This is a genomic window from Thermomonas sp. (assembly GCF_046293095.1).
Classification (GTDB): Bacteria; Pseudomonadota; Gammaproteobacteria; order Xanthomonadales; family Xanthomonadaceae; genus Thermomonas.
In genome coordinates this window covers 1-57093 of sequence record NZ_JBKBPN010000004.1, presented here as the reverse complement: position 1 = coordinate 57093, position 57093 = coordinate 1, and the positions used below count along the sequence as shown (strand labels likewise).

At 69.5% G+C, this 57093-nt stretch carries 44 protein-coding genes and 4 pseudogenes (1 of these 48 only partly in view); 29 read left to right on the top strand and 19 right to left on the bottom strand.

All coding sequences use genetic code 11. The features are described 5' to 3' along the window. From oleC to ACK4SG_RS08930, 13 genes and pseudogenes are all read left to right on the top strand, one after another. A protein-coding gene (oleC, locus tag ACK4SG_RS08990) for an olefin beta-lactone synthetase (protein ID WP_409601402.1) crosses the window boundary here: on the top strand, positions 1-1367 show its 3' portion. Its footprint begins 286 nt before the window's first position; only the last 1367 of its 1653 coding nucleotides appear in the window; its start codon lies beyond the left edge, outside the window; its stop codon occupies positions 1365-1367. After that, a complete protein-coding gene (gene oleD, locus ACK4SG_RS08985) occupies positions 1364-2359 on the top strand; it encodes a 2-alkyl-3-oxoalkanoate reductase (protein WP_409601401.1) in 996 nt (331 codons plus the stop codon). Before oleC ends, oleD begins: the two co-directional genes overlap by 4 nt. An 84-nt stretch (positions 2360-2443) precedes the next feature. Continuing rightward, a pseudogene (locus ACK4SG_RS08980) lies at positions 2444-2590 on the top strand (DUF1328 domain-containing protein); the annotation flags it as partial. 65 nt (positions 2591-2655) lie between these two features. Next, a complete protein-coding gene (locus ACK4SG_RS08975) occupies positions 2656-3294 on the top strand; it encodes an SCP2 domain-containing protein (protein ID WP_409601400.1) in 639 nt (212 codons plus the stop codon). Then, positions 3291-4943, top strand: coding sequence for a ubiquinone biosynthesis regulatory protein kinase UbiB (ubiB, locus tag ACK4SG_RS08970; RefSeq protein WP_409601399.1), 1653 nt, complete (start codon positions 3291-3293; stop codon positions 4941-4943). The genes ACK4SG_RS08975 and ubiB overlap by 4 nt, the downstream gene beginning before the upstream one ends. A gap of 13 nt (positions 4944-4956) precedes the next feature. Then, on the top strand, positions 4957-5679 hold the full coding sequence (locus tag ACK4SG_RS08965) for a pseudouridine synthase (protein WP_409601398.1): 723 nt from the start codon (positions 4957-4959) through the stop codon (positions 5677-5679). Positions 5680-5724: 45 nt separating this feature from the next. After that, a complete protein-coding gene (gene arfB, locus ACK4SG_RS08960; RefSeq protein ID WP_409601397.1) occupies positions 5725-6138 on the top strand; it encodes an alternative ribosome rescue aminoacyl-tRNA hydrolase ArfB in 414 nt (137 codons plus the stop codon). Next, complete coding sequence (locus ACK4SG_RS08955) at positions 6135-6776, top strand: lysophospholipid acyltransferase family protein (protein WP_409601396.1); 642 nt, start codon at positions 6135-6137, stop codon at positions 6774-6776. Before arfB ends, ACK4SG_RS08955 begins: the two co-directional genes overlap by 4 nt. Before the next feature lie 342 nt (positions 6777-7118). Next, complete coding sequence (locus tag ACK4SG_RS08950; protein ID WP_409601395.1) at positions 7119-8183, top strand: HEAT repeat domain-containing protein; 1065 nt, start codon at positions 7119-7121, stop codon at positions 8181-8183. Between the two features lie 2 nt (positions 8184-8185). Next, positions 8186-9649: a glycosyltransferase family 2 protein gene (locus ACK4SG_RS08945; RefSeq protein WP_409601394.1), complete on the top strand. Its 1464-nt coding sequence runs from the start codon at positions 8186-8188 to the stop codon at positions 9647-9649. Positions 9650-9677: 28 nt separating this feature from the next. Then, positions 9678-10964 carry a YaiO family outer membrane beta-barrel protein gene (locus ACK4SG_RS08940; RefSeq protein ID WP_409601393.1) on the top strand — a complete coding sequence of 429 codons (1287 nt, stop codon included), beginning with the start codon at positions 9678-9680 and terminating at the stop codon, positions 10962-10964. Continuing rightward, positions 10961-13354 (top strand): LTA synthase family protein, encoded by a 2394-nt coding sequence (locus ACK4SG_RS08935; RefSeq protein ID WP_409601392.1) that lies wholly within the window; start codon positions 10961-10963, stop codon positions 13352-13354. Before ACK4SG_RS08940 ends, ACK4SG_RS08935 begins: the two co-directional genes overlap by 4 nt. Then, on the top strand, positions 13351-14325 hold the full coding sequence (locus ACK4SG_RS08930; protein WP_409601391.1) for a hypothetical protein: 975 nt from the start codon (positions 13351-13353) through the stop codon (positions 14323-14325). Before ACK4SG_RS08935 ends, ACK4SG_RS08930 begins: the two co-directional genes overlap by 4 nt. Positions 14326-14403: 78 nt before the next feature. Here the strand turns inward: ACK4SG_RS08930 and ACK4SG_RS08925 are convergent, their stop codons facing one another. The 3 genes from ACK4SG_RS08925 to ACK4SG_RS08915 all read right to left on the bottom strand — a co-directional run bounded on the left by ACK4SG_RS08925 (position 14404) and on the right by ACK4SG_RS08915 (position 19214). Next, on the bottom strand, positions 14404-17490 hold the full coding sequence (locus ACK4SG_RS08925) for a TonB-dependent receptor domain-containing protein (RefSeq protein WP_409601390.1): 3087 nt from the start codon (positions 17488-17490) through the stop codon (positions 14404-14406). Positions 17491-17593: 103 nt separating this feature from the next. Further along, entirely contained in the window at positions 17594-18643 is a 1050-nt protein-coding gene (locus ACK4SG_RS08920; RefSeq protein ID WP_409601389.1) for a FecR family protein, read from the bottom strand. 1 nt (position 18644) lies between these two features. Further along, entirely contained in the window at positions 18645-19214 is a 570-nt protein-coding gene (locus tag ACK4SG_RS08915) for an RNA polymerase sigma factor (RefSeq protein ID WP_409601388.1), read from the bottom strand. 95 nt (positions 19215-19309) lie between these two features. Between ACK4SG_RS08915 and ACK4SG_RS08910 the strand changes: the two are divergent. Then, positions 19310-20062, top strand: a pseudogene (locus ACK4SG_RS08910) (cyanophycinase); the annotation flags it as partial. Positions 20063-20245: 183 nt separating this feature from the next. Then, positions 20246-21253 carry an isoaspartyl peptidase/L-asparaginase family protein gene (locus tag ACK4SG_RS08905; RefSeq protein WP_409601583.1) on the top strand — a complete coding sequence of 336 codons (1008 nt, stop codon included), beginning with the start codon at positions 20246-20248 and terminating at the stop codon, positions 21251-21253. 69 nt (positions 21254-21322) lie between these two features. Here the strand turns inward: ACK4SG_RS08905 and ACK4SG_RS08900 are convergent, their stop codons facing one another. Continuing rightward, complete coding sequence (locus tag ACK4SG_RS08900; RefSeq protein WP_409601387.1) at positions 21323-22291, bottom strand: LysR family transcriptional regulator; 969 nt, start codon at positions 22289-22291, stop codon at positions 21323-21325. Positions 22292-22402: 111 nt separating this feature from the next. Here ACK4SG_RS08900 and aceB point away from each other — a divergent pair, with 111 nt between their 5' ends. The 4 genes from aceB (at position 22403) to ACK4SG_RS08880 (ending at position 29011) form a co-directional block, all read left to right on the top strand. Next, positions 22403-24019, top strand: coding sequence for a malate synthase A (gene aceB / locus ACK4SG_RS08895; protein ID WP_409601386.1), 1617 nt, complete (start codon positions 22403-22405; stop codon positions 24017-24019). Between the two features lie 46 nt (positions 24020-24065). Beyond that, complete coding sequence (aceA, locus tag ACK4SG_RS08890) at positions 24066-25367, top strand: isocitrate lyase (RefSeq protein WP_409601582.1); 1302 nt, start codon at positions 24066-24068, stop codon at positions 25365-25367. 145 nt (positions 25368-25512) lie between these two features. Then, positions 25513-26502: a diguanylate cyclase domain-containing protein gene (locus ACK4SG_RS08885; RefSeq protein ID WP_409601385.1), complete on the top strand. Its 990-nt coding sequence runs from the start codon at positions 25513-25515 to the stop codon at positions 26500-26502. A 7-nt stretch (positions 26503-26509) separates the two neighbouring features. Next, a complete protein-coding gene (locus tag ACK4SG_RS08880; RefSeq protein ID WP_409601384.1) occupies positions 26510-29011 on the top strand; it encodes a putative peptide modification system cyclase in 2502 nt (833 codons plus the stop codon). Between the two features lie 222 nt (positions 29012-29233). Here the strand turns inward: ACK4SG_RS08880 and ACK4SG_RS08875 are convergent, their stop codons facing one another. After that, positions 29234-29605: an NHLP-related RiPP peptide gene (locus ACK4SG_RS08875; protein ID WP_409601383.1), complete on the bottom strand. Its 372-nt coding sequence runs from the start codon at positions 29603-29605 to the stop codon at positions 29234-29236. Positions 29606-29640: 35 nt separating this feature from the next. Here ACK4SG_RS08875 and ACK4SG_RS08870 point away from each other — a divergent pair, with 35 nt between their 5' ends. Next, positions 29641-30858 (top strand): putative peptide maturation dehydrogenase, encoded by a 1218-nt coding sequence (locus ACK4SG_RS08870; RefSeq protein WP_409601382.1) that lies wholly within the window; start codon positions 29641-29643, stop codon positions 30856-30858. 9 nt (positions 30859-30867) lie between these two features. On the opposite strand, the gene ACK4SG_RS08865 is transcribed toward ACK4SG_RS08870, so the two are convergent. After that, positions 30868-32382 carry a YifB family Mg chelatase-like AAA ATPase gene (locus ACK4SG_RS08865; RefSeq protein ID WP_409601381.1) on the bottom strand — a complete coding sequence of 505 codons (1515 nt, stop codon included), beginning with the start codon at positions 32380-32382 and terminating at the stop codon, positions 30868-30870. Positions 32383-32393: 11 nt separating this feature from the next. Continuing rightward, positions 32394-32660, bottom strand: a complete 267-nt coding sequence (ubiK, locus tag ACK4SG_RS08860; RefSeq protein WP_409601581.1) for a ubiquinone biosynthesis accessory factor UbiK — start codon at positions 32658-32660, stop codon at positions 32394-32396. Between the two features lie 171 nt (positions 32661-32831). On the opposite strand from ubiK, the gene ACK4SG_RS08855 reads away from it, so the two are divergent. Then, positions 32832-33170 carry a P-II family nitrogen regulator gene (locus ACK4SG_RS08855; protein ID WP_409601380.1) on the top strand — a complete coding sequence of 113 codons (339 nt, stop codon included), beginning with the start codon at positions 32832-32834 and terminating at the stop codon, positions 33168-33170. A 245-nt stretch (positions 33171-33415) separates the two neighbouring features. On the opposite strand, the gene ACK4SG_RS08850 is transcribed toward ACK4SG_RS08855, so the two are convergent. Next, complete coding sequence (locus ACK4SG_RS08850; RefSeq protein ID WP_409601379.1) at positions 33416-35335, bottom strand: diguanylate cyclase; 1920 nt, start codon at positions 35333-35335, stop codon at positions 33416-33418. 237 nt (positions 35336-35572) lie between these two features. Then, entirely contained in the window at positions 35573-36427 is an 855-nt protein-coding gene (speE, locus tag ACK4SG_RS08845) for a polyamine aminopropyltransferase (protein ID WP_409601378.1), read from the bottom strand. A 164-nt stretch (positions 36428-36591) separates the two neighbouring features. On the opposite strand from speE, the gene speA reads away from it, so the two are divergent. Both speA and ACK4SG_RS08835 read left to right on the top strand, forming a co-directional pair. Further along, a complete protein-coding gene (speA, locus tag ACK4SG_RS08840; RefSeq protein WP_409601377.1) occupies positions 36592-38478 on the top strand; it encodes an arginine decarboxylase in 1887 nt (628 codons plus the stop codon). Between the two features lie 11 nt (positions 38479-38489). Then, positions 38490-39599: pseudogene (locus tag ACK4SG_RS08835) on the top strand (acyltransferase family protein); the annotation flags it as partial. Here ACK4SG_RS08835 and ACK4SG_RS08830 read toward each other — a convergent pair. The 6 genes from ACK4SG_RS08830 to radC all read right to left on the bottom strand — a co-directional run bounded on the left by ACK4SG_RS08830 (position 39521) and on the right by radC (position 44940). Then, complete coding sequence (locus ACK4SG_RS08830; RefSeq protein ID WP_409601376.1) at positions 39521-40096, bottom strand: DMT family transporter; 576 nt, start codon at positions 40094-40096, stop codon at positions 39521-39523. The pseudogene ACK4SG_RS08835 and the gene ACK4SG_RS08830 sit on opposite strands and share 79 nt — an antisense overlap. Continuing rightward, a complete protein-coding gene (locus ACK4SG_RS08825; protein ID WP_409601375.1) occupies positions 40093-40860 on the bottom strand; it encodes an SDR family NAD(P)-dependent oxidoreductase in 768 nt (255 codons plus the stop codon). The genes ACK4SG_RS08830 and ACK4SG_RS08825 overlap by 4 nt, the downstream gene beginning before the upstream one ends. Positions 40861-40893: 33 nt before the next feature. After that, a complete protein-coding gene (locus ACK4SG_RS08820; RefSeq protein ID WP_409601374.1) occupies positions 40894-41265 on the bottom strand; it encodes a hypothetical protein in 372 nt (123 codons plus the stop codon). A gap of 135 nt (positions 41266-41400) precedes the next feature. Then, on the bottom strand, positions 41401-42150 hold the full coding sequence (locus tag ACK4SG_RS08815) for an SPOR domain-containing protein (RefSeq protein ID WP_409601373.1): 750 nt from the start codon (positions 42148-42150) through the stop codon (positions 41401-41403). Continuing rightward, positions 42150-43838 (bottom strand): arginine--tRNA ligase, encoded by a 1689-nt coding sequence (gene argS / locus ACK4SG_RS08810; protein ID WP_409601372.1) that lies wholly within the window; start codon positions 43836-43838, stop codon positions 42150-42152. The genes ACK4SG_RS08815 and argS overlap by 1 nt, the downstream gene beginning before the upstream one ends. Positions 43839-44265: 427 nt before the next feature. Continuing rightward, positions 44266-44940, bottom strand: coding sequence for a RadC family protein (gene radC / locus ACK4SG_RS08805; protein WP_409601371.1), 675 nt, complete (start codon positions 44938-44940; stop codon positions 44266-44268). A 96-nt stretch (positions 44941-45036) separates the two neighbouring features. On the opposite strand from radC, the pseudogene coaBC reads away from it, so the two are divergent. The 3 genes and pseudogenes from coaBC to ACK4SG_RS08790 all read left to right on the top strand — a co-directional run bounded on the left by coaBC (position 45037) and on the right by ACK4SG_RS08790 (position 49089). Next, positions 45037-46262: pseudogene (gene coaBC / locus ACK4SG_RS08800) on the top strand (bifunctional phosphopantothenoylcysteine decarboxylase/phosphopantothenate--cysteine ligase CoaBC). After that, a complete protein-coding gene (gene dut, locus ACK4SG_RS08795; RefSeq protein WP_409601580.1) occupies positions 46262-46720 on the top strand; it encodes a dUTP diphosphatase in 459 nt (152 codons plus the stop codon). Before coaBC ends, dut begins: the two are co-directional and overlap by 1 nt. Before the next feature lie 14 nt (positions 46721-46734). Beyond that, positions 46735-49089, top strand: a complete 2355-nt coding sequence (locus ACK4SG_RS08790; protein ID WP_409601370.1) for a phosphomannomutase/phosphoglucomutase — start codon at positions 46735-46737, stop codon at positions 49087-49089. A gap of 57 nt (positions 49090-49146) precedes the next feature. On the opposite strand, the gene ACK4SG_RS08785 is transcribed toward ACK4SG_RS08790, so the two are convergent. After that, entirely contained in the window at positions 49147-49845 is a 699-nt protein-coding gene (locus ACK4SG_RS08785) for a hypothetical protein (RefSeq protein ID WP_409601369.1), read from the bottom strand. 31 nt (positions 49846-49876) lie between these two features. Then, the gene (gene pyrE / locus ACK4SG_RS08780) at positions 49877-50527 is read right to left on the bottom strand and encodes an orotate phosphoribosyltransferase (protein ID WP_409601368.1); all 651 of its coding nucleotides are present in this window, start codon (positions 50525-50527) and stop codon (positions 49877-49879) included. A gap of 64 nt (positions 50528-50591) precedes the next feature. Between pyrE and ACK4SG_RS08775 the strand changes: the two genes are divergently transcribed. Together ACK4SG_RS08775 and ACK4SG_RS08770 are read left to right on the top strand one after the other, a co-directional pair. Next, positions 50592-51395 (top strand): exodeoxyribonuclease III, encoded by an 804-nt coding sequence (locus tag ACK4SG_RS08775; protein WP_409601367.1) that lies wholly within the window; start codon positions 50592-50594, stop codon positions 51393-51395. A gap of 65 nt (positions 51396-51460) precedes the next feature. Next, positions 51461-52807 carry an AmpG family muropeptide MFS transporter gene (locus ACK4SG_RS08770; protein WP_409601366.1) on the top strand — a complete coding sequence of 449 codons (1347 nt, stop codon included), beginning with the start codon at positions 51461-51463 and terminating at the stop codon, positions 52805-52807. On the opposite strand, the gene ACK4SG_RS08765 is transcribed toward ACK4SG_RS08770, so the two are convergent. Beyond that, on the bottom strand, positions 52795-53922 hold the full coding sequence (locus ACK4SG_RS08765; RefSeq protein ID WP_409601365.1) for an anhydro-N-acetylmuramic acid kinase: 1128 nt from the start codon (positions 53920-53922) through the stop codon (positions 52795-52797). The genes ACK4SG_RS08770 and ACK4SG_RS08765 overlap by 13 nt on opposite strands. A 31-nt stretch (positions 53923-53953) precedes the next feature. Next, positions 53954-55396, bottom strand: coding sequence for a peptidoglycan DD-metalloendopeptidase family protein (locus ACK4SG_RS08760; RefSeq protein ID WP_409601364.1), 1443 nt, complete (start codon positions 55394-55396; stop codon positions 53954-53956). 175 nt (positions 55397-55571) lie between these two features. Between ACK4SG_RS08760 and tyrS the strand changes: the two genes are divergently transcribed. Beyond that, a complete protein-coding gene (gene tyrS / locus ACK4SG_RS08755) occupies positions 55572-56783 on the top strand; it encodes a tyrosine--tRNA ligase (RefSeq protein WP_409601363.1) in 1212 nt (403 codons plus the stop codon). Positions 56784-57093: the final 310 nt, after the last annotated feature.

Genomic DNA, 57093 nt, shown 5'->3' with positions numbered 1-57093 from the left:
ACCGGCGCGCGCTGAAGCAGTGTCTGGACGAGGCGCAGCCGCGGGCGTTCATTGGCATTCCGCTGGCGCTGCTGGCCAAGACGCTGCTGGGCTGGGCGCGCTCGGCGTCGGTGCGTATCACCACCGGGCGCTGGCCGCTGCTGGCCGATGCCACGCTGGCGCGTATCGAGGCCGACGGCGCCGGTGCCGGGCCGCAGCTGGCCGCCACCGATGGCGAGGACGTGGCCGCGATTTTGTTCACCAGCGGCAGTACCGGCGTGCCCAAGGGCGTGGTGTACCGGCACCGCCATTTCGTGGCGCAGATCGACATGCTGCGGCAGGCATTCGGGATCACGCCGGGTGGCGTGGATTTCCCCACCTTCCCGCCGTTTGCGCTGTTCGACCCGGCGCTGGGCCTGACCAGCATCATCCCCGACATGGACCCCACGCGGCCGGCGCAGGCCGATCCGCGCAAGCTGCATGCGGCCATCGCGCGCTTTGGTGCCACCCAGTTATTCGGTTCGCCCGCGCTGATGCGGGTACTGGCCGAGCATGGCGAGGCGCTGCCCACGGTGCGACGCGTGACCAGCGCCGGTGCGCCGGTGCCGGTCGCGGTGGTGCGGCGCATGCTGGAACTGCTGCCGCGGGAGGCCCAGTTCTGGACACCGTACGGCGCCACCGAATGCCTGCCGGTGGCGGTGATCGAAGGCCGCGAGCTGCTCACGCTGGGCACGCGCACCGAGACCGGCGCGGGCACCTGCGTGGGGCGGCCGGTGGCCGGCAATACCGTGCGCATCATCGCCATCAGCGACGGCCCGATCGCGGACTGGTCGCAGGTGCAGGAAGTACCGCCGGGTGTGGTGGGCGAAATCACCGTCGCAGGCCCCAGCGCCACCGACAGTTATTTCAACCGCGACGCCCAGACCGCCCTGGCCAAGATTCACGAGACGCTGCCCGACGGCAGCCATCGCATCGTCCACCGCATGGGTGATCTGGGCTGGTTCGACGGCGAGGGCCGGCTGTGGTTCTGCGGCCGCAAGTCGCAACGCGTGGTCGTCGATGCGCAGACCACGCTGTGCACCGAACAGGTGGAGCCGATCTTCAACACCCATCCGCAGGTGTTGCGCACCGCATTGGTCGGCGTTGGCCCGGCAGGTGCGCAGCAGCCGGTGCTGGTGTTCGAACTCCGGCCTGGGGTCAAGGCCAACCCGGTCGAGGTGGCCGACGCACTGCGCCACATCGCACAGGGCTTCGTTCACACCGCCCGGATCGAACGCTTCCTGCATTACCCCAAGCCGTTCCCGGTGGATATCCGCCACAACGCCAAGATCGGCCGCGAGGCGCTGGCGGTATGGGCGGCCGCACACGTTGCCAAGGAGCGCGCATGAAGCTGCTGGTGACCGGAGGCGGTGGTTTCCTGGGCCAGGCGCTGTGCCGGGCGCTGCTGGCCCGTGGCCACGACGTCACCAGCGTCAGTCGCAGCCGCCATGCGGCGCTGGATGCGCTGGGCGTTCCGCAGCGGCAGGCCGACCTGGCCGACTGGGACGCGGTGCTGGCCGCATTCGCCGGCGGCTTCGACGCCGTGCTGCACAACGCCGCCATGGCCGGGACCTGGGGCAGCTACCAGCGCTATTTCGACGCCAATGTCACCGGCACCCGCAACGTGATCGCCGCATGTCGCGCGCACGGCATCGGCCGCCTGGTCCACACGTCCACGCCCAGCGTGGCCCATCGCGCCACCCATCCGGTGGAGGGCGCCTCGGCCGATGAAGTGCCGTATGGCGAGGGCGTCAAGGCGCATTACGCCGCGACCAAGATCATCGCCGAGCGCGAAGTGCTGGCCGCCAACGGCCCGGCGCTGGCGACGGTGGCACTGCGGCCGCGGCTGATCTGGGGGCCGGGCGATACCCAGATCCTGCCGCGGCTGGTCGAGCGTGCGCGCGCCGGCCGCCTGCGGCTGGTCGGTGGTGGCGGCAACCTGGTCGACACCACCTACATCGACAACGCGGCGCAGGCGCACGTCGATGCGCTGGACCACCTGCGCCCCGGCGCGGCTTGCGCCGGCCGCGCCTACTTCATCAGCAACGGCGAGCCGTGGCCGCTGCGCGACGTCCTCAACGGCCTGCTGCGCGCCGCCGGTGCGCCGGAGGTGCACGCCTCCATCCCGTTCCGCGCGGCCTACGTCCTGGGCGCGGTCTGCGAGGGGCTGTGGACAGCGCTGCCGCTGCGCGGGGACCCGCCGATGACGCGCTTCCTGGCCGAGCAGCTGGCCACGCCGCACTGGTATTCGATGGCGCCGGCCGCGCGCGATTTCGGGTACGTCCCGCGCGTGTCGATGGCGGACGGGCTGGCGCGCCTGCAGGCGTCGCTGCGGGGCTGAGCCGCCCTGCCTTCACCCGGACGTGATCCGCCCCGGGGCAAGGTGGCCCTGCGCCAATCCGGCGCGACGCAACGGAGTGGCCCCATGCTGCACTACGCGCTGGTTTTCCTCGTCATCGCCCTGATCGCAGCGTTCCTGGGCTTCAGCGGCTTGGCAGGTCTGGCCGCCACTATTGCCAAGGTCTTATTCATCGTCTTCCTGATCCTGGCTGTGGTGGCTTCCTGCGAAAGAAAGCCTGACCGGCGGGCGCGCCGACCAGGCCGCTGCCGGCGCGCCGGGCGCCCTACAATGCGCGCATGACCGAGCCCGCTTTCAACTGGAAACACCCTGCCGGCCGTGCGCTGGAGCTGGCGCTGAACCGGGCGCTGGCGCTGGATCCGGACACCCGCGCCGGGCTGCGCGCGCTGGATGGCCAGCGCATCGCGCTGATCTTGGCCTCGCCGCCGCTGGCGCTGCAGGTGCGGGTGGTGGGCGAGGTGCTGCGGGTGGGGCCGGTGGAGGTGGAGGCGGCGCCGGATCTGGGCGTGCGCGCCACGCTGGCCGGGCTGCTGCGCCAGCTGCCGGTGTTCCGCGACAGCGCGGCGCCGCCGGTCGGCAAGCTGCGCATCGAGGGGGATGCCGAGCTGGCGCGTCGCCTGCAGAAACTCGCGCAGGGCTTCGACCCCGACTGGCAGCAGCCCTTCGTGGCGGTGTTCGGCGAGGTGCTGGGCGTGCAGGTGGCCAAGGCCGCGGCCGCCGCCCTGCGGCAGGCGAAGACCGCCGGCCGCAACCTCGCCGAAACGGCTGCCGAATTCGTCACCGAGGAAAGTCGCGACGTGGTGCCGCGCGCCGAGCTCGACGCGTTCCATGACGACGTCGATGCGCTGCGCGACGATGTCGAGCGCATCGCCGCCAAGGTCGCGCGCCTGCGCCGCGAGCGGGGGCTGGCCGCATGAAGTCCGCCCTGCGCGCCTGGCGGATCGGCCGGGTGCTGTTGCGCTACCGGCTTGACGCCTTGCTGGACGGCACGCCCGCGGAGCGCTGGCTGCGGCTGATGCGGCCGTTCGTGCCGCGTGCATCGCGCGATGTCGCCACCCTGTCGCGCGGTGCGCGCCTGCGCCTGGCACTGCAGGAACTGGGGCCGATCTTCGTGAAGTTCGGGCAGATCCTGTCCACCCGTCGCGACCTGCTGCCGCCCGACATCGCCGAGGAACTGACCCAGCTGCAGGACCGCGTCGCGCCGTTCGATGGCGAGCGCGCCCGCACGATGGTGGAACAGGCGCTGGGCCGCCCGGTGGCCGAGGCCTACGCCCATTTCGATACCGTGCCGCTGGCCTCGGCGTCGATCGCGCAGGTGCACGCGGCGACGCTGCACGATGGCCGCGAGGTGGTGGTGAAAGTGCTGCGGCCGGATATCGATCGCCAGATCGCCGCCGACATCGCGCTGCTCAACGGCATCGCCGGTATCGTCGAGCGCACCCATCCCAAGGCCGAGAAAATCCGTCCGCGCGACATCGTGGCCGAGATCGAGAACACGCTGGCGGCGGAACTGGACCTGCAGCGCGAGGCCGGCAACGCCAGCCTGCTGCGGCGCAACTGGCTGGGCTCGCCGGATCTGTACGTGCCCGAGGTGATCTGGAGCCACACCGCTGACGGTGCGATGACCATGGAGCGGGTGCGCGGCATCCCGTCCGACGACATCGCCGCGCTGGATGCGGCCGGCATCGACCGCAAGGCGCTGGCGGCCAAGGGCGTGCGCGTGTTCTACCAGCAGGTGTTCCGCGACAACTTCTTCCACGCCGATGCGCACGCCGGCAACATCTGGGTGGATCCGGCGCGGAAAGACGATCCGCGCTTCATCGCGCTGGACTTCGGCATCATGGGCCAGCTCTCCAGCGAGGATCAGTACTACCTCGCCGAGAATTTCATGGCGATCTTCAACCGTGATTACCGCCGCATCGCCGAATTGCACGTGCAGGCCGGCTGGATGCCGGCGTACATCCGCATCGACGAGCTGGAAGCGGCAGCGCGCGCGGTCTGCGAGCCGTACTTCACCCGCCCGCTGAGCGAGATCTCGCTGGCCGAGGTGCTGGTCAAGCTGTTCCGCACCGCGCAACGCTACGAACTCACCCTGCAACCGCAGCTGATCCTGCTGCAAAAGACCCTGCTCAACATCGAGGGCGTGGGCCGCCAGCTGGATCCCAGGATCGACATCTGGGCGGTGGCCAAGCCGGTGCTGGAAGACATCCTGGCCGAGCGCTACAGCCCGCGCCGGCTGCTGGACGAGCTGCGCAAGCAGATCCCGGAGCTGGTGACGCGCGCACCGGAGATGCCGCGCCTGTTGCATGCCTGGCTGCAGCAGCAGGTGCAGGGCGGGCACGAGCTGAGTATGCGTTCCGCCGACGTGCGCGAGATCAGCCAGACGCTGGCGGCGATGCAGTGCCGCATCGTGGCGTCCATCCTCGGCGTTGGCCTGCTGATCGTGGCGGCGGTCCTCTACGCGCTCGACGCGGGTGGGCCGAAGGTGCTGGCGCTGCCGGTGTCCGCCTGGGTTGCGGGCCTGGGCGGCCTGTGGGCGCTGCTGGCGGCCTGGCCGCGGCGCTGAGGCGGCGCGGGTGATGACGGAGGCGCCGCACGACGCGTCGGCTGGCTTGCCGGTCCTGCATGCGGACGACGCCTTGGCGGTGGTCTGCAAGCCGGCCGGCCTGATGGTCCACGACAGCGCACTGGCGCGGGGCGAAACCGATTTCGCGGCCGACCGCCTGCGCGAGCAGTTCGGCCGTTCGATCTTCCTGGTGCACCGCCTGGACCGCGCCACCAGCGGCTGCCTGCTGCTGGCGTTCGACCGCGACACGGCCTCGGCGCTGGGCAAGACGCTGATGGCGCACGACGTGGAGAAGGACTACTGGGCGGTGTGCCGCGGCTGGCCCGCGCAGCGCGACTTCGTGGTCGACCATCCGCTGGATGGCGGGCCCGGCAAGCCGCAGAAAAAAGACGCGGTCACCGACTTCGAGGTCCTGGCCACCTGCGAACTGGCGGTGCCATCGGCGGGGTTCGACACCTCGCGCTACGCGCTGCTGCGGGCCTCGCCGCGCACCGGGCGCTTTCGCCAGATCCGCCGGCACCTCAAGCACATCTCCCATCACCTGATCGGCGACACCAGCCACGGCGATGGCCGGCACAACCGGAACTTCCGCATGCTCGGCATCCACCGCATGCTGCTGCATGCGCGCCGGCTGGCCTTCCCCCATCCGCACTCGGGCGAGTGCGTCGAGGTGCTGGCGCCGCCGGATGCCGAGTTCGGGAAGGCGCTGGCGCTGTTCGGGCCGGACCTGGCCTGAGGCGGCGATCTGCCGGGGACGGACGGCTCGCTTTATGATCGCGGCATGCGGGTTGGCCATCTTTCCATCGACGACGACGAGCTCATCGAGCGCTTCGTGCGCGCGTCCGGGCCGGGCGGGCAGAACGTCAACAAGGTCGCCACGGCGGTGGAGCTGCGTTTCGACGTGGCCCGATCGCCGTCGCTGACCGAGGCGGTGCGTGCGCGCCTGCTGGCCAAGCGCGACCGGCGGATGACCGCCGAGGGCGTGCTGGTGCTGTCGGCGCAGCGCTTCCGCACCCAGGAGCGCAACCGCGAGGATGCGCGGGAACGGCTGGCCGCCTTCATCGACAGCGGGTTGAGCGCACCGACGCCACGCATCGCCACCCGCCCCACCCGCGCCTCGAAGGAGCGGCGCTTGCGCGAGAAGCGCGGGCGCGCCAGCGTCAAGCAGGGCCGCAGCGGCCAGGGGTGGGAATGAGCGATGCCGCAGCCAGGGACGTGGTCCTGGCCCTGCCGCCGCAGGCGCCGCGGATGCCGCGCAACCGGGCCATGGAATGGCTGGGGCGGACCGCGCTGCGGTTGGGCGATTGGCACATGGAGGGCGCGTTCCCGGACATCCCGCGGGCGGTGCTGGTGGCCGCCCCGCACTCGTCCAACTGGGACGGGGTGTGGGGGATCGCCGCCAAGCTGGCCATGGGCGTGCGCCTGTCCATCCTCGGCAAGCACAGCCTGTTCCGCATTCCGCTGCTGGGGCCGCTGCTGCGCTGGCAGGGCGTGATCCCGGTGGACCGCGCCGCGCCGCACGGCGTGGTGGGGCAGGCCATCGCCGCCCTGCGGGCGTCGCCGTGCATGTGGTATGCGATGGCCCCCGAAGGCACCCGCCGCCAGGTGGAGCGCTGGAAGCCCGGCTTCTGGCATATCGCCCGCGGCGCCGGCGTGCCGGTGATCGTGGCGGCGTTCGATTACCCCAGCCGCACCATCACCCTCGGCCCGGTGTTTGCCACCACGGCCGACATAACCGCCGACATCGCCCGCATCCAGCGCTGGTATGCCCCCTTCCGGGGACGCAACCATGACGTAGTACAGCCGGTCGAGGATGCTGCGCCGCGTCAATAACTGACGCACCGCGTCGGTCGCCTTCCTGCTTTCGCGCGGATGACACGCCGATGACAGGCCGCAGCCTGTTTGGCATGGGATTTGCGTCACAGTTCATCGCTGCCCGCTGCCCGCTGCCCCGCGCTGCCATCCCGGGCGCATCGGGGTGACGCGTGCCCAGCCGGGCGCGTGGACGCGTGTGCCTGAGATATCCACCTTGCCGGAAACCGCCATGTACCCACCCTGCCGCGTTCTCGCCCCACCGTCCTGGCCCGCAAGGGCGCGGACTGCGCGCGCGGGCCGCTTGCACGGCGTGCTGGCGATCGCGTCCCGTGCCGGTGGTTACCGATGGGCGATGGGCCGATGACCCCAGCGCTGCATGCCGATGCGCAGATCGCCTTCGCCCTTTGGGTGGGGGTGTCGGTGACCGTGGCCGCCCTGCTGCTGATGGCGGCGGTGCTGGTGCTGCGGCAACTGGCGCAGCGGCGCGAGCGCCAACACCAGCGGGCCGCCGCGTTCTGGCGCGGCGTGCTGGCGGATGCCCGGCAAGCGCCACCCGCCAAGGTGCCACCGCTGACCATGCGGGACGTGAGCGGGTTCGTGGACGCCTGGAACGAATTGCATGACATGCCGGGCCAGGCCGATGACCCCGGCATGCGCGCAGTGGCCGAACGGGCCGGCGCTGCGCCCAAGCTGGAACGCCTGCTGGCGCGCGGCAGCTTCCACGACCGGGTGATGGCGATCATCGCCATCGGTTACCTGCGCAGCGCCTCCAGCTTTGAGCGACTGGCCGCGCTGATCGACGATGCCAGCCCGATCATCTCGATGAGCGCTGCGCGCGCGCTCATGCGGATCGATCCGCAGCGTGCCGTGCAGCAAGTGGTGCCGCAGATCGTCGCCCGGCACGATTGGGTGGACGGCGGTGTGGCGCAGCTGCTGAGCGAAGCCGAACCCGACATCGTCAAGGATCCGCTGTGCAGCGCCGCCTTGCGCGCCAATGACGAAGTCGCCTCGCGGCTGGTCCGCTTCCTGGCCGATGTCAGCCCGGAGGCGGCAGCGGAGGTCATCCGGGCGGTGCTTTCCGAGCCGCATGACGAGCACCTGCTGTCCACCTGCCTGCAGGTCATGACCGACCCCGCTGATCTGGACAAGGTGCGACCGCTGCTGGCGCATCCGCGCTGGCATGTGCGCATGCATGCGGCATCGGCGCTGGGCCGGCTTGGGCAGCGCCACGACGTGGAAATCCTGCTGCCGCTGCTGGCGGATCCGCAGTGGTGGGTACGCTATCGCACGGCACAGGCAATCGCGCATCTGCTGGGCGGCGACGAGGCCATGCTGGGCCAGCTGCGGGAGGCCCAGCAGGACCGCTTTGCGCGCGACATCCTCACCCAGGTGATCGCCGAACAGACCCTGGAGATAACAACGTGAACATGACCTGGGTACCAGCGGGGTTGCCCGATGTCCTGATCGCGATGCAATGGGGCTTTCTGGTCTATTTCATCTGCATCAACCTCGTCTATCTGGCGCTGAATTTCATCGCCATGTTCGCGATCCTGCGCTACGTCCGCGAGCACGGCGCCAGTTTCCGGATCAAGAACTTCGCCGACTATCAGCCGCCGGTGAGCATCCTGGTGCCCGCGCACAACGAGGAGCGGACCATCATCAGCACCGTGCGCTCGATGCTGCGGCTGGGCTACCCGAATTTCGAAGTCGTGGTCATCAACGACGGCTCCACCGATGGCACGCTGCAGACGGTGGTCGACGCCTTCGGCCTGGTGGAGTTTCCCGAGGCCTATCGCAGCCGCCTGAAAACTGCGCACGTCAAGCGCGTCTTCGCCGCGCCCCAGGGCGGGCGCGTGCGCGTGATCGACAAGGAGAATGGCGGCAAGGCGGATGCGTTGAATGCTGGCATCAACTCCGCGCGCTATCCGCTGTTCTGCGTGGTGGACGCCGACTGCATCCTGCAGCCCGACAGCCTGGCGCGGGTGGTGCAGCCGTTCCTGGAGGATTCCTCCATGATCGCCACCGGCGGCGTGATCCGCATCGTCAATGGCTGCAAGGTCAAGGACGGCATGCTCTCGAAGGTGGAGCTGCCGGACAAGGTGTTGCCGCTGGTGCAGACCGTGGAATATCTGCGTGCGTTCCTGTTCGGCCGGCTGGGCTGGTCGCCGATCAACGCGCTGCTGATCATCTCGGGCGCCTTCGGGGTGTTCTACAAGGAGCGCGTGATTGCCGCAGGCGGCTACAAGAGCGACCTAGTCGGCGAGGACATGGAGATGGTGGTGCGCCTGCATGACCGCATGCGCGAGGAAAAGCGGCCCTACAAGATCGCCTTCGTGCCCGATCCGATCTGCTGGACCGAGGTGCCGTCGGACCTGCGTTCGCTCTACAACCAGCGCGTGCGCTGGCAGCAGGGGCTGGCAGAGAGTCTGTTCGGCAACTGGCGGCTGATGTTCCGCCGCAACGGTGGGGCCGTGGGCTGGGTCGCCTATCCCTTCATGCTGGTGTTCGAGTGCCTGGGACCGGTGATCGAGGTGCTGGGTTATGCCTCGGTGATTGTGCTGGGCTTGCTGGGGATGCTGTCGGCGCAGGCGTTCTTCGCTTTCCTGTTCGCGTCCATCGGTCTGGGCGTGCTGCTGTCGGTGAATGCGATGATGCTGGAGGAGATTTCCTTCCACCTCTATCCTCGTCCGGCCCAGCAGCTCCGGCTGTTCCTGGTCGCCGTGCTGGAAAATTTCGGCTACCGGCAGATGACTTCCCTGTTCCGGGTGGTCGGGCTGGTGCGCTGGGTGCTGAAACCGCGCCGCCGTTCCAAGTGGGGCCATGTCCGCCGCCGGGCCGACTGGCAGGACCATGAGCCCCATGTCGACTCCACCGCTCCGGTTGCTTCCTGATCCTCACGAACAAAGACCCACGCTGCCCATGACCACGAGCCTGTTGTATCCCGCGCTTCTCCATGCTGTGCTGCTGGGCGGCCATGCGTATTTGCCGCCGGTGTCGGCCCTGCCACAGCAGGACGCCGCGGAAGAGGGGTACGAGGCCCGCCTGCAGCGCGCGCGCGCGCTGGCCACCGCCGGCGACCCTGCCCTGCGCGAGCAGGCGATCGCCCTGTACGGCCAGATGCTGCAGGCGTCGCCCGGCAACAGCGATGTGCTACTGGCGCGCGGGCGCACCTACGCGTGGGCGGGCCGCTATGCGGAGGCCGAAGTCGATCTGCGCGCGGTGACCACCGCCAAGCCCGACTATGCGGACGCGTGGTCGGCGCTGGGCGATCTGTACCTGTGGAGTGACCGCCCGGCCGAAGCGGCGGAGGCCTATGGCCATTGGGTGGCTCTGGCGCCCGTGGATCCAGAGCCCCGCATCGCTCGCGGCCGCGCGTGGCGGGCGGCCGGCGACATGCAGGCCGCACGTGCCGATTTTGCGGCGGCGGCAGCCAACGGCGCCGACCCGGCGCAGGTGGCGGCGCTCAACGAGAGTACGGTGGTCCGGACCGCCGTGCCTGACGCGATGCTCGCGGACGGCTACCGCTGGTCGCTGCGCGCCGGCGTGGACCGCATCGCCTTCAGCGGCGGGCGCGATGCGTGGACGGACACCGGGTTGACCCTGCGCCGGCAGTTCGGGTTCGGCTCGCTGGGTCTGGAGTGGCTGCAGGCCGATCACTTCGGGCGTCGCGACGATGCGTGGGCATTGGACAGCTACGTGTCCCTGTGGTCGCGCGCATACGCCAACCTGCGCTACCAGCGAGGCCCGGCCAGCGGCGTGCTGCCGCGCGATGCGTGGCGGGTGGAGGTGTTCCAGGGGGTCGGCAGCGGCTGGGAGCTGTCGGCCAGCGTCGACCATCTGCGCTTCAGTTCGGACACCGAGTTCTATGGCGTCGGCGTGGGCCGCTATGTCGGCAACTGGTACCTGCGCTACAAGCTGCAGCACGTGCCTGGCGTCAGTTCGGGCAGCTGGAGCCACCGCGGCGTGGTGCGCAACTACTACCGCGGCAACGCCGATGACTATCTGGAGGTCAGCGCCAGCCACGGCCGCGCTGCCGACCTTGACCGCAGCGGCGCGCTGGTGCGCAACAGCAGCGCTTCGGTGGGTGTCAGCTGGGTGCGCTATTTCCGCAGCGACTGGGGCGTCAAGCTGGGCGCAGGTTATGCCGACGACGCCGACGGCTTCAACGAGCGCCAGCTCTCCATCGCGCTGTATCGACGCTGGTGAGGCGCGAGAACGCTCCTGCTGCCTCCCCGGGTGGAGGCGATACCGCGGTCAGCCGATTGCTGGCCTGGTGGCCTGCGCTGCTGGCAGGGCAATGCGTGTTGGCGCTGTGGTCCGCCGTGCGCGCGCTGCCGGATGACGCGGCCTGGGCAGCCGTGCTTCCGGTCGCGGTGGGCAGCCAGCTGCTGTTCCTGCTGCGCGCCCTGCCGCTGCTCTGCCTGTTGGCCTGGCCGCTGGCGGCGCTGCGTTGGCGCCGCGCCGCGCTGGCGGGCGTGGGCGGGCTGTGGTCGCTGTTCCTGCTGCTGCAGGCCGGGTTGGAGCAGTACTACCTGGTGGCGCGCGTGCCGTTGGGTGCGGACCTGTTCGGTTACAGCGCCGACGAGATCCGCACCACCGTGGGGGGTGCAGGCGGCGGCATTGGTGCGGCCGGTGCGCTGGCGATGCTGATGCCGTTGGCGGCGCTGTGGGCGGTGCTGGTCTGGCGCGGTCGCCGCGCCGCTACCGCGCGGCCTGCCTGGTGGGGCGGCCTCGCGCTGGCGTGCCTGGCCGCATGGATGCTGCCACTGGCGCCCGGGGCACGTGGCCTGGGCAGCGAAGATGCCCGCGCCGTCGCGACCAGCAAAGGCGCCTATTTCGTCACCGATGCCCTGCGCTGGTGGCGCATGGATGCGGCGCCGATCGCGACGGCGACAGCATCGACGGCCCGTGTCGCCGCGTCGCCTGCGGGCGGGGATCCGGCCTATCCGTTCCTGCACGAGGAAACCACTCCCGATGCGCTGGGGCCGTACTTCGGCCCGACCCGGGATGGCCGCCCGCCCAACGTGGTGGTGGTCGTGGTCGAGGGCTTGGGGCGGTCGTTCTCGGGCCCGGACGCACCGCTGGGCAGCTTCACGCCCTTCCTTGACGAGCTGGCCGCACGCAGCCTGTATTTCGACAACTTCCTGGCCAACCAGGGCCGCACCTTCGGGGTGCTGCCGGCCCTGCTGGGTTCGCTGCCGCTGGCCGAGCAGGGGTTTGCCGCGCTGGGGCCGAAGATGCCGGCGCATGCCGGGCTGTTCAACGTGCTGCGCCGGCAGGGCTACCACGGGTCTTTCTACCTCGGTACCGATGCCGATTTCGATAACGAACGCGGGCTGCTGCAGCGGCAGGGAGTCGACGACATCGTCGATCTGCATCGCTTCGGCCCCGGCTACCAGCGCAACCCCTTCAGCGAGTGGGGCTATCCCGACCGCGAGCTGGTGTCGCGCGTGCTGGCCGACAGCGGCCGCCTGCGCCCGCCGTTCGTACTGGGCATGCAGACCATCAGCATGCATACCAACTATCGCTTCCCGGGCCAGGAGGCCTACAGGGCTGGCGTGGAGGCGCGGTTGCAGGCGCTGGGAATCCCGCAGGCGCGGCGCGCACCGTACCGCGCGCAGGCCGACATCTACAGCGCCATCCTCTACACCGACGACCAGCTGCGCCGCTATTTCGAGCAGGTGGCGCGCATGCCCTGGTATGCCGACACCCTCTTCGTGATCACCGGCGACCATCGGCTGCCGGAAATCCCGATGGATACCCATATCGAGCGCTACCACGTGCCGCTGCTGGTGTTCTCGCCGCTGCTGCGCCGGCCGGCTCGTATCCGCGCGGTGTCCTCGCATCTGGACGTGACCCCCTCGCTGCTGGCCCTGCTGTCCCACACCTACGGGCTGAAACGGCCGGCGCGGGTGACCTGGACCGGCACGGGTCTGGACATGGCGGAAACTTTCCGCAGCGCCCACGAATTCCCGCTGAAGCAGACCAAGACCAGCGTCCCCGATTTCGTGTCCGGACACTGGTTCCTGCACGATGGCCGCCTGTTCGAGCTGCAGGACGGCATCCGCGCGTCCGAGGTCGATGACGACGGCGTGCGCGCGCAGGTGGCCGGCCGGCTGCAGGCCTACCTGGCAGCCAATGCCCGCTTCCTGCGCAGTCTTGTGCTGTCCCCGGAGGGCGATCAGCCGCGCCTGGTGGCCTATGCAGCGGGGATGCAGAACGCAACGCCGGCGGCACCCTTGGCCATCGCCGCGCTGCCGGCGGGAGTTGGCATGGAGGCCGTGCGCCTGGAGCGCGCCGCGGACGGCGTGCGCGTGGCGGCAGCCTTCGTCAATGGCGACGCCCACGACTCCCGGACTTTTGTGCCATTGGCGGTGCTGACCGGCGAAGATGGACGCGAGCTGAGGGAAGCCTATGGCAGCGCCATCCAGCTGCGCGCGCACGAGCGCCGCGAGGTGCTGCTGTCGCTGGCAGTGCCGGCGCTGGCGCCAGGACGGTACTTCGTCTCGGTGCTGCCGTCGGATCCGGCCACCGGCAAGGCGGTCGGGCGCGGGCGCTTCCACCTGCCGCTGGACGTGCCGGCCGCAGCGCCATGACCGGTGCGGTCCGCGGCGCGCTGCTGGGGCTGCTGCTGGTGCTGGCAGCGGCGGCCACCGCGCAAGCGGCGCCGGAGGTGCATGCGGCATCGCACGCTTCGCGCGCGGTCTGGGCCTGGGAGCGCCCGTCCTACGCCCTGCTGGAGTCACCGCAGGTGGCCGACGAGGCGCTGGCGTTCCTGCAGCACAAGCGCATCGACATGATCTACCTCTATGCCGATGCTTTCCAGGGGCGCAACCTGCTGGTACAGCAGCCGGCCCGCTATCGTGCGTTCATCCGCGCTGCCCATGCGCGCGGGATTCGCGTTTACGCGCTGCTGGGCTCGTGGTACCTGCACACCGAGCGCTACGTCCTGCCGCGGCACCAGCGCAAGGCGGTCGCGATGCTGCAGCGGGTGCTGGACTACAACGCCGCGGCGACGCCGGACGCGCGCTTCGACGGCGTGAACTACGACATCGAGCCCCATTTGCTGGACACGTGGGAGGACGCCACCCGCCCGCGCCTGCTGCGCGGCTTCCTCGACATGACCGCGGCGATGATGGCCGCCCGGCGCCGCTCGGGCCAAGCGCTGCCGATTGGCCCGGCGATGCCGTTCTGGTGGGACGGCATCGCCCTGGCGTGGCGCGGTGCGCGCAAGCCCGTCAGCGAGCACGTCGCCGACCTCACTGACTACGTGGCGCTGATGGACTACCGCAACCGGGCCGAGGGGCGCGACTCCATCCTGTCGCATGCCGAGGACGAGATGGCCTACGCGGATCGCATCGGCAAGCGCGTGGTGATCGGCCTGGAGTTCAACCCCGGCGAACCGGCCAAACTGAGCTTCCACGGCATGGACGAGGCCGCCTTTGAACGCGAGGCCGCGAAGGTCGAAGCCGCCTACGGCGGGCGCCGGAGTTTTGGCGGCTTCGTCTTCCACCATTACGAAGGCTACCGCCGCTTTGTCGGTGCGCCAGCGCCGGCCTCCGATTAGCCACCCCGGCATGCCGGAACGCGAACGCCCCGGCGAGCCGGGGCGTTCGGGGCATTCCGCCGGGGGTGGGATACGGTGTCAGTCCAGCGGCTTGCCGCCGAATTTGTACGTCAGCTGCACGAAGTAGCTGCGCCCGAAGCTGTCGAACCAAGAGGTGTCGTAGTACGGGTAGTTCGACCAGGTCGGATCGCTCGGCGGCATCTTGTCCAGCAGGTTGTTGATCGTCAGCGAGACCCGGAAATGATCGCTGACGTCGTAGCGCGCACCGGCATTGAAGCGCCAAGTTGCGGGCGTCCACGCATCGTTGGCGTAGTTGGCGACCCGTCCCAGATAAGTCCCGAACAGGCTGGCACCCCACGCACCGCGATCCCAGTTCGCACCGATGTTGGACTTCACGCGCGGCAGGGTGGCATCGGCGAAGCTGACATCCAGCATGTCTTCGTTCGGGTCGCCGGGATAGAGTTGGCGGCTGTGCGCGCGTTGCCAGGTGTAGTTGCCAGTGAAGCGGAAATTGCCAGCGCTGGCCGTCTGCAGGCGATAGTTGGCAGTGATGTCGATGCCCGAGGTCTTTTCCCGGGCGATGTTGATCGGGCCGAAGTGGACGCTGGTGATGGTGCCGTCGCTGTCGCGTATCACCCGCGCCAGAGCGTCCACGCAGGTCGGCGAGTGGATGTCCACCGGGGTGCCGTCGGCAGTCATGCCCAGCCGGCAATCGGCTTCGGTTGCGCGCAGGCGATCGCGGTCCTGCGACTGCACCTGGTTCATCACCTCGATGCTGAAATAGTCCACCGCGATGTCGAACCGCGTGCTGGGCGACCACACGAAGCCTGCGGTCATCGATTTGCTGGTTTCCACGTCTAACGCCATGTTGCCGGTATAGACGTCGAACGTACTCACGTCCCAACTACCGTCATCGTAGCAGTCGGCGTTGGAATAGCCGGGTTCAGCGAGGCGGCACTGATAGTAGTCGGTGGCGAAACGGGTGCGGTAGTAGTCGTCCTCGGCGAACAGGTAATGCATGTCGGGTGCACGGAAGCCGGTGCCGTAGGAACCGCGCACCAGCAAGCTGTCCAGCGGACGCCACTCCAGGCCCAGGCTGTAGGTGAATTTGCCAGGATTCTTGTTGCCGTAGCTGTAACGGTCATAGCGGCCGGCCACGCTGGCCTGCAGGCCGGACAGCAGCGGCATGCGCAGCTCGCCCGCCGCGCCCCAGTGGTTTCGGCTGCCCTTGCCGTCGCCGTAGCGCGGGCCATAGTAGGCATCCTCGGTCAGCGCCAACGGGTCCGGATTGAGGGCGTAGTGCTGGCGGCCGTATTCGATGGTTCCCGCGAAGCCCACATCGCCCGCCGGCAGGGTGAACAAGCGGGTGGTATCGGTGGTGAAGCTCAGGTTGTCGTTTTTTGCTTGCGGATGCCAGCGGGACATTACCCCGAACGTCGCGAACTGTGCCGGTGTGAGCGGGGTGAACAGGCGGGCCGGATCGGCATCGTAGATCGCGTAGCCGTCGGCGTCATAGCCCAATCGGGGGCCCAGGAAGAAGGCATTCGCGGCCGCTGCGCTGATGCGCGGCATGTCCACATCGGCCTTGTACTCGGAGTGGTTGTAGGCTGCCTCCCACCCCCAGTCTTCGCCAAAGCTGCCGTTGAAGCCGGTGGTCAGGGCCAGCGTCTTCTGGACCGTGGTGTTCATGCGGTTGGCAAGCCCGCCGATTTCTTCGGGGGTGAACTGGCGCGACCAGATCTCGTAATGGCCGGTAGCGGCATTGAAGAACATCTTGCGGCGATAGTTGCCGGTCGAGGCGGGGTCGTGGAATTCCCAGCCCATGTGGTCGCTGACCACGTCGTTGCCATTGGTGCCGGTCAAGAGCTTCACTGTCTGCCTTGCCAGCTGCACATCGGCGAACCAGGACAGTGTGTCGGAGATCCGGTATTCGAACGCGCCGTAGGCACTTGCGCCCTTGCGCTGGTTCTGGATGGTGCGATAGGCGATCGCGCGGTCGCTTCCGCAGTAAGGCTCGCCGAAGCGGTCCTCGGCGAATACCGTGGTGCCTTCATTGAGGCCAGCCAGCGCCGCGCAACCATCGACGGGCGCAATGTTGACATCGTCGTCCCAGTCATAAACCTGGGCGATCAGGCGTGGCAATCGGCGGCGCGCGGTGGGGGCGTCGAGGGTGGAGTCCTGGATGCCGCGTTGATAGCCCCACAGCGGCCGCTTGTCGATCAGTTCCAGGCCGACGATGGCGCTGAAGGCGCCGCGCTCGAAGCCCGAGGTGAGGGTCAGGTCGTGCGATTCGCCGCCGCCGCGCGAGGTGTCCCCATAGCGGTAGTCGATGGTGGTGCCGTCGGTGGATTTTTTCAGGATGAAGTTGATCACGCCGGCCATCGCGTCCGAGCCGTACACCGCCGAGGCACTGCCGGTCAGCACTTCGATGCGATCGATCATTCCCAGCGGGATGTTGCCGATGTCGGTGAAGTTGCTACGGCTGTTGAGTGGCAGCGGGAAGTCGGCGATCCGGCGGCCGTTGACCAGTACCAGAGTGTGGTTGGGGCCCATGCCGCGCAGGTCGACCGCCTGCGCGCCAGGGGTGGACTGAGCACTGGTGGTGTTCTGCTGGCCCTGCACGCTGCCGCTGTTCTGGCTGAGCGAGCGCAGGACATCGGGTACGGTGGTCAGGCCTGAGGCCTTGATCTGCTCGGCGGTGACGATAGTGATTGGCGCCGGGCCTTCCACCTGCGCGCGCGGGATGCGCGAACCGGTGACCTGGACGGCATCCAGGTTGGTCACCGGGGCATCCGCGGCGGCTTGCGCGGGGCGTGCCTGCGGGGCCGGACGCGCGGGGGTGGCCGGCTGCGTTCCGGTGCCCGCCGGCACGATCAGCACGGCACCCGAGGCATCGCGTTGGGCGCGGAAGCCGCTGCCCTGCAGCAGCGCATCAATGGCCTGCGGCGAAGCGGCCTGTCCCCGCAGGCCGGCGCTGCGTGCGCCCTTCAGCTGATCGGCGCGGTACACCAGCTGGGTGCCGGTCTGGCGGGCATAGGCGTCCAATGCCCCGGCGAGATCACCGGCGGGAATATCGAGGCGGGTGGCGGATTGCGCCTGTGCGGCCAGGGCGGCGGAGCAGGCCAGCGACAACAACAGGACACGCAGTGGACGGGACGGTTTCATGGCGTGGTTTTTCCCCCAGGGATGCCCGGGTTGGGCACCGTTACGGCTTCATGACGAACGACTGCGGGAAATCCCCCGGTCAGGCCATCGCTCGGATGTCGATCTAGCGGGAGTGCAGGACGATGCGGTCCGCGCCGACCTCGGCACGAACCGGGAAGCCGGCCTCGAGCAGGCGCACGAAGCCTTCTGCGTTGTCCCAGCGGAAGCTGCCACCTACCCGCAGCGCCCCGGCCTCTGCATCGGCCACCACCAGCTTGCGCGCGTTGTAGCGGTTGAACTCCGCGGCCACCTCGGACAGCGGTGCATCGCGGAACGCCAGCAGGCCCTCGCGCCAGTCCAGCAGGCGCTGGGCGTCGGCCAGCGGCAGGCTGCGGACCAGCAGGGCACCTCCGCGCACCAGCGCCACGCTGCCCGCGGGCAGCAGCACCGATGGCGTGGCGCCGGCGGTAGTGGACGGCGTTTCCAGCCGCACCGTACCCTCGGTCACCACCACCCGCAGGTCGCGTTCGTCCCGGCGCACCGAAAAGCGCGTGCCCACCGCGACCGCCCGGTAGCCCTCCGCGGCCACCGCGAAGGGGCGGCGCGGATCCTTGGCGACTTCGAAGATGGCCTCGCCGGACGTCAGCGCCACGTCGCGCGCGCGCGGCGACAGGCGGACATCGATGCCGCTGGCGCTGGCCAGGGTGGCGTGCGAGCCGTCGGCCAACGACAGTGTGCGTATCTCGCCCAGCGCGGTCTGGTAGCGAGCGGCTTCCGCTGGGGCATGCTGGTGCCAGTTCCAGCCCCAGGCCGCGGCCAGCGCGCAGGCGGCCACGGCCGCGGCAGCGACGCGGTGCCGCCACTGTCGCGGTGTGCGTGCGGCGCGCAAGCGCTGTGGCACCGCCTGCAACATCTGCTCGCAGCGATCCGCCGGGGAGGCCTGCCAATGCCCGCGCGGCGGCGGGCCCTCGCCGCGCCAGCCCGCGCCCAGCGCCTGCAGCCGGCCGCTCTCCTGCCACGCTGCTTCCAGGCGCAGGAAGGCCACGCGGTGCGCGGTGGACGTCGCCAGCCATGCCTGCAGCGCCTGCTCGTCGTCCGGCATCCATTGCGCGCCGTCGCGGCGCGCCAGCCAGGCGGCGGCCGCGCGTTCGATGTCCCTGCTGTCGTCGGCCATGTCAGTCCCCCTCCCGCCGCATGGAGGCGTTGGACGGAGCGTCGGGCGTGCCGGTGCGGTCCCCGCTGGTAAACAGGGCGTCGGCGAGCAGGCGCATGCCCTTGGCGATGTGCTTTTCCACGGTCTTCTCGCTGATGCCCAGGCGCGATGCCACGTCCTTCTGCGACAGTTCCTCCACCCGCCGCAGCCACACCACCTCGCGGCAGCGGTCCGGCAGCCGGTCGAGGGCGTCGGCCAGCCGGCGCAGGGCCTGGCGGCCGCCGCACCAGCGTTCGGGCGAGACGTCATCCACCAAGACGTGCGAGGGCTCGAAATCACCCATCGGCTCGATCGACACCACCTTGCCGCGGCGCAGGCGGTCGGTCATCAGGTGGCGCGCGCTGGCGAACAGGAACGCCTTGGGCTGAGCCGGGCGCGCCTTCGCGCCGGCTTCATAGAGCCGCGCGTAAAGCTCCTGGCGCAGGTCGTGCAGCTCCTCGCGGTGCGGCCAATGGCGCTGCAGGAAGCGCATCAACGCCTCCTCGTGGACCAGGATTTCATGGACGAACCAGCGGTCAAGCTCGGTCTGCATCGCCCTACCATAGCGAAAGCCGCCGTCGTCGGGAGGGGGAAAACGCGTGTACGTTCGTCTAGGGATGTAACCGCGAACGAGAGGGGAAGGGGACGATGAAGCGACGTGCCGGTTGGTCGATGCTGCTTGCTGCGCTGCTGTCGGCCATGGCGGCAGCGCCTGCGCTGGCGACGGATGTCGGCCACCACGTGCTGGGCGACCTGCAGGCGAAGACGCCGGGCAAGGTGCAGCCCGGCCTGCTGCTGATGGGTGGCGGCGACCGCAATTTCGACGCGTTGCGCTGGTTCATGCAGCGCGCCGGCAACGGCCACATCGTGGTGTTGCGCGCCTCGCAGGGCGGTGAGATCGGCGAGGAGTTCTTCCACGAGGTCGGCGGGATCACGTCGGTCGAGACCTTCGTGTTCCACGACCGCGAGGCCGCGACTGACCCGAAGATCCTGGCCGCACTGAAGCGCGCCGATGGCATCTTCATCGCCGGCGGCGACCAGTCGCGCTACGTGCGTTACTGGCGCGGCACCCCGGTGGCGGAGGCGCTTGACGCGCACGTGAAAGCGGGAAAACCGCTGGGCGGTACCAGCGCCGGTCTGGCGATACTGGGCGAATATCTGTACGGCGCGATGGACGGCGGCAGCCAGACCAGCCCGCGCGCCCTCGCCGATCCACTCGGCGATGCCAACACCATCGAAACCAACTTCCTGCACCTCGCGCGCTTGAAGGGGGTCGTCACCGACACCCACTTCAGCGAACGCGGCCGCCTCGGTCGCCTGGTGGCTTTCGTCGCCAAGGCCGAGCAGCTGGCTGGCCGACCGCTGCTGGGCCTGGGCGTGGACGAGGATGCGGCGGTGGCGGTGGAAGGCGACGGCACCGCGCGGGTGTATGCGATGGCGCCGGGTGCGGGCGCTACCGTCGTGCGGGGCGGCTTCGCCCAGGCGCAGGCCGAGGATGCGCCGATGCAGCTGGCAGCCGTGGACACCGTGGTAGCGGGCACCGGGTCGCTCCTGCACCTGCCCGATGGTCGGGTGGAGCGTCCGCTGGCCGAGCGCCGCTACGCGGTGCGCGATGGCGTGCTGGTCGCGCTGGACGCGCCCATGCTGGTCCTGCACGGTGGCGCGGGCGTGGAGCCGGGCGATCTCACGCCTGACGAAGAAGTGGCGGCCAAGCGTGCGCTGGAAGCCGCACTCCGCGCCGGTCACGCCAAGCTGCAGGCGGGCGCGTCGTCGGTGGACGCCGTCGTTGCCGCGATCACCGTGCTGGAGGACGCGCCGCAGTTCAATGCGGGCCGCGGCGCCGTGTTCACCCACGATGGCCGCAACGAGCTCGACACCGCGCTGATGGACGGTGCCACCGGCAAGGCCGGTGCGGCTGCCGGCCTGCACCGCGTGCGCAATCCGATCACGCTGGCGCGCGCGATCATGGACAAGTCCAACCACGTGATGATGGTCGGTGATGGCGCCGAGATGTTCGCGATGGAGCAGGGCATCGCGCTGGTGGATCCGGCCTACTTCCGCACCGAGAAGCGCTGGAAGGCGCTGCAGAAGGCACTGCAGGACGAGCGCCAGGCGCAGGCCTCGAACCAGCCGCTGGTGCTGCCGGGCAGGGCCTACTTCGGCACCGTCGGCGCGCTCGCCCTGGATGTGCGGGGGCATCTGGCGGCGGGCACCTCGACTGGCGGCATGACGAACAAACGCTACGGGCGTGTGGGGGATGCCCCGATCATCGGTGCCGGCACGTGGGCGGACGCGCGCTGCGCGGTGTCGGGCACGGGCTGGGGCGAGTTCTACATCCGGGCCGCCGCCGCGCACGAGATCTGCGCGCGGGTGCGCCTGGACGGCCAGCCGCTGGCGAAGGCCGCGGACGATGTGATCAATCGCGACATCCCCAAGGCCGGCGGCGACGGCGGTGCCATCGCTCTCGGCGTGGACGGCAGCGTGGCGTTCCCGTTCAACACCGGCGGCATGTACCGCGGCTGGATCGGCGCGGACGGCGTGCCGCACGTGGCGATCTACAAGACCGACAAGCTGGCCCTGCCGGGCCGCTGAAGCGGCTCGGGGAGGCGGGGGGCCAGGCCGGTATCCGCGGCAAGGGTGCCGGCCTGGCCCCTTGTCGTTTCAGCGCTCGGAGTGCCCGCTCTCGTCGTAGCCGCGCGGCGCCAGCAGGTTGGGCTTGATCAGGTCCGCGAAGGCGCGGGCCTGCGGTGACAGGAACTTGCCCTTGCGCATCACGATCCCGTAGCTGCGGGCGGGGAACCAGCGCGCCAGCGAGCGCGCGGCCAGCCGCTGGCGGTCGGCGTCGGTCAGGCAGATGGCGGTCACGATGCTGATGCCCAGGCCCATCGCCACGTACTGCTTGATGACCTCCCAGCCGCCCACCTCCAGCGCCACGGTGTAAGGCACCCGGTTCTGCTGGAACACCAGGTCCACCAGGCGGTAGGTGGTCAGGCGCTTGGGCGGCAGGATCAGCCCGTAGGGCGACAGGTCCTCCAGCGCCAGCTCACGCTTTTGGGCCAGCGGGTGGTCCGGTGGAGTGATCAGCATCGGGTCGAAGCGGTAGGCGGGCGCGTAGGCCAGGTCGGTCGGCACGTCCAGCATCGAGCCCACTGCCAGGTCCACCGCGTCGCTGCGCAGCAGGTCCAGCCCGCTGGCGCCGGTGACGTTGTGCAGGGTCAGCCGCACGTCCGGGTAGCGCTGGCGGAAGGCCTCCACGATCCCGGGCAGCAGGTACAGGATGGTGGAGCTGCCCGCGGCTACGTGCAGTTCGCCGGCGTCCAGCCCGCGCACCCGTTCGCGGAAATCGGCGGCCAGGCCGTCCAGCCCCTCCACCAGCGGCCGCGCCATCTCGTACAGCAGGTCCCCTTCCCGGGTGGGCACCAGGCGCCGGCCGCTGCGCTCCAGCAGCCGCACCCCCAACTCGCGCTCCAGCGCCTGCACCTGCAGGGTCACCGCCGGCTGGCTGAGGTAGAGCGCCTCGGCCGCGCGTGACACCGAGCCCAGCCGCGCCACCTGGCAGAACGCCCGCAGGGGCTTCAGGCGGGAGCCCTTGTAGGAGAAGCGCACGGCGGTGACAGGGCGTTTCGCCAAGGAATTCACTTATTTATTTGTATTTCAAATACTAAGCATTGATAAATCTGCTTTGTCAAATACCACACGCTGGCGGATGGTGGGCGCCCATCAGGTTCCATGGAGTCGCCGATGTCCGCCGTGCTGCAAGACCGCCCCGGTGAGGGCGTGGAGATCACCCGTCACCTGCCAGGGCAGGACGCCCTGCTCACTCCGGCTGCGCTGGCCTTCCTGGCCGGCTTGCACCGGGCCTTCGAGCCGGCCCGCCAGGCCCGGCTGGCGGCCCGGCAGGCCCGCCAGCAGGCGTTCGATGCCGGTGCGCTGCCGCAGTTCCGGGCGGATACCGCGCATCTGCGCGCCGGCGACTGGACGGTGATGCCGGCACCTGTGGCGCTGCGCGACCGCCGGGTGGAGATCACCGGCCCGGTCGATCCCAAGATGGTGATCAACGCGCTGAACTCGGGCGCCAACTGCTACATGGCCGATTTCGAGGACAGCACCAGCCCCACCTGGGCCAACCTGATCACCGGCCAGCAGGCGCTGCGCGCGGCGATCAGCGGCGATCTGGTCCATGCAGCCAACGGCAAGCGTTATGAACTGCGTCCGCAGGCCGAACAGGCGGTGCTGATCGTGCGGCCACGGGGTTGGCATCTGGACGAAAAACACGTCCTGGTCGATGGCCGACGCATGTCGGCGGCCCTGTTCGATGCCGGCCTGTTCTGCTTCCACAATGCCAAGGCGCTGGCCGCGCGCGACCGCGGCCCCTACCTCTACCTGCCGAAGCTCGAGTCGATGGAGGAGGCAGCGCTGTGGGGGCAGGTGCTGGATGACATCGAGGCCCAGCTGGGGCTGCCGCACGGGCAGATCAGGGTCACCGTGCTGATCGAGACGTTGCCGGCGGCGTTCGAGATGGACGAGATCCTGTACGCCCTGAAAGACCGCATCGTCGGCCTCAACTGTGGCCGCTGGGACTACATCTTTTCCTACATCAAGACCCTGCGCCGGCACCCTGACCGGGTGCTGCCGGAGCGCGGCCAGGTGACCATGACCCAGCCGTTCCTGCGCGCCTATTCCGAACTGCTGATCCAGACCTGCCATCGCCGTGGCGCCCATGCCATGGGCGGCATGGCGGCACAGATCCCCATTCGTGACGATGCGGCCGCCAATGCCGCTGCGCTGGCCCGGGTGCGCGCCGACAAGCTGCGCGAAGTGACCGCAGGCCACGATGGCACCTGGGTGGCGCATCCGGGACTGATCGCAGTGGCACGTGAAGTGTTCGATGCCCGCATGCCTGGCCCGAACCAGCTCGACAACCGGCGCGAGGACGTCCACGTGGAGGCCGCCGATCTGTTGCAGCCCTGCCTGGGCACGATCACCCGCGCCGGCTTCGAGAGCAACGTCGAAGTCTGTGTGCGCTACCTGGCCGCCTGGCTGGACGGCAACGGCTGCGTGCCGATCCATCACCTGATGGAAGACGCCGCCACGGCCGAAATCGCCCGCGCCCAGCTCTGGCAGTGGCTGCATTTCCCGGGGCTCGGCGGCGGCCTGCTGCATCTGGATGACGGCACGCCGGTCGATTTCGCCCTGCTGGAGCGCGCGCTGATCGCCCTGCCTGGCCGGCTGCGTGCCGAGCCCGGGCTCCCTGGCATCGCGCGCGTCAGCGAGGCCATCGGCCTGCTGGACCGGCTCACCCATGCCGAGACGCTTGCGCCCTTCCTCACCCTGCCGGCCTACGAACGGCTGGACTGATCTGTCGATGTCCCTCACCACCACCGCCCATCACGAGGTGCCTGCCATGTCATACCGCCTGCCGACCGCCGAACAACTGCAACAGGACTGGGCCAGCAATCCGCGCTGGGCCGGCATCGCCCGCCCCTACACCGCCGCCGACGTGGTGCGTCTGCGCGGCACCGTGCCCATCGAGCACTCGCTGGCCCGACTGGGCGCTGAAAAGCTGTGGCGTTATCTGCACACCGAGCCGTTCGTCAACGCGCTGGGCGCGCTCACTGGCAACCAGGCCATGCAGCAGGTCAAGGCCGGGCTGAAGGCAATCTATCTCTCCGGCTGGCAGGTGGCTGCCGATGCCAACCAGGCGGGCGAGATGTACCCGGATCAGTCGCTGTACCCGGCCAACTCGGTGCCGCAGGTGGTCAAGCGCATCAACAACACCTTGCTGCGCGCCGATCAACTGCATCATGCCGAGGGCGATGACAGCATCGACTTCCTGCAGCCGATCGTGGCCGATGCCGAGGCCGGCTTTGGTGGCGTGCTCAATGCCTACGAGCTGATGAAGGCGATGATCGAGGCCGGTGCCGCCGCCGTGCATTTCGAAGACCAGCTGGCCAGCGTGAAGAAGTGCGGTCACATGGGTGGCAAGGTGCTGGTGCCTACCCGCGAGGCCGTCGAGAAGCTGGTGGCCGCGCGTCTGGCGGCGGATGTGTGCGGTGTGCCGACGCTGATCATCGCCCGTACCGACGCCGAGGCGGCCGATCTCATCACCTCCGACATCGACGACAACGACACGCCGTTCTTGACCGGCGAGCGTACCGTCGAAGGCTTCTACCGCACCCAAAAGGGCCTGGATCAGGCGATCAGCCGCGGCCTGGCCTATGCGCCGTATGCCGATCTGGTCTGGTGTGAAACCGGCAAGCCGGATCTGGCGTTTGCGCGCAAGTTTGCCGAGGCGATCCACGCCAAGTTCCCGGGCAAGCTGCTGGCCTATAACTGCTCGCCGTCCTTCAACTGGAAGAAGCACCTGGACGACGCCACCATCGCCCACTTCCAGAAGGAACTGGCGGCGATGGGCTACAAGTTCCAGTTCATCACCCTGGCCGGCTTCCACAGCCTCAACTACGGCATGTTCGAGCTGGCCCACGGCTACGCACGCCGGCAGATGAGCGCCTTCGTCGAGCTGCAGGAAAAGGAGTTTGCCGCCGCCGAACGCGGCTTCACCGCGGTCAAGCATCAGCGCGAGGTGGGCACCGGCTATTTCGATGTGGTGACCCAGACGATCCAGGGTGGGCAGAGCTCCACCGTCGCCCTGAAGGGCAGCACCGAGGAGGAGCAGTTCCACCCCGATGCCCGCGCGGCCGCCTGAGCACCTGCGACCTCGCCCGGCAGGGGCGTCCCGGGGGAGCGGGGCGCCCGGCCACGGGGTGCGCCCCGGGCGGCCGGCGATGGTATCCTCCGGTTCCAAACGGGGGTTCGAGCGGGACAGGGGACAGGTGGCCGCCTTGGCGCACATGCAGGATGCCCACGCGAACGGGGATGCCAGTGCTTCCGCGCTGCACCCCGACGAGTACGCGCTGTTCGCCCGGGTCGCCAGGCCGCGTCCGGTCGAGGCCGGACAGCGCCTGTTCCGTCGCGGCGATGCTGGTGCGGTCATGTACGTCGTGGCCGGCGGGGCCGTGCACCTCGATTTCGGCGATGACCTGGTGGGCAAGCGGCTGGGCCCGCGCGCCTTCTTCGGCGAGCTGGGCCTGCTGATCGGCGACCACGCGCGCAGCGCGGATGCCGTCGTGGCCGAGGCCGGTGAACTGCTGGAGCTGGGGCGCGAGGAGTTCGAGGACTTGGCGCGGCAGGACCCGGTGCTGCTGGCCCAGTTCCTGCGCCGCGCGATCATGCGCGTGGTGCTGAACGAGCAGGCCCTGATCGCGCGGCTACGGCGGCGCAACCAGGAGTTGGAGGAGACGCTGGAGGCCCTGCGCACCACCAGCCGTCGCCTGGACCAGACCGAAGCGCTCACCCGCACCGACGAGCTCACCGGTCTCACCAACCGGCGCGGGTTTGCCGCGTACGTGGAGCAGCGCCTCAGCGAGGGCTGCCTGGACGGGTGCGCGCTGGTGCTGGTGGACTGCGACCGCTTCAAGTCCATCAACGACACCTACGGCCATCTGGCAGGAGACCGCGTGCTGCAGGGCGTGGCCAATCTGCTGCGCGCGGTGGCCGGCGCGGACGACATCGTCTGCCGGATGGGGGGCGACGAGTTCTGCCTGTTGCTGCGCGGCCACACCCGCGACGAGGCTGAACGTATCGCCGGCTATCTGGTCGACAGTGCGCGCATGCTGGAGCGCATGCACAACCGGCCACCGCAGATGACCACGCTCACCATCGGTGCCTGCATCATCGGTTCGACGCCCGATAGCGGTCTGGATCACTGGTATGCCCTTGCGGACGATGCCCTGTACCGGGCCAAGCGCCAGGGCGGCGACCGTGTCGAGTGGATGGGCTGATAGCGCTATGCAGGCGAGCAGCGCCCCGCAGGTCCGCACGCTGCTGCTCACCGACCTGGTGGAGTCCACCCACCTGGTGGAACGGCTGGGCGATGCGCCGGCCGCGGCGCTGTTCCGCGCCCACGACCGGCTGGTGCTGGAGCTGCAGCAGCGCTGGCGCGGGCGCCTGATCGACCGCAGCGACGGCCTGCTGCTGCTGTTCGAGCGCCCGATCGACGGCCTGGGCTTCGCCTTGGATTACGCCCGTGGGCTGCGCGATCTGGGTCGCGAAATGCAGTTCAAGGAGCCCCTGCAAGCGCGCGCTGGCCTGCATGTGGGTGAGGTGCTGGTCTGGGAGAACAGTCCGGAAGCCGTGCGCCAGGGCGCCAAGTCGCTGGAGGTGGAAGGTCTGGCCAAGCCGCTGGCCGGCCGCCTGATGGCACTGGCACGTCCCGGCCAGATCCTGCTGTCGGCCACCGCCGAGCCGCTGGCCCACCGCGCCGCGCGCGAGCTGGGCGAGCGCGGCGAGTTGCTGGTCTGGAAATCGTACGGGCGCTGGCGCTTCAAGGGCATTCCCGAGGCCCAGGAAGTGTACGAAGTTGGCGAGCCCGGGCTGGCCCCGCTGCGGATGCCGGCGCATACGCCGAAGGCCTGGCGCGACCTGCCGCTGTGGCGGCGCCCGGTGGCACTCGCCGCCGAGGCGGTGCTGGTGGCCGGCATGGCCTTCGGCGCCTGGTTCCTGGCCCAGCCAAAGCCGGCCATCGCCTTCAACGAGCGCGACTGGGTGGTGGTGGGCGACCTGCGCAACCTGACCGGCGACCCCCGCCTGGAGGACGCGCTGGAGCAGGCGTTCCGCATCAGCCTGGAGCAGTCGCGCTACGTCAACGTGGTGGGCGAGCTCAAGGTGCGCGATACCCTGCAGCGCATGCAGCGCCAGCCGGACACGGCGGTGGACCGGGCCCTGGGGTCGGAAATCGCCCTGCGCGACGGCGCCCGCGCCGTGCTGCTGCCCACGGTGTCCGAGGTGGGTGGTCGGCTGCGGGTCAGCGCCGAGGTCATCGACCCGCACACCCAGACCACCGTCTACGCGGTCTCAGCCGATGGCAAGGGCGTGGAGTCCGCGCTGGCCTCCATCGACGAAGTCACCGACCAGCTGCGCACCAAACTGGGCGAGGCCTTGCAGAACGTCCAGAAAACGTCGGTGCCGCTGCCGAACGTGGCCACGCCCAGCCTGGATGCGCTGAAGGCCTTCGCGGTGGCGCGCCGGGTCGCGAACACGACGGGTGACCGCGAGCAGGCGCTGGGCCTGTATCAGCGTGCGCTGCAGCTGGATCCCCAGTTCGCGCTGGCCCATGCCGACATGGCGCGCCTGTATGCAACTCTGGGCGAGCCGGGCGCCGCGCGCGACGAGTGGCGCAAGGCGTTGGCGCTGCCCCAGCGGCTGTCGCCGCAGGAGCGCCAGATGATCGAGCTGATGCTGATCCAGCACACCGGTCCGCAGAATTACTTCCGCAAGGCCGAGGAATACCTGGCGCTGTATCCGGATGACTACCAGACCATCGGCCGGCTCTCGAGCAACCAGTGGCACCAGCGCAACGACTTCCGCGCTGCCGAGGCACTCAGCCGGCGCGCGCTGAAGCCGCAGAACGAGCGCTTCAGTTCGGTACGCTACAACCTTGGCATCATGCTGCTGGGCCAGGAGCGCTACGACGAGGCGCTGGCCGAGTTCCGGAAAGCGCGCGAGGCGGGCTTCGTGGGGGCGGGCGAGTTGTATGCCCTGCTCTACGAGGCGCGCGGGCAGTATGCGGAAGCCGACAGGACCTACTTCGCCAGCACCGCCGGCCGGAACGGTTGGCACGGCGAAACCGGGGCCATCGTCTGGATCGATCGCGGCCAGCCGGCGCGCGCAGCGGCAGCCGTGCGTGAGTGGGTGCAGAAGGCCGACGCCAGTGGCGACGTACTGGAGTCGCTGCGTGCCCGCGCGGGGTTGGCCAGCATGGCGGTGCTGCACGGACAGGGCGATGCCGCTGCCGCGCAGCAGGAGCTGCTGGGGTTGATCGAGGCCAAGGGCGCGCTGGCGGACGATATCTATCCGCCGGCTTCGACCGAGTTGCGGCTTTATGCGGGCTTGCTCTCGGCTTACCGCGACGATCGGGCCGGCTTGGCCGAAGCGCTGCGTCGCGTGCAGGGCAGCACCGTCGTCCGCGATTACCCCACCATCCGGGAGCTGCACGAGGTTCTGCTGGCCGAACAGGAGCGTCTGAACGGCCAACCCCGCCTTGCCATGGCGCGGCTGGAACCGCTGGTGCGGCAAGACACCGCCCTGGTGGCGACACACTGGGCGCTGATGCGCGCAGCGCGTGCGGCTGGCGATGAAAGTGTGGCTGCGGCCCAAGCCGAATGGCTGGCCACGCACCGCGGCCGCATCTTCGCGGAGAGCACCACGTCCGATGTGCTGCGGTTCTTCAATGTGTCGGTCTCGGCGGAGGTCCTGCGGGCACGGCAGCAGGCGGGATCGAAGACGCCCTGAACCCGGTCTCGCGCACACGGAAATCGTGCGCCAATGACCTGTGACGAATGATCCGTAGCGCTGGCCAGGCGACAGCGGGTTTCGCGTCACCGGGTTGCCTGGCGAAGTGCCGGGCCTTTCCAGAGCGCTGCGTTGCCCTCGGCTATCCGGGGCGGTAGATCCGCCCCCACGCCCGGGCGCAGAGTGGCTGCCGGGTCGTTGCCGATGGGTGGCGGGGTTCCGTCAGTCCGCGCTGAATTCCTTCGCGCACAGGAAGCTGACTGGCACGTTCAGTGCGCTTTCCAGCTTTGCACGGTCACGGGCGATCTTGGCCTTGGGGGCAATCCGATCGGTCGGTGCCAGCTGCATGCATTCGCCGGCGGAGGTAGATCCTGCCTCGACCTTGTAGCCCACTTGCATCAACGCGGCATGGGCATCTTTCTTGAAAAGCCGCCGGAACTCGTTGTCTGTGGACAGCTTGTCCAACAGTTTCTTGGCAACTTTCGGATCGAGCGGTGCAGGCTTGGCGCCTTTTTTGCCGGCCATTGTGGTTTCCCCTGTGGTGTTGTCGAAGGTGGCCGTGGTGACGCTATCCTTGTCCTTGCGCGAGGGCAAGCGGCAAGATTCCGTTTTCGTGTCCGGACGGGCCCATGCGGATCAGGCGTTGTACGTTGCTGCGATTGGAGTCCAGCGAGGAGACGCATTTCGATCTGGAGGCGTTGCTCTCCGGGGGGACCGGCGTCGTCAGCCGCATGCGATGGCTTGCCTATGCGCCTGCGCTGGAGGCTCCCATGGAGCTGGAAGCAGACGAGGTTGCCCTGCTCGGCCAGGTCAGCCCCACGGATTGGGTGCAGGCCGCGCCGGTGCGCCAGCGATTTGGTGCCGCGTCCGTGCGGCGCTTGCTGCGCGCGGGCTTGTTGGTGGGCAGCACCCAGCCATGGGCATCGGCGCGGGAAGAGGACGAGCGCATGCGGGCGTTGCATTGGCATGGGGTCGCCGCGGACTACCACCGGGCCTCGCGCTGGGGCGGGATCGATGCCGCCGGTGAGGTCGAGGAGGCCGGGCTGCACAATGCCGAAGGGCTGCGCAGTGCGTACGGTGCGCCGCCTCCCATGTTGCACAAGCGTGCCGATGGAGGTGCCACCACGACGCTTCCGTGGGCCACGCGCACGGCGTTCGATGACGTGCTGGATGCCCGCACCACCTGCCGTAATTTCGATGCTGGGCGCATGTTGCCTCTGGCGCAATTCGCACAGGTACTGGAGCGGACCTTCGGTGAGCGTGGGCGTGTCCACGGTGCCGATGACTTCGATGTGCTCAAGCGCACCAGTCCCTCCGGCGGGGCGCTGCATCCCACCGAGTGCTATGTCATCGCCCGGCGGGTGGAGGGTCTGGCGCCGGGCCTTTACCACTACCGGCCCTCCGAGCATGCGCTGCAGGCCCTCCCGATGGACCCGGCGCGGATACTGGCCAGCGCCGGCAAGCATGCTGTGGCCCAGGACATGGGCGCACTGGATTACTTGGCGTGGATCGCCGTGGGGGGGCAGCCCTACTTCGCAAAGGCCCATGTCCTGTGCATTCTGGCGCCCCGCTTCCATCGCAACTTCTGGAAATATCGCAATCACCCGAAGGCGTATCGGGTCTGCATCCTCGATGTCGGCCACTTGTCGCAGACGTTGTTGCTCAGCGCCACCGAAGCGGGGCTGGGAAGCTACGTGACGGCTGCCATCAACGAGATCGACATCGAGCGGGCGCTGGGCCTGGAATCCTGGTCCGAAAGCCCGCTGGCGGTCTGCGGCATGGGGCCGCGGGCCAACCGCATGGAGACCTACGAACTCGACCCCAACAGGCGGATCTGGCCGCAATAGGGCGCGCCGTCAGGCCGCCGCGCGCTCGCTGCCCCGCTCCAGCTTGCGGTAACCGATCGCCTCCGTCAGGTGCGGCGTTTCGATGGCATCGCTGCCGGCTAGATCGGCAATGGTGCGGGCCACGCGCAGGATGCGGTGCAGCGAACGCGCGGACAGTTGCAGGGCATCCACCGCGCATTCCAGCAGGGCGGTGTCGCGCGGGGACAGCGCGCAGAACGCGTTGGTCTGGGCCTGGTTCAGGCGTGCGTTGGTCTGGCCGCTGCGCGCGTGCTGGCGGGTGCGTGCCGCCAGCACGCGCTCGCGCACCCGGGCGCTGCACTCGCCCGGCGGGCCATCGGTGCGCAGCGCGGTGGGCGGCAGGCGCGGCACTTCGACGTGCAGGTCGATGCGCTCCAGCAGTGGGCCCGAGATGCGCGCGCGGTAGCGCCGGATCGCCTCGTCGCTGCACAGGCAGCGGCCGGAGGGATCGCCGGCCCAGCCGCAGGGGCAGGGGTTCATTGCCGCCACCAGCTGGAAACGGGCGGGGAACTCGCAGTGCCGCGCGGCGCGGGAGATGCTGACGCTGCCGGACTCCAGCGGCTCGCGCAGCACCTCCAGTGCATGGCGACTCCACTCGGGCAACTCGTCGAGGAACAGGGTGCCGTGGTGGGCCAGCGAAATTTCGCCGGGGCGCGGGTCGGCGCCACCGCCGACCAGGGCCACCGCACTGGCGGTGTGGTGGGGGGCGCGGAACGGCCGCTGCCGCCAGCGCGCCAGGTCCAGCCCGCGGCCGCTGGCGGAGGCAATGCTGGCGGCTTCCAGCGCTTCCGCATCGGTGGGAGGCGGCAGGATGCCACACAGGCGCGAGGCCAACAGCGTCTTTCCACTGCCGGGCGGGCCGACCAGCAACAGGTGATGGCCACCCGCCGCGGCGATCTCCAGTGCGCGCCGCGCCTGCGCCTGCCCGCGCACGTCGGCCAGGTCCGGCATCGGTGCTTCCTCGCAGGGCCGCGGCGTGGCCTGCGGCAGCGTCCTGCGCGCGTCCAGCGCGGCGCAGACTTCCAGCAGCGTGCGGGCGGTGCGCACGTCCACGGCGCTGGCCAGCGCAGCTTCCTCGCCATTGCCCGGTGCCACCAGCAGGCGGCGCCCGCTGTCACCGGCGGCCAGCGCCGCGGCCAGCACGCCGTCGACGGGCCGCAGTTCGCCGGTCAGAGCCAGTTCGGCGATGAACTCCCAGCCGTCCAGCGCCTCCAGCGAAAGTTGGCCGCTGGCGGCCAGGATGCCCAGCGCGATGGCAAGATCGTAGCGGCCGCCGTCCTTGGGCAGGTCGGCGGGGGCAAGGTTGACGGTGATGCGGCGGGCGGGGAACTCGAACTGCCCGCACTGGATCGCCGCCCGCACCCGGTCCTTGGCTTCGCGCACCGCCGCTTCCGGCAGGCCCACGATGGACATGGCCGGCAAGCCGCCGGCCAGATGCACCTCCACCCGCACTTCGGGCGCGCGCACGCCCACCCGCGCACGGCTGTGCACGATCGCAAGACTCATGGCGGCGGCCCTCAGTGGCGCGGGGCGTCGTCGGGCTTGGCGGTGTCGGCCAGCTCGGCCAACTGGCGCTCCAGCGCTTCCAGCTTTTCCCGCGTGCGCGCCAGCACGGCGCGCTGGACGTCGAACTCCTCGCGGGTGACCAGGTCCAGCTTGCCCAGCCCGGCCTGCAGGACCGACTTGAAGTTCTGCTGCAGTTCCTCGCGGCTTTCGCGCAGGCCCGGCGGGACCAGGCTGCTGAGGCGGCGGGCGAGTTCGTCGAGATGGGCCAGGTCGATCATCGGTAAGGGCGTCATGGTGGGCCTCCTGCGGTGACGGCCAGCATCGCGCGGGGTGCGCGGGCCGGCTGTCGGCGCAGGGCGCGGCAGGGCGTCGGAAAACGCCGCGCCGGTGGGGGCAGTATGCCCGCATCGCGCGCGATATGCTGCCGCCATCGATCAGGAGAGCCGACGATGAAGATGGTGATGGCGGTGATCAAGCCGTTCAAGCTGGACGACGTGCGCGAAGCGCTGGCCGAGGTTGGCGTGGCCGGCATCACGGCGACGGAGGTGAAGGGGTTCGGCCGGCAGAAGGGCCACACCGAGCTGTACCGCGGCGCCGAGTACGTGGTGGATTTCCTGCCCAAGATCAAGCTGGAGATCGCGGTTACTGACGACCGCGTGGACGCCGTGACCGAGGCCATCCTGAAGGCGGCGGGCACCGGCAAGATCGGCGACGGCAAGATCTTTGTCTGGGATCTGCAACAGGTGGTCCGCATCCGCACGGGCGAGCTTGATGCCGACGCGCTCTGACGAAGGTCTGAACAACGCCTCCCCGGCATTGTCCGCGCATGTCCGGCCCGGTACCTGACCGGGCCCGGCTTGCACGCATCTATCGCGTGTGTGATTGATGCGTGGCCGCCTACCCGTGGCCGACGGGAATCCCCGGATTGTTTGAAGATTCCCTTGCGCATCTGAACGCTTGCGGGATGCGAGGGCAGCCCGGTCAGGCGCAGCCAGCAGGCCTGCGGGTGGAATCAGGGGGTGCGGGTGCTTCCTCAGGGCGCGGGTGCCGAGGCGCGGACGGACCGGTCGCGGCCGTCCTGCTTGGCCTGGTAGAGCGCCACATCGGCGCGGCGCAGCAGGCGTTCGCGGCTGTCGTCGTGCTGCGCCTGGCTGACGCCGATGCTGGTGGTCACCCGTAGCCCCGGATCGATGGCGGACAGATCCAGGCGGCGGGTGGCGTCAAGCAGGCGGTTGGCGATCACCTCGGCCTGCGCCTCGGTGGCGCCGGGGCAGACCACGGCGAACTCCTCGCCGCCCAGCCGGCCCAGGCGGTCGTCGTCGCGCAGCTGGGCCTGCCAGGCCTGGGTCACCAGGCGCAGGACGGTATCGCCGGCGGCATGGCCATAGCCGTCGTTGATCTCCTTGAAGTGATCCAGGTCCAGCAGCAGGAGGCTGAGCGGGCGGGCGTGCCGGTGGGCATCGGCCAGTGCGGCATCGAGGATTTTCTCGATCGCCAGCCGGCTGGCGGTGCCGGTGAGTGGGTCGGTCATGGCCAGGGTGCGCAGCCGGCCTGCGCGTTGCCATTGCCGCCAGGCGAGGACAGCCAGTACGCCCAGCAGCAGTGCGCCGAGCAACAGGGTCAGGCTCTGCCAGCGCCGTTCACGCTGCAGCAGGTTCAGCTGCAGCTGGCGGGACTGTGCTTCCGCCTGCAGGCGCCGGTTCTCGAAATCGCGCCGGCGGATCTCGTATTCGTATTCCAGCAGCCGGCTCTGTTCCAGCCGCATCTTGCTCTGCAGCTCGGTCTGCAGCTTGGCATAGCGCTTGTAATCGGCCAGGGCCAATGGCAGCTGGCCCAGCGCCTCCTCGCTGGCGGCGCGGGCCTGGTAGAGCAGGGCCAGATAGCGCAAGTTGCCGTCCTGCTCGATCTTTGGCAGCGCCAACTGGTAATGGGCCAGCGCCGCCCGGTGCTCGCCCTTGCCCGCCAGCGCCTGCCCGGTCACCAGCAGCAACAGGCCGTCATTGCCAGCGAACCGTTCCGCCGCAAATGCGTCGCGGGCCTGGGACAGCGCCGTGAGCGCCGCATCGAATTCGCCCTGGGCGATCAGGGCCGAGGCCAGCCCCAGCCGGGCGCCCGCCACGCTGAGGCGATCCTCGTGCCGAAGCGCCAGGGCCAGCGCGTCTTCGAAGGCCTGGCGGGCTTTCGGCAGCTGATCGGATTCCTCGTACAGATAGCCCAGCTGGGTCAGATCCAGAAGCTGTTGCCCCCCGTCGCCCGCTGTCCGGGCGCGGGCCAGGTCGCGCTGGAAATAGGCTTCCGCCTGTGCGAAGTCGCCCATGCGACGGTAGGTCGTGGCGATCTGCACCAGCAGCGCGTTCACCTCGCGATGGATACCGGCAGCGCGGAATGCCGCCCGGGCGCGCTGGAAGTCCAGCAGGGCGCGTGCCTGCTCGCCCACGTCCGACAGCAGGCTGCCGCGCAGCATCAGGGCCTCGCCCAGCAGCTGCTGTTCGGAGGAATGTTCCAGCAGCGCGACCATGCGGTCCGCTTCCGTGATGGCTTGGCGGGTGCCATGCAGCGTCTGCACGAAACCGGTGCGGCAGAACAGCGCGCGCCCCTGCGAGGCCAGGTCGCCGGCAGCCTGGGCTGCTTTGAACGCTTCGTCGCTGTAGGCCAGCCCCTGTTGCGGGTCTTTCCAGCGCGGATTGGTGCAGTACACCGAGCGGAACTGCACCGCGCGGGCGCGATCACCGGGGGGCAGCAAAACCCGCAGCTGTTCCAGCCAGGCCGCGTAGTCGCTGGTGCTGGCATCCATCGACTCCGGGCCGATCACCTTCTGCAATACCGCGTCGAAGCGAGCGGCGCGCGTGGGTGCGGCAGCTTCGGGCTCCTGCAGCGGAGAAAACCCCGGCGCTGCCGCAGGCAGCAGGGCCAGCAGCAGGGTCAGTGTTGGCAGCCAGCCGGCTGGACGCATCCGGACTCCTGAGGGAACTGGCGTCACTGTATGACAGCCAAGTGACCGCGATTGTGCCGGATTTTGCAGTTTGCGCGGGCCAAAAGGCCCTTGACCGGATCAAGGGCCTGCCATAGGGGAGTGGCCGGTACGGCGAACAAACGCCTCCGCGATGGTTCCGACGCTCGCAAAGAGTCGCAGGCCACCCCTATAGGCCGTGTCGTCGCAGTATGCGCGAACGGGTTGGATCCGTGCGGGTCAGCCCCGCAGCGCCTCGGCCACGAACGGCGGCAGGGCCTGCGCGCCACGGTGGACGTCGGCGCTGTAATAGCGGGTGGCAAACGGTTTGGCGCGGGCATCGGCGTCGCGGAAGCCGAAATCGGCGTGCGCGGCTTTTTTGGCCATCGTGCAGCTCCACCAGCCGGTGGGGTAGCAGGGCTGCGGGAACGGCAGGGTCTGGAAACTGGCAAATCCGGCCTTGCCCATTTCCGCGCGCATTTCCTTGATCAGTTCCAGCAATGCCAGCGGCGATTCGCTCTGCTGCACCAGGATGCCGTCGTCTTTCAGTGCGCGGTGGCAGCTTGCAAAGAACGCCTTGTTGAACAGCCCCTCGGCCGGGCCGACCGGATCGGTGGAATCCACGATCACGATATCCACGCTGCCCGGCGCACAGTTGGCCATGTAGGCGATGCCGTCATCCCACAGCAGTTCGGCGCGTGGATCGCTGTTGGATTCGCACAGTTCGGGAAAGTATTTCTCCGCCATGCGCGTGACCTGCTCGTCGATATCGCACTGCACGGCTTTTTCCACGCCCGGATGGCGCAGCACCTCACGCAGGGTGCCGCAGTCGCCGCCGCCGATGATCACCACGTGCTTGGGGTTTGGGTGGGTGAACAGCGCCGGGTGCGCCATCATCTCGTGGTAGAAGAAGTTGTCGCGGCTGGTCAGCATCATCGCGCCGTCGATCAGCATGAGATTGCCCCAGTCGGTGGACTCGTAGATCTCGATCTTCTGGAACGGCGACTGCACCTCGTCCAGCTTGCGGGTGATGCGAAAGCCGATGGCCGAGCCGGTCTTGTCGAACTGTTCGTGCAGCCAGCGGGTCTGGGGCATCGCGGGATTCCTGGAAATGCGGGGGTAACGTGCGATTTTAGCGAAAGGCGGCCAACGCCGCTGCCGGCCACGCCGGCAAGCCGCGTGCCCGCGCACGTAGCCCAGGCCCACCGCGGGCTGCGGGGGCCTACAATGCGCGTCCCCCTGCCGCCCACGTTGCCGCCATGACCCGCTGGTCCCCCGACCTTGCCCGCAAGACCTACTCGATCCCGCATTGGGCCGACGGTTATTACGACGTCGATGCGCAGGGCCGCATCGTGGTGCGGCCGAAGGGCGTGAACGGGCCGTCGATAGCGCTGCCGGAGGTCGTGGATGCCGCGCTGGCGCAGGGTGGCCACCTGCCGGTACTGGTGCGCTTCCCTGACATCCTGGGGCACCGCTTGGGCAAGCTGCAGGCGGCGTTCGCGCAGGCCCAGCAGGACTGGGACTACGCTGGCGGCTATACGGCGATCTATCCGATCAAGGTCAACCAGCACGCCGGCGTGGCCGGCACGTTGGCCTCGCACCACGGCGAGGGCTTCGGGCTGGAGGCCGGCAGCAAGCCGGAGCTGATGGCGGTGCTGGCGCTGTCGCGCCCGGGTGGCACCATCGTCTGCAACGGCTACAAGGACCGCGAGTACATTCGGCTGGCGCTGATCGGGCGCAAGCTGGGGCTCAAGACGTTCATCGTCATCGAGAAGCCCTCCGAGCTGAAGGTGGCGCTGGAAGAGGCGGCGGCGCTGGGCGTGAAGCCGGGCCTGGGCGTGCGCATGCGGCTGGCCTCGCTGGGCGCCGGCAAATGGCAGAACAGCGGCGGCGACAAGGCCAAGTTCGGCCTCGATCCGCGCCAGCTGCTGACCCTGTGGAAGGAGCTGCGCGATGCCGGCATGGGCGACTGCCTGCAGCTGCTGCACTTCCACATGGGCAGCCAGATCAGCAACGTGCGCGACATCGCTGCCGGCATGCGCGAGGCCACCCGCTATTTCGTCGAGCTGTCGCGGCTGGGTGCCAACATCCGCCATGTCGACGTCGGTGGCGGCCTGGGTATCGATTACGAGGGCACGCGTTCGCGCTCCTACAACTCGGTCAACTACGGCATCCACCACTACGCCTCCAGCATCGTGCAGCCGCTGGCAGAGGCCTGCCGCGCCGAGGGGCTGACGCCACCGCGCATCCTCACCGAGTGCGGGCGGGCGATGACCGCGCACCACGCGGTGCTGGTGGCGAACGTCAGCGAGGTGGAGCGCGCGCCGGAAGGCCGCGTGCCGGAATCGCATGACGACGAATCCCATCCGGTACGCCAGCTGCGCGAGCTGCACGAGGAAATGGCGCAGCGCCCGGCGGTGGAGGTGTTCCACGAGGCCAGCCAGGCGCACGCCGAAGGTCTGAGCCTGTACGCACTGGGCCAGATCGACCTGGTCCAGCGCGCGCGCATCGACGACCTGTTCTACGCCATCGCCCACGCGGTGAAGGCGCGGTTGACCTACGATGAGAAGAGCCACCGCGACCTGCTGGACGAACTGAACGAGCGGCTGGTGGACAAGTACTTCGTCAATTTCAGCGTGTTCGAGTCGATGCCCGACGTCTGGGCGATCGACCAGGTGTTCCCGATCACTCCGATCGAGCGGCTGGATGAAGTTCCTACCCGCCGCGGCATCATCGCCGACCTGACCTGCGACTCCGACGGCAAGATCGACACCTACGTGGAGAACGAGGACCTCGACTCCTCGCTGCCGCTGCACGAGCTGCGCAAGGGCGAAAGCTACCGGCTGGGCTTTTTCCTGGTCGGCGCGTATCAGGAAATCCTGGGCGACATCCACAACCTGTTCGGCGACACCGACGCCATCGAGGTGCGCTGCGAGGGCGACGGCTTCACGATCAGCCAGCAGCGCCGCGGTGACACCACCGACGTCATGCTGGACTACGTGGGCTACAAGCTGGCCGACCTGCGCCGCGAATACGCCGCGAAGGTGGATGCGGCGAACCTGCCGGCCGCCGAGGGCGACGCGCTGAAGGCCGCGCTGGAAGCCGGCCTGACCGCCTACACCTACCTCGACGACACGCCGCAGTGAGCGGCCCCGCGGTGGCGCCGCGCCTGCCGGGCCTCGACCTGCTGCGCGCCATCGCGGTGCTGTGGACGATGCAGTTCCACAGCTTCCTCGTTGGCGGGTTGGGCGCGGACTGGCGCTGGCTGGAACGCTACGGCTGGATGGGCGTGGATCTGTTCTTCGTGCTCAGCGGCTACCTGATCGGCGGGCAGCTGCTGCGGCCGCTGGCGAATGGGGCGACGCCGTCGCTGCGCGACTTCTACCTGAAGCGCGCGTTCCGCATCCTGCCCGCGTTCTGGGCGGTGTTGGCGGTCTACCTGCTGTGGCCGGCCTTCCGCGAGGCGCCGGGGATGGAGCCGTGGTGGAAGTTCGCGCTGTTCTTCGTGAACCTCGACATCGACTACGCCACCCATGCCGCGTTCTCGCACGCGTGGTCGCTGTGCGTGGAGGAACATTTCTACCTGCTGTTCCCGGCGCTGGCGCTGCTGCTGGCACGCAGGCCGTCAGCAATGAAATTCTGGACGATGTGCATGGCTGTGCTGCTGGGCGGCATCGCGCTGCGCAGCGGCATCTGGCTGCACGATGACGCGAGCCAGCCGCAGCGGCCGTGGTTCGTCGAGGACATTTACTATCCGACCTGGAACCGGCTCGACGGCCTGCTGTTGGGCGTGATGCTGGCGGCGTGGCAGGCTTACCGGCCCGCGTCGTGGGCGCGCGCGGCGACACATGCGAACCGCTTCGCGCTGGCTGGCGTGGTGGTGATGGCGCTGGCGTTCTGGCTGTTCCGCGACCGCGTCGGCCTGCTCGGCAACAGCGTCGGCTGGCCGGTGCTGTCGCTGGGGTTGGCCCTGCTGGTATTCGCCGGTGCGCAGCCGCATGGCCTGCTCGGCGGACGCGCCATCCCGGGTGCGGCATGGATCGCGGCGATCTCGTACAGCCTCTACCTCGTCCACAAGCCGATCTACGGGCTGGTGCAAGCCCAGTGGGGCGCCGTGCTGGACGGGCGCGGCGTCGGCGCATGGCTGGTGTACGGCCTCGCCTCGATTGCCGCGGCGGTCCTCCTGCACTACGGCGTGGAACGGCCGGCGCTGCGCCTGCGAACGCGGGTACTGTCGCGCGGCGCGCCCAGCGCCCAGGGCGCCGATCGCGAGTCGGTGCTCGCCGCGGCGGCGGTCCCCGGGGCCTTCTGCGCCTGCGCCCGCCAGGGCGCCACCACCAGCACCACGCCGGTCAGCACCAGCAGGGCACCGGCGATCCGCACCGCGTCGACCGGCTTGGGCGCCTGCAGCACGCCGTACTGGTCCAGCAGCAGGGACGCGGTGACCTGGCCCAGCACCGCCAGGCAGATCATCCCGGCCGCGCCGATGCGCGGCACCAGTAGGGTGAAGCAGGCCACGTAGAGCGCGCCGAAGGCGCCGCCGATCCAGATCCACGCCGGCAACTTGACGCTGCCCTGCAGCGTGACCGGGGTGCGCGTGGCCAGCAGGTACAGGCCCAGCACCGCCGAGCCGACCAGGAACGACACGAAGGCCGCCGCCACCGGCCCGCCGATGTGGGCGCCCAGCCGGGCATTGACCAGACCTTGCAGCGGTAGCACCGCGCCGATCAACACCGCCACCAGCAGTGCGCCGAGCAGGTTCATGCCTGCGCTTCGCGGTGGACTTGGAAGCCGGCGAACGACTGCGAGGTCGGCATCAGTTCCAGCCGGTTGATGTTGAGGTGCGGCGGCAGGGTGGCGACCCAGAAGATCGCCTCGGCGATGTCCTCGGCGGTCATCGGGTGGGCGCCTGCGTAAAGCCTGTCCGAGGCGCCCTGGTCGCCGTGGGTGCGCACCACGGTGAACTCGGTTTCGGCCATGCCCGGTTCGATGCTGGTCACGCGCACGCCGGTTCCGTGCAGGTCGCTGCGCAGGCCCAGCGAGAACTGGGTGACGAAGGCCTTGGTGCCGCCATAGGTGTTCCCGCCCGGGTACGGGTACACGCCCGCCACCGAGCTGATGTTCACGATCGCGCCCTTGCGCGCCACCAGCGTGGGCAGCAGGGCGTGGGTCAGCGTTACCAGTGCGGTCACGTTGGTGTCGATCATGGTCTTCCAGTCGGACAGCAGCGCGTCCTGCGCAGGCTGGGTGCCCTGCGCCAGGCCGGCGTTGTTCACCAGCAGGTCGATCCCGCGGAACCGTTCCGGCAGCGCATCCAGCGCGGCGCGCATCGCGGCTTCGTCGCGAACGTCGAAGCAGGCCGGATGCAGGGCATCGCCCAGCTCGGCACGCAGGGCGTCCAGGCGCTCGGCGCGGCGGCCGGTGGCGATGACCTGCCAGCCGGCGGCGATGAAGCGCCGCGCGGCGGCGCGGCCGAAACCGGCGGTGGCGCCGGTGATGAGGGCGGTGCGGGGGGTGTGGGTGTCCATGGCGCGTAGTTTAGCGATGGCGCGCGGCCCGGCTCAGCCTTCCGGCTTCGCCGGCGGCTTGCGCCGCGCGACGGGCTTCCTGCTCCCGATCGTAGCGTCCGGGGCGGTAGCGGGTTTGCGCTTGCGCCCGGTGCCGGCCTTGCCCGCGGTCCTGGCCTTGGTAGCGCGGTGCTTCTGCAACATGTCCTCGGCCAGCAGCACGTCCTCGGACAGGAGGCCGGCGGCCTTGGCGATGGCGATCCGCGCCTGCGCCTTGTTCTCGTCCGGATTGGCCAGCAGCAGCTCGCGGATCGCCTCGCGCAGCGCGGTGTCGGCATTGCGCTTCAGGGTGGCCTTTTCGCCGCGCTGGAGCAGCGCCAGCAGCGCATCGACCACGGGTTTGATCAGAGCGGCTTCGATGGGCATGGGCGGCATCCTCGCTGTCCCACGAGGATGCCACGGGGGCATCTCAATGGCTGCGATGCTGCGCGAACAGCCCGTCGCGCGGCATCGCTACCAACGTCACCCAGGCCCGGGGCGGTCTTCGCCCGCCGGCGTGCTTTAATTCGTCTTGACCGCCATCGCCGCCATCCCGCCGCTGGCCAGCTTGGCCTTGGCCTCGGCCAGTTCGGACGCGCTGCCGTAGGGGCCCAGGCGGACGCGGTAGACGGTCCTGCCGTCGATCTGCGCCGACTCCACGCGGGCGTTCAGGCCCAGCAGGGCGATTTTCGCCTTGGTCGCCTCGGCGTCGCCGGAGGCCCCGAAGGCGCCGGCCTGCAGCAGGTAGCGCGCGCCACCGTCGCCCCCGGCGGCCGGTTGCGGCGTTGCGGGTGGGGTTGCCGATGCCGGCGGAGTGGCGGCTGTTGTGGTGTCGCCCAACGGGGCCGGCAGTGCCGGGGCGCCCGCGGCACTCGCCGGTCCGGGCGGCTGTGCGCTGGCCTGCTCCTGTGCCTGGACTTCGGCCTTGGCGCTGGCCGCCAGTTCGGCGTCGCTCATGGCGACCTCGCGGCCCGGCAGCAGGGTGTAGAAGTCGTACTGGGTCGGCTTCGGCTTGTCGGCGTCCTGCTTGCCACCACTCGCCGGTGCGGTATCGGGCGCGATCGCTTCACCTTCCTCGCTGGTCGTTGCAGGCAGCGCGTCGGGATTGGGCTTGGGCCGGAAGAACCCGTCGCCGCCGCCGGACTTGAGATAGCGCGGCACCAGCAGCACCGCCAGCAGCGTGAGCAGGATGCCGATGACGAGCCACGCCCAGCCGGGCAGCCCGCCGGAGGCGTTGCGCTTGGCCTGCGACTTTCCGCGTCGTGCCGCCATCACATGCTCTCCGGGGCAGACACGCCCAGCAGGTCCAGTCCATTGGCCAGCACCTGGCGCGTAGCCAGCGCCAGCGACAGGCGCGCATTGCGCAGCGCGGCGTCCTCCACCAGCACCGGGCTGGCGTGGTACCAGCCGTGGAAGGCGTTGGCCAGCTCGCGCAGGTATTGCGCGACCAGGTGCGGCTCCAGCGTGGCGCCGGCGGCCTCCACCACCTCCGGGAAGCGCGACAGCTCGCGCATCAGGTCCTGCGCCGGCGCATCGTCCAGCACGTGCAGCGAGGCCTGCCCGTGGGCGGCATCGAACGCGTAGCCCTTTTCACCGGCCTGGCGCAGCAGGCTGCAGATGCGGGCGTGCGCGTACTGCACGTAGTAGACCGGGTTGTCGTTGGACTGCGATCGGGCCAGGTCGATGTCGAAGGTGAGCTGCGAATCCGGCTTGCGCGCGACCAGGAACCAGCGGGTGGCGTCGCGGCCGGCCTCGTCGATCAGGTCGCGCAGGGTCAGGTAGCTGCCGGCGCGCTTGGACAGCTTCACTTCCTCGCCGCCGCGCATCACCGTGACCATCTGGTGCAGCACGTAGTCCGGGTAGCCGACGGGGATGCCGCAGTCCAGCGCCTGCAGGCCGGCGCGCACGCGTGCCAGCGAGCCGTGGTGGTCGGCACCCAGCTCGGTGACCGCGCGCTGGTAGCCGCGCTGCCACTTGGACAGGTGGTAGGCGACGTCCGGCACGAAGTAGGTGTAGGTGCCGTCGGACTTGCGCATCACCCGGTCCTTGTCGTCACCGAAGGCGGTGGTGCGCAGCCACAGCGCGCCACCCTCTTCGTAGGTGTGGCCCTTGGCCACCAGGGTGCGCACGGTTTCCTCCACCTTGCCCTCGGTGTACAGCGAGGATTCCAGGAAATAGCAGTCGAAGCTGACGCCAAAGGCCTGCAGGTCGGCGTTCTGCTCGCGGCGCAGGTAGGCGACGGCGAACTTGCGGATGGCGTCGAGGTCGCTGGCGTCGTTCTTGCCGGTCACCACGTGGCCATCGACCTCCACGCTGTCACCGCGCAGGTAGCTGGTGGCCACGTCGCCGATGTAGTCGCCGTTGTAGGCATCGGCAGGCCAGCCGGCATCGCCCGGCTTCAGCCCCATCGCGCGTGCCTGCACGGAGATCGCCAGGTTGTTGATCTGCACGCCGGCATCGTTGTAGTAGAACTCGCGCTTCACGTCCCAGCCGTTGGCGGCCAGCACCCGGGCGATGCAATCGCCGATCACGCCGGCGCGGCCGTGGCCCACATGCAGCGGTCCGGTCGGGTTGGCGGAGACGTACTCCACGCCTACCGTCTTGCCGCCGCCGCTGGCGTTGCGACCAAACCCGGCGCCAGCGGCATGGATATCGCGCACCTGCTGCTGCCAGGCGCCCGGCGCCAGGTGGACGTTGATGAAGCCGGGGCCGGCGATGTCCACCTTGGCGATGGCGTCGGAGGCCGGCAGGGCGTCGACCAGCTGCTGCGCCAACGCGCGCGGATTGCTGCGCGCGGCCTTGGCCAGCAGCATCGCCACGTTGGTGGAGAAGTCGCCGTGCGCGCGCTCCTTGGGGCGCTCGACCACGAAGTCGGGCGAGGCAAGGTCGGCGGGCAGGGTGCCTGCGGCCCGCAGAGCGGTCAGGCCTTGTTCGATCAGGGCGCGGAGCTGGGTTTTCACGTGGCGTGGCAACGGCGGTTCAACGACCGACCATTGTACGCGAGCCATGCAGCGGCCCCGGACGTGCGTTCAGCGCGGAACGCGCCAGCGCCAGCACGGTTTGACCCGCCAGCGTTGCGCCGCACAGGCCCGCCTGGACCCTGCGGGGAGACGACCTCGCCTTCCTTCAAGGAGGGTCTGAACAACGCCATCCTGGCGGCATCAGCCCACGCCAAGCCCGGCACACGTCCGGGCGCGGCGCACACGCATCTACCGCTAACGTGATCGATGCGGGGTCGGCCATCCATGGCCTTAGGGAATCGCCGAAGTTATTCGCAGATTCCCTGAGCGCTGCGGTTTCAGCGGGTTGCTTGGCGGTCTTGGCGTCGATCGCCCGGGGCTGCGTGGCGTTTTCGGCAGCGTGCATGTCCGCCCGGAGGGGGCGGGGCTACAGCAGCCTGCGGCGCGCCATCGAGGTGGGGGGGCCGTCGCCGACCACGAAATGGTCCAGCAGGCGCACATCCACCAGCGCCAGCGCCTGCTTGAGGCGTGCGGTCACTGCGCGGTCGGCTGCGCTGGGGTCGGGGTTCCCGCTGGGATGGTTGTGGCCCACGATCACCGCCGCTGCGCCGTGGGCCAGCGCGCGCTGCACCAGCACGCGGGGATGCACTTCGGCGCCGTCGATGCCGCCGCGGAACAGCTCCTCGAAGGCCAGCGCACGGTGGCGGGTATCGAGGTAGAGCGCGGCAAATACCTCGTGGTCGAGGCCACGCAGGCGCTGGGTGAAGTAGCGGCCGGCAGCGTCGGGATCGGCCAGCGTGTCGCCCCGCGCCAGCTGCGCTGCAAGATGCCGCTGCCCCAGTTCCAGCGCCGCCGCCAGCAGGCAGGCGCGGGCAGGGCCGATGCCGTGCAGCCGGGTGAGCGCGCGGGCGTCGCGGTCCAACAGCCGGCGCAGGCCGTCGTGGGCGGCCAGCAGGCCGCGCGCACTGGCCACGGCGTCCCGCCCAGCGGTACCGGAGCCCAGGAAGAGCGCCAGCAGTTCGGCATCCGACAGCGCACTGGCGCCGCGCGCCAGCAGCTTCTCGCGGGGTCGTTCCGATTCGGGCCAATCGCGAATGTGCATGGAACAAGACTGCATGGTCCGTGGCGCCGTGGGCAGCGGAACCGTGCCCGCCATCGGGTAAGCTGCCGCTTTGTGGCAAGGTCAGGCAGGTAGCCGATGCAGGCTCCGGGTTTTCCCATCGACGGCAAGCGCGTGCTGCTCTGTGTCTGCGGCGGCATCGCCGCGTACAAGAGCGCTGAGCTGGTGCGACGGCTGCGCGATGCCGGTGCCCAGGTGCAGGTGGCGATGACCGAAAACGCCCAGCGCTTCGTGGGGGCCCAGTCCTTCCAGGCGCTGTCACATCGGCCGGTGCGTACCTCCCTATGGGATGCGCAGGCGGAAGCCGCGATGGGCCACCTGGAGCTGGCCGGCTGGGCCCAGCGGGTGGTGGTGGCGCCGGCCACGGCGAACACCCTGGCGCGGCTGGCGCATGGTCTGGCGGACGACCTGGTGAGCACGCTGTGCCTGGCCACCGAGGCGCCGCTGCTGGTGGCGCCCGCGATGAATCACCGGATGTGGCGCCACCCGGCCACCCAGTCCAACGTCGCCACGCTGCTGGCGCGCGGCGTCCGCGTGGTCGGTCCCAACGACGGCCCGCTGGCCGAGGGCGAGTCCGGCCCCGGCCGCATGGCGGAGCCGGCGGAGATCGTGGCGGCGCTTGGGGCACTGGCATGAGCGGCGCGCTGGCTGGACTGCGGGTGGTCGTCAGCGCCGGGCCCACCTTCGAGGACATCGATCCGGTCCGCTTTCTGGGCAACCGCAGCAGCGGCAAGATGGGGTTCGCGATCGCCTGCAGCGCCGCCCAGCAGGGTGCCGACGTCGTGCTGGTCGCCGGCCCGGTGCACCTGCCCACACCGGCGGGCGTCCGCCGTGTCGACGTGCGCAGCGCCGCGCAGATGCATGATGCGGTGATGGCCGCATTGCCCTGCGATGTCTATATCGGGGCGGCGGCAGTGGCGGATTTCACCCCGCGCGCGCCGGCGGCCTGCAAGCTCAAGAAGCAGCCGGGCCAGGACACGCTGGTCCTGGAACTGGTCAAGACGCGCGACGTGCTGGCCGACGTGGCCGCGCATGCGCAGCGGCCGCGTTTGGTGGTGGGATTCGCGGCGGAAACCAACGACGTCGCCCGTTACGCACGTGGCAAGCTGGAGCGCAAGCGGCTGGACATGATCTGCGCCAACCAGGTGGGCCTGCCAGGCGGCGGGTTCGAGAGTGATGACAACGCGCTGCTGGTCATCGAGCCGCAGGGCGAGCAGGCGCTCGGGCCGGCGCCGAAGGCCGAACTGGCCGCCGCCCTGCTGGCGCGAGTGGCCGGGCGGCTGCGCGCACAGGAGCGCGAATGATGCTGCACGCCTTGCAGGTGAAGCTGCTGGATCCGCGTTTCGGCGGCGAGTGGCCGCTGCCCGCGTACGCGACCGAACACAGTGCCGGCATGGACCTGCGGGCGGCGCTGGACGCGCCGCTGACGCTGGGCGCCGGGGCCACCGCCCTGGTGCCGTCGGGCCTGGCCATCCATATCGGTGATCCCGGCCTGTGCGCGGTACTCCTGCCAAGGTCCGGGTTGGGCCACAAACACGGCATCGTGCTGGGCAACGGCACCGGGCTGATCGACGCGGACTACCAGGGGCCGCTGATGGTCAGCCTGTGGAACCGCAGCGATAGCGCGTTCACCATCGCGCCGGGGGACCGCGTCGCACAGCTGGTGCTGCTGCCGGTGGTGCGTGCGCAGCTGCAGGTGGTGGATACTTTCGAGGAAAGCACGCGCGGCCAGGGTGGTTTCGGCCACACCGGCGTGCGCTGACAGGGGAAGGACGCATGGCAGTGTTCGGACTGGGTGGCAAGAAGGACGAGGCGGACGCGGACGGGCAGGGCAAGCTGCAGTTCGATCCCCTGCAGACGGCGCGTGCGCTGCCGTGGCTGATCGCGCTGCTGCTGGCGCTGGGCCTGTGGTGCCTGGTGGCCGGTGGCCTGCGCCTGCGCGACGACAACCGTGAGCACGCGCTGGAATTCGCGCGCGATGACGTGGTGGTGGCAGTGCGGCGCACGCTCAGCGAGCAGCGGCAGAAGCTGGGTACGCGCCTGTCCGCCAAGCCCTTCAGGGCGGCGGTGGCCGCCGGCGATACTGCTGCTGCAGTGGCCGCGCTGAAGGATGGCTGGAGCGAGTTGCGCCGCGTGGAGCTGTGGCCGGGGGATCTCGATGCGCTCTACGCTGGATTGCCGCGTACCGGGTTCGGCACCCTGGCGGTGGCCGAGGATGCCCTGATCAGCGGCAAGATGGCGGTACGCATCGTGCGCGCAGGGCCCGAACATCGACTGGCGATGGCGGTCCCGGTCGATGGGGGCCGGGTGGCGTACGTGGAGTTGCCGCTGGCGCGGCTCGAGAGCAGCGTGGAGGCGCCGAGGCTGCCGGGCGGGACCTACCTGGCGCTGCGCCAGGGGCAGCGCAGCGTGGTGGAGCGCGGCGACACCGCGCTGGCGTCATCGGCCGAGGCGATGGGTGCAAAGGTTCCCGACAGTGATCTGCGCGTTGCCGCAGCGGCACCGGACAGCGTGGCTGCGCCGTTCGGGCTGGGAGGCATCGCATCGCTCGGACTCGGGTTGGTGCTGGTGGTGCTGGCGGGCGGACTCTGGTTCGTGCTGCGCCCGCGCCTGTTGGCGATGGGAGGGATCGGCGAGGTCCAGGCCGGCCCCACCCTGTCCGATCTGCAGCAGACCCTGCCACCGGTGGCACCGGCGCCGCGCGTGCAGGCCCGCGAGCAGGATGCCGCCAAGCCCGAGGCGAAGGTGCCCGTGGTCATCGACCACCGCATCTTCCGCGCTTACGACATCCGCGGCGTGGTGGGCCAGTCGCTTGACGCCGGCGTGGCCGAACTGATCGGCCAGGCGATCGGCTCGGTGATGGCCGAGCAGGGGCTGGATGCCATTGTGGTCGGTCGCGACGGCCGCCTGTCCGGGCCGGAGCTGGCGCAGGGGTTGATCGAGGGTCTGCGCAAGGCCGGCCGCAATGTCATCGACATCGGCATGGCGCCCACCCCGGTGGTCTACTTCGGGTGCTACCACCTGCGTACCGGCTGCGGCGTGGCGATCACTGGCAGCCACAATCCGCCGGACTACAACGGCTTCAAGATCGTGGTGGGGGGCGAAACCCTGTCCGGGGAAGCGATCAAGGACCTGCACGCCCGCATCGCCGAGGACCGCCTGCTGGAGGCCGAGGTCCGCGGCACCCTGGACGAGCGCGACATCGGCGAGGATTACGTGCAGCGCATCGCCGGCGACGTGCAGATCGGCCGTCGCCTGAAAGTGGTCGTGGATGCCGGCAACGGCGTGGCCGGCGTGCTGGGGCCGCGGGTGCTGGAGGCCATCGGCGCCGAGGTCACCCCGCTGTTCTGCGATATCGACGGCACCTTTCCCAACCACCATCCCGATCCCAGCGAGCCGCACAACCTGGAAGCACTGGTGCAGATGGTGCAGCGTCTGGATGCCGACCTGGGCATTGCGTTCGATGGCGACGGCGACCGCCTCGGCGTGGTCACCAAGGCGGGCAGGAACATCTTCCCCGACCGCCTGCTGATGCTGTTCGCCGCCGACGTGCTGGAGCGCAACCCGGGGGCCGTCATCGTCTACGACGTGAAGTGCACCGGCCGGCTGCCGACCCAGATCCTGCGCTACGGCGGCAGCCCGTTGATGTGGAAGACCGGGCACTCGCTGATCAAGGCCAAGATGCGCGAGACCGATGCCGCGCTGGCCGGCGAGATGAGTGGCCACTTCTTCTTCGCGGAGCGCTGGTTCGGGTTCGACGACGGCATCTATGCCGCGGCGCGCCTGCTGGAGATCCTGGATGCCCGCGAGGAGTCCCCGGACGCAGTCTTCGACGCGCTGCCCGATGGCGTGTCCACCGCTGAAATCAAAGTGGAGGCGCCCGGTGGCGATCCCCACGAGTTCGTCGAACGCTTCCGGCTGGCCGCCAGTTTCGATGGCGCGCGCCTGACCACGCTGGATGGCGTGCGGGTGGACTGGCCGGATGGCTGGGGCCTGGTTCGCGCCTCCAACACCACGCCGGTGCTGGTGATGCGGTTCGATGCGGATAGCAGCGCGGCCATGGCGCGCATCCAGCAGGCCTTCCGCGACCACCTGCTGCGCCTGGAGCCGGGCCTGCAGCTGCCGTTCTGAGCCCGCCGCGGGTGGGCCCGCGGTGAGACCTGCGTGTCAGTCCCCCCGGGGGCCCCGTCAGCGGGTGGTCGGGGTGGAGCCCGCTTGCGGCGCCGTTGCGGTGGTCGCATCGCCCGTGGCCTGCCGCATCTCGCGATAGCGGCGCACGGAATCGGCAAGTTCGCGCTCCAGCGCCGCCCGGTCGGCTTCCTGTGCCTGCAGGATCTGGCGCTGGCGCTGCAGCTCGGTGTGCTGGCGCTGGATCGAATCGATCAGTTTGCGGGTCACCGGGGTGTTGGCCAGCTCCATGTCGCTGGCCTGGCGCAGCAGCGATAGCAGGCTCAGGCGCAGGTTGACCACGCCCAGGCGGCTGGCCTTGAGGGTTTCGTCCAGCAGCGTGGTGCGCTCGCCGTAGGCACGGCGCAGATCGTCCTCGGTCAGGTAGGACTCGACCATGGCGAGGTCGCGGCGTTTCTGCATCGCCTCCGCCTCGGCCTGCCGGCGCGCGACTTCGGCGGCCTGCTCGGCCGCGCTGCGCTCTTCCTCGGTCAGCGCGCGGTCCACCTGACCGGTAGTCATGCCGCTCTTGGCGCTGATCTCGGTGCGCGCGCGATCCACCGCGGAAGCCGGCAGCGCATCGCCGCAGACACGGCGGCCGCCGCCTTCATCCCAGCAATAGATCTTCTTCTGCGCCGGCGCTGCGGTCTGCGCGTCGGCGCTGCCTGCGGCGCCCAGCGCGAGGGCGATGGCGGCAAAAAGGCGGAAGTGGTGCGACATGGACGGCCCCCCGTGGCTGCCGATGAGCGTATCAGACCACCCCGTAGCGCGCGCGGTAGGCGAGCAGGGCGTTGCGGTGGGCGGCCAGCGCGGCGTCCTCGCCGGCGAATGCCAGCAGGTCGGACAGGGTGGCCACGGCGATCACCGGGATCCCGTGCTCCGCCGCCACCGCCTGTGCGGCCGACTCGGCCACGTCCTCGCGCACCCGTTCCTGCCGGTCCAGCGCGATCACGATGCCGGCCGGCCGGCCGCCAGCCTCGTGGATGATGGCCAGCGCCTCGCGGATCGCGGTGCCGGCAGTGATTACGTCGTCCACGATCAGCACCCGATGCCCGGCCAGCGGTGCGCCGATCAGGCTGCCGCCCTCGCCGTGTGTCTTGGCTTCCTTGCGGTTGAACGCCAGCGGCAGGTCGCGACCGCGGCGGGCATATTCGCAGGCCAGAGCGGTGGCCAGCGGGATGCCCTTGTAGGCGGGTCCGAACAGCAGGTCGAACTGCACCCCGGCCGCTTCCGCCGCATCGGCGTAGCAGGCCGCAAGCCCGGCCAGCGCGGCACCGGAGTCGAAGCGCCCGGCATTGAAGAAGTAGGGGCTGGTGCGGCCGGACTTCAGCGTGAATTCGCCGAAGCGCAGGGCCTCGGCCCCCAGGGCCAGCTGCAGGAAACGGGCGCGATGGTCGGACATGGGCGGACGGTCGATGGCGTCGAAGGGTGCAAAGGTTACCCCATGGAACCGCTATCCTTGGCCGATGCGCATCCTCACGTTCAACGCCAATGGCCTGCGGTCGGCCGCTTCCAAGGGCTTCTTCGAATGGTTCACCGGCCGGGACGTCGACGTCCTGTGTGTGCAGGAGACCAAGGCGCAGGAACACCAGCTTGCCGACGCCGCGTTCCGTCCCGAGGGCTACCAGGCCTGGTTCAAGGACGCCTCCACCAAGAAAGGCTACAGCGGCGTGGCGATCTACAGCCGCCGCGAGCCGGACGAGGTGCGCACGGCGCTGGGCTGGGCGCCGTTCGACGACGAGGGCCGCTACATCGAGGCGCGCTTCGGCAACCTGTCGGTGGTCAGCTTCTACATCCCCTCCGGCAGCTCGGGCGAGTTGCGCCAGCGCTTCAAGGAAGAGGTCATGGCCTGGCTCAAACCGATCTTGGACGGCTGGCTTGCCAGCGGTCGCGAGTACGTGCTGTGCGGAGACTGGAACATCGTCCGCGCGAAGAACGACATCAAGAACTGGACCGGGAACCAGAAAAACTCCGGCTGCCTCCCGCACGAACGCGCCTGGCTCAATTCGCTGATCGCCGATCCGCATCATGACGGCCTGATCGTCCCGCCTGCGTTCGGCTGGAAGGACGCCTTCCGGGTGGCCAAGCCCGATGCGGTGGAATATTCGTGGTGGTCGCAGCGCGGCGCCGCGCGTGCCAACAACGTCGGGTGGCGGATCGACTACCAGCTGTGCACGCCGGGGATCGCCGCCGGCATCCGCAGCGCCGAGATCTTCCCCGAACCGAAGTTCTCCGACCACGCCCCGGTGCTGGTCGACTACGGCGCCTGACGGCGTCCTTCGTGTTCCCGCATCCCTACCGCCGCACCTGCGTGTGCCCCTGACTGGAAGCCCCGATGTCCGCTGACGCCAAGCCCGCCAAGAACACCACGCGCCACGTCCTGCGCGCGCTGCGTCGGCCGAAGGTGCTGGCGATGTTGTTGCTGGGCTTCTCGTCCGGGTTGCCGCTGTATCTGGTCGGCAACACCATGGGTTACTGGATGCGCGAGAACGGCAGCGAACTGTCGGCGATCGGTTTCCTGTCGTGGGTGGGACTGGCCTATACGCTGAAGTTCCTGTGGGCGCCGATCATCGACAAGACCGACGTGCCGCTGCTGGGCCGGTTGGGCCACCGCCGCGGCTGGATGCTGCTGTCGCAGCTGGTGGTGGCGCTGGGCCTGGCCGGGATGGCAATCGTGCAGCCGCAGGGGGGGCTGGTGATGTTCGGCGCGCTGGCGCTGGTGGCGGCGTTCGCCTCGGCCACGCAGGACATCGTGATTGATGCCTGGCGCATCGAAATCGCCGATGACGCCGAGGAACTCGGCCTGCTGACCTCCGGCACCCAGTTCGGCTACCGCACCGCGCTGCTGGTGACCGATGCGCTGATCCTGATCCTGGCGACCTACGTGGGCTGGGCGCTGTCCTACTGGGCGATGGTGGCGTTGATGGGCGTGGGTCTGTTCGCGGCGTTGTTCCTGGCCCGCGAGCCGGCGGCTTCGCAGCGGCCCGAGGTGGCGTCGCACGCACCGCTGTGGACCGCGTCCGGCCTGTGGGACGCCATCGCCGGCCCGTTCCTCGCGTTCTTCAGAACCCATGGTAAATGGGCGCTGTTGATGCTGGCGGCGATCAGCCTGTACCGGCTGCCCGATTTCGTGATGGGGCCGATGAACAATCCGTTCTACGCGGATATCGGCATCGACAAGGCATTCGTGGGCGAGGTGCGCGCCTCGGTGGGCCTTGTCGCCTCGCTGCTGGGCATCGCCGCGGCCGGCGTCAGCGCGGTGCGCTTCGGTTTCGTGCCTACCCTGCTGGCCGGGGCGATCCTCGGCCCCGGTTCGAATGCGGCGTTCACCTGGGTGGCCTATGCGGGCGGCGACCACGCGGTGTTCGTGGCGGCGATGGCGATCGACGGCTTCGCCACCGGCTTCGCCGGTACTGCGCTGGTGGCGTACATGTCCAGCCTGACCAGCATCGGCTACACCGCGACCCAGTACGCGCTGCTCAGTTCGTTCTACGCGCTGCTGGGCAAGCTGCTGAAGGGCTTGTCGGGCGTGGCGGTGGAGCAGCTGGCCGTGGGCCGTACCCTGATCGACGGCTATGCGCTGTTCTTCCTCGGCACCGCCCTGGCTGGCTTGCCTGCGCTGCTGCTGTGCCTGTGGCTGTCGCGGCGGGTACGCATCGCCGCGCCGGCTCAGGCCGGGTAGAGCGCGCCCAGCACGCGCGGCCCGGCGGCGCCGGTGACCGCAGGCAGGTTGCCCGGCCGCCCGGCCAGGTGTTCGCGCGCCAGCCAGGCAAAGGCCATCGCTTCGACGGCGTCCGGATCCAGCCCGTGCGCGGCGCTGGACTCGATGGTTGTTGCCGGCATCGCCTCGGCCAGTGCCGCCATCAGCAGCGGATTGTGTACGCCGCCGCCGCAGACGATCACGCGGCGGGTGCCGGGTTGGCTGGCTTGCAGGGCGTCGGCAACGGTGCGCGCGGTCAGCGCCAGCAGCGTGGCCTGCACGTCGGCAGTCGACTCGTTGCCCGCCAGCGCCGCCTCCACCCAGCCCAGGTGGAACTGGTCGCGGCCCGTGGACTTCGGCGGGGGCGCCGCGAACCACGGCTCTGCCAGCAGGCGGGCCAGCAGTGCCGCATCCACTCGGCCCTGCCGGGCCAGTGCGCCACCCGCATCGTAGTGGTTGCCGGTGTGGCGCAGGCACCAGGCATCCATCAGGCCATTCGCCGGGCCGGTGTCGAAGCCGCGGACGTCACCGCGCGCTGGCAGCAGGGTGAGGTTGGCGATACCGCCGAGGTTCAGCACCGCGCGATCCTCGTGGGGGGCGCGCAGCACCGCGGCGTGGAAGGCCGGGACCAGCGGGGCGCCATGGCCGCCGGCGGCGACGTCTCGGCGACGGAAATCGGCGACCACCGGCACGCCGCAGCGCTCGGCAATCACATGCGCATCGCCCAGTTGCAGGGTGAAAGGAGCATCGCCCTGCGGCCGGTGGCGCAGGGTCTGGCCGTGCGAGCCGATCGCGGTGATCGCGCGCGGTGCCAGCCCGGCATCCCGGATGGCCGCCATCGCCGCCGCGGCGAACGCGTGGCCGATGCGCACGTCCAGCTCGCCCACCTCGTCCAGCGTCAGTGCCGCCGCCTGCTGGCCCAGCGCCACCAGGCGCGCACGCAGCGCAGGGTCCCACGGGTAGGTGCGGCCGAACAGCAGCGTAGGACGCACACGCGTCTGGTCGCCGTCAAAACGCACCAGCGCGGCATCGATGCCGTCGGCGCTAGTGCCGGAGATCAGGCCGAGAAAACAGCCGTCAGTTGGACGCGTGCTCATGCGATGCAGTATCGCATCGCGCGCGGCTGGGTCAGCCCTTCTTGTGCGCTGGTGCCGGCTGTGCAGGCGCGCTGGCCACGCGCTCGTCGTCCAGCTGGAAGACCACGTCCTCGACCTCGCGGATCTTGTCCAGCGCGCGGCGGGTCTGGCTCTTGAAGGCCACCAGCGACTCGCCGGACAGCGGGGCCGGCGGCGGCAGGGTCATCTTCAGCGGGTTCATGTGTACGCCGTTGACCCGGAATTCGTAGTGCAGGTGTGGGCCGGTGGCCAGACCCGTGCTGCCCACATAGCCGATCACCGTGCCCTGCGCCACGCGCTGCCCGGGGCGGATCTTGGCGAAGCGCGACATGTGGCCGTACAGCGTGGTCTTGCCGCCGCCGTGGTCGAGGATCACCACGTTGCCGTAGCCGCCCTGGCGGCCTACGAAGGCCACGCGTGCATCGCCGGCCGCCTGGATCGGGGTGCCGGTGCCGGCCGCGTAGTCCACGCCTTTGTGCATGCGGAAGCGGCCCAAGACCGGATGCTGGCGCCCGCCAAACCCGGAGGTCAGTCGGGCGTAGGGAATCGGCATACGGATGAAGGGGCGGCGCAGCGAACGGCCATCGGCGGTGAAGTATTCCGGCTTGCCGTCGCGCATATAGCGGAAGGCGCTCTTGAGCTTGCCGTCAACAGTGAAGGTGGCCGCCAGCACCGGGCCGGTATTGACCAGCTGCCCGTTCTTCCAGGTCTGGTCCACCACCACGCTGAAACGGTCGTGCTCGCTCAGGTCCGAATCGAAATCGATGTCGTACTTGAACATTTCATCGGTGAGCTGGTTGAGCTGGGCGCTGCCCAGGCCCAGCTTGCGCGCCGAGGCGAACAGCGATTTGCCGACTTCGCCCGTCAGCACCACGGTGCGGGTAGTGACCTCCACCGGGACGGCGTGCTCACGCAGCGCCTCGCCGTTGAATTCCAGCTCGATCGGCGTGTCGCCGATGCCCGGACCCGGCTCCAGGCGCATTGCCCGCACGCTGCCGTCAGCGGGCAGGTTGAAGCTCAATTCAGTGCCGGGACGCAGCTTGCGCAGCGTCGGCTTGATCTTCGGGTGCTGCATGACCAGTGCCAGCTGGTCATACGGGATGCCCAGCTCTTCGAACACCCCGCTGAGCGTCTGGCCCGGCTTCAGGGTGACGGTCTGCCAGTGGTCATCGCCGGCCCGGCCTGCCCGCTTGTCCAGCTTTGGCAGGTTGAGCGCCAAGGTCATCCGCTGCGCGCCGACGTGGCCGATGGGGTGGTCGAGCAGACTGGAGAACCCGGGGACGATAGCGGCCAGCAGCACGCCCATCGTGGTCAGCACGCTGGCATGCGCCCAGTGCCGGCGGGTCCAGCGGCCGCGGAAGGGGTAGGAAACCGGCGGGGCGACGGAACGATCCGCATTGGCCCGGGCGCGCATGAGGTTCTCGCGGCGCACCGCGTCATGGTTCGAATCCGTCATATGATCGGTTCCTGCGCTCGGCGAAAGCATCGACGCGCTACCATAGAGATGCGTGAAGAGCACGTCAACCCGTTGAATCTACGGCTGTTTTTCGATTTCACGGTTTAACGGGCAATTAACGCTACCCGCCCCAAACATGAATGCGGCGCTATGACGCCGGTGGAGAGACGTGCTCGTGTCCGAACAGCAACAGGCCCTGGACCTCATTGCCCGTGGCAGCGAGGAAATCCTCAAGCGCGAGGAGCTGGCCGCGCGTCTGGCGTCGGGGCGCCCGCTCCGGGTCAAGGCCGGCTTCGATCCCACCGCGCCCGACCTGCACCTCGGCCACACCGTACTGCTCAACAAGATGCGGCAGTTCCAGGATCTGGGCCATCAGGTGATCTTCCTGATCGGCGATTTCACCGGGATGATCGGCGACCCCACGGGCAAGAACGTGACCCGCAAGCCGCTGTCCCGCGAGGACGTGCTGGCCAATGCCGAGACCTACGCCGCACAGGTGTTCAAGGTGCTCGACCGCGAGCGCACCGAGGTGCGCTTCAACTCCGAATGGTTCGGCCAGATGGCGGCGGCCGACATGATCAAGCTCGCGGCGCAACACACGGTGGCGCGGATGCTGGAGCGCGACGATTTCGCCAAGCGTTACGCGGGGCAGCAGCCGATCGCCATCCACGAGTTCCTTTACCCGCTGGTGCAGGGCTATGACTCGGTGGCGCTCAAGGCCGATGTCGAGCTGGGCGGCACCGACCAGAAGTTCAACCTGCTGATGGGGCGCGGCCTGCAGGAGCACTACGGACAGCCGCCGCAGATCGTGCTGACCATGCCGCTGCTGGAAGGGCTGGATGGCGTCAACAAAATGAGCAAGTCGCTGGGCAACTACATCGGCATCGCCGAGCCTGCCATCGACATCGTCACCAAGACGATGAAGATTGGCGACGCGCTGATGTGGAAGTGGATCGACCTGCTCAGCTTCGAGATCGGCATTGACGAAGCAGCGCGTCTGCGCGCCGAGGTCGCGGCCGGGCTCAACCCGCGCGACGTGAAGCTGCGGCTTGCGCGGGAACTGGCGGCGCGTTTCCACGACGCGGCCCAGGCCGAACAGGCCATCGCGGGCTGGCATGCCGCCGTGCGCGGCGAGGGCGATCTGTCCGCCCTTCCGCTGCAGGAAGTGGCGGTGCCGGCGGAGGGGCTGCGCATCGCGGCGCTGCTGGTCGCAGCCGGGCTCATGCCCAGCAACTCCGAGGCCAACCGCAAGCTCAAGGAGCGTGCGGTGCGCGTGGATGGCGAGGTGTTCGAGGACGCGGCCCGCGTCTTCCTGCCTGGCTTCGAGGGCGTGTTGGCAGTGGGCAAGCGCAATTTCGCGCGTATCCGCCTGGGTGTCGCCTCCTGACGGGAGTGCCTCGGCGGCCGCCTGCGCGAGTGCCTCCGGGAGGGCCATGCGCGCGCGTGATACCCGCATTCAGCTTGGAAGATCAAGACTTCCCAACGCGGGCTGTGTAGTCCAAGATGCGCGGCCCTGCAGCTGACGGGTTGTTGGTTGGCGGCGGGGCGAGCAAGGCGGTGGTGCCGGGAGTTGACGGTGATGTGACTCCGGGTATGATGCGCGGCCCTGCTGCAGACGGCTTTGGCCGGTGCAGTAGAGAGGAAAAAGTTCATCGCGGGGTGTTGACAGACGTCGAAACCCCTGTATGATGGGCGGC

What these genes read in the sequence shown, in the direction of transcription:
- ACK4SG_RS08765 (WP_409601365.1), bottom strand. Translation starts at nt 53,922, where the DNA reads ATGAGCACGCGTCCAACTGACGGCTGTTTTCTCGGCCTGATCTCCGGC.
- ACK4SG_RS08775 (WP_409601367.1), top strand. Translation starts at nt 50,592, where the DNA reads ATGCGCATCCTCACGTTCAACGCCAATGGCCTGCGGTCGGCCGCTTCC.
- ubiB (WP_409601399.1), top strand. Translation starts at nt 3,291, where the DNA reads ATGAAGTCCGCCCTGCGCGCCTGGCGGATCGGCCGGGTGCTGTTGCGC.
- ACK4SG_RS08880 (WP_409601384.1), top strand. Translation starts at nt 26,510, where the DNA reads ATGCAGGCGAGCAGCGCCCCGCAGGTCCGCACGCTGCTGCTCACCGAC.
- ACK4SG_RS08885 (WP_409601385.1), top strand. Translation starts at nt 25,513, where the DNA reads ATGCAGGATGCCCACGCGAACGGGGATGCCAGTGCTTCCGCGCTGCAC.
- ACK4SG_RS08770 (WP_409601366.1), top strand. Translation starts at nt 51,461, where the DNA reads ATGTCCGCTGACGCCAAGCCCGCCAAGAACACCACGCGCCACGTCCTG.
- speE (WP_409601378.1), bottom strand. Translation starts at nt 36,427, where the DNA reads ATGCCCCAGACCCGCTGGCTGCACGAACAGTTCGACAAGACCGGCTCG.
- ACK4SG_RS08825 (WP_409601375.1), bottom strand. Translation starts at nt 40,860, where the DNA reads ATGGACACCCACACCCCCCGCACCGCCCTCATCACCGGCGCCACCGCC.
- speA (WP_409601377.1), top strand. Translation starts at nt 36,592, where the DNA reads ATGACCCGCTGGTCCCCCGACCTTGCCCGCAAGACCTACTCGATCCCG.
- ACK4SG_RS08915 (WP_409601388.1), bottom strand. Translation starts at nt 19,214, where the DNA reads ATGCAGACCGAGCTTGACCGCTGGTTCGTCCATGAAATCCTGGTCCAC.
- ACK4SG_RS08940 (WP_409601393.1), top strand. Translation starts at nt 9,678, where the DNA reads ATGACCACGAGCCTGTTGTATCCCGCGCTTCTCCATGCTGTGCTGCTG.
- ACK4SG_RS08790 (WP_409601370.1), top strand. Translation starts at nt 46,735, where the DNA reads ATGGCAGTGTTCGGACTGGGTGGCAAGAAGGACGAGGCGGACGCGGAC.
- arfB (WP_409601397.1), top strand. Translation starts at nt 5,725, where the DNA reads ATGCGGGTTGGCCATCTTTCCATCGACGACGACGAGCTCATCGAGCGC.
- ACK4SG_RS08815 (WP_409601373.1), bottom strand. Translation starts at nt 42,150, where the DNA reads ATGGCGGCACGACGCGGAAAGTCGCAGGCCAAGCGCAACGCCTCCGGC.
- pyrE (WP_409601368.1), bottom strand. Translation starts at nt 50,527, where the DNA reads ATGTCCGACCATCGCGCCCGTTTCCTGCAGCTGGCCCTGGGGGCCGAG.
- oleD (WP_409601401.1), top strand. Translation starts at nt 1,364, where the DNA reads ATGAAGCTGCTGGTGACCGGAGGCGGTGGTTTCCTGGGCCAGGCGCTG.
- ACK4SG_RS08950 (WP_409601395.1), top strand. Translation starts at nt 7,119, where the DNA reads ATGACCCCAGCGCTGCATGCCGATGCGCAGATCGCCTTCGCCCTTTGG.
- ACK4SG_RS08855 (WP_409601380.1), top strand. Translation starts at nt 32,832, where the DNA reads ATGAAGATGGTGATGGCGGTGATCAAGCCGTTCAAGCTGGACGACGTG.
- ACK4SG_RS08785 (WP_409601369.1), bottom strand. Translation starts at nt 49,845, where the DNA reads ATGTCGCACCACTTCCGCCTTTTTGCCGCCATCGCCCTCGCGCTGGGC.
- ACK4SG_RS08925 (WP_409601390.1), bottom strand. Translation starts at nt 17,490, where the DNA reads ATGAAACCGTCCCGTCCACTGCGTGTCCTGTTGTTGTCGCTGGCCTGC.
- aceB (WP_409601386.1), top strand. Translation starts at nt 22,403, where the DNA reads ATGTCCGCCGTGCTGCAAGACCGCCCCGGTGAGGGCGTGGAGATCACC.
- ACK4SG_RS08820 (WP_409601374.1), bottom strand. Translation starts at nt 41,265, where the DNA reads ATGCCCATCGAAGCCGCTCTGATCAAACCCGTGGTCGATGCGCTGCTG.
- ACK4SG_RS08930 (WP_409601391.1), top strand. Translation starts at nt 13,351, where the DNA reads ATGACCGGTGCGGTCCGCGGCGCGCTGCTGGGGCTGCTGCTGGTGCTG.
- ACK4SG_RS08865 (WP_409601381.1), bottom strand. Translation starts at nt 32,382, where the DNA reads ATGAGTCTTGCGATCGTGCACAGCCGTGCGCGGGTGGGCGTGCGCGCG.
- ACK4SG_RS08850 (WP_409601379.1), bottom strand. Translation starts at nt 35,335, where the DNA reads ATGCGTCCAGCCGGCTGGCTGCCAACACTGACCCTGCTGCTGGCCCTG.
- ACK4SG_RS08920 (WP_409601389.1), bottom strand. Translation starts at nt 18,643, where the DNA reads ATGGCCGACGACAGCAGGGACATCGAACGCGCGGCCGCCGCCTGGCTG.
- ACK4SG_RS08965 (WP_409601398.1), top strand. Translation starts at nt 4,957, where the DNA reads ATGACGGAGGCGCCGCACGACGCGTCGGCTGGCTTGCCGGTCCTGCAT.
- radC (WP_409601371.1), bottom strand. Translation starts at nt 44,940, where the DNA reads ATGCACATTCGCGATTGGCCCGAATCGGAACGACCCCGCGAGAAGCTG.
- ACK4SG_RS08955 (WP_409601396.1), top strand. Translation starts at nt 6,135, where the DNA reads ATGAGCGATGCCGCAGCCAGGGACGTGGTCCTGGCCCTGCCGCCGCAG.
- aceA (WP_409601582.1), top strand. Translation starts at nt 24,066, where the DNA reads ATGTCATACCGCCTGCCGACCGCCGAACAACTGCAACAGGACTGGGCC.
- ACK4SG_RS08975 (WP_409601400.1), top strand. Translation starts at nt 2,656, where the DNA reads ATGACCGAGCCCGCTTTCAACTGGAAACACCCTGCCGGCCGTGCGCTG.
- ACK4SG_RS08870 (WP_409601382.1), top strand. Translation starts at nt 29,641, where the DNA reads ATGCGGATCAGGCGTTGTACGTTGCTGCGATTGGAGTCCAGCGAGGAG.
- ACK4SG_RS08760 (WP_409601364.1), bottom strand. Translation starts at nt 55,396, where the DNA reads ATGACGGATTCGAACCATGACGCGGTGCGCCGCGAGAACCTCATGCGC.
- ACK4SG_RS08830 (WP_409601376.1), bottom strand. Translation starts at nt 40,096, where the DNA reads ATGAACCTGCTCGGCGCACTGCTGGTGGCGGTGTTGATCGGCGCGGTG.
- ubiK (WP_409601581.1), bottom strand. Translation starts at nt 32,660, where the DNA reads ATGATCGACCTGGCCCATCTCGACGAACTCGCCCGCCGCCTCAGCAGC.
- dut (WP_409601580.1), top strand. Translation starts at nt 46,262, where the DNA reads ATGCTGCACGCCTTGCAGGTGAAGCTGCTGGATCCGCGTTTCGGCGGC.
- ACK4SG_RS08945 (WP_409601394.1), top strand. Translation starts at nt 8,186, where the DNA reads ATGACCTGGGTACCAGCGGGGTTGCCCGATGTCCTGATCGCGATGCAA.